Origin of the sequence: Riemerella anatipestifer (assembly GCF_009663465.1) — a bacterium.
Taxonomy (GTDB): Bacteria; Bacteroidota; Bacteroidia; order Flavobacteriales; family Weeksellaceae; genus Riemerella; species Riemerella anatipestifer_C.
In genome coordinates, this window is sequence record NZ_QXHU01000003.1 from 244831 (window position 1) to 292819 (window position 47989).

Genomic DNA, 47989 nt, shown 5'->3' on the forward strand with positions numbered 1-47989 from the left:
GACTTTGGAAGTGGCTCCCAATGAGAGCCTTCCTAAAGAGCGAGCGAAGGGGCTTCTCATTCCCCGATTGACTTTGGAAGCCGTGTCCCATATGACCTTGACGCCCGACCAGCACTCGATGTTGGTGTTTGTGAAGGACGTGAACCCCACTGGCGGTATGGGAGGTGGCAAGATTACGGGGATTACCGATGTGGGGTATTATTACTACAGCCAAGAAACCCCTTCGGCTCCCGGAACTTGGGTCAAGCTGAATGTAGGCGTGCCTTTTAGTCTTCCTACTGGTACAGCGGACGGTCAGATTTTGACTTGGGACACCGCTACCAACCAATATGTTTGGCGGACTAAAACCACCCTTTACGAAGCCGACGGTACTTTGGCAACCGACCGTACGGTGTCGAATTTAGACCGCAAACTTACCATCACGGGCGATGCCCAAGTGTTGATTACGGGCGGTAACCGTTTGGGGCTTCGGGTGTCCGATGTCCACCCGTCGGCGGTAGCACAGTTGGGTAAAGATTCGGGTGAAACGGGCGGTGTGTTGTTCCCTACCTTAGCCGAAGCCGAAAAAGCAAATATCACCTCTCCAAAAGAAGGGTTGATGATTTACAACAAAGACAAACATTGTTTGGAGATTTACACCCTTGGGGTGGGTTCGGTTCCCGAGTGGCGTTGCGTGTCAAACGCGGCGGTTAATGTCAGTGTGTCGTTTGATGCCTTCGAGGGCAGTTATGTTACCACGCAAGCCTTCAATGCCGCCAATGTCGTTAAGTTTTCGGTCACCAACAACTCGTTTAACTCTGTGGGACCGTTAGACTTTAGTGCTGCGGTAAGTTTAAACGGTACGCCTGCGGAGGTGGCTAATGGGCTTACAGTAGTAGGAGATTCTAATACAACGAATGTAACCATTACCCCGGGGCAGTCGCGTGTGCTGACCTATAAACTCTCGGGAACCCCCACTGCAGCAGGGACACTCACGGCGAACTTCAGCCGTTTGGGCTTATCGGGTAGTGGCAGCACGCAAGTGGTAACCGCCGCCGCCCCTACGCTGAAAACGATGACGTTTAACGCTTCTGGTTCTTGGATTAGAGGGAAGGCGATGGATACAAACAACTATATCACCGTTGAAATTGAGAATACGGGTGGGGCAACGGCAAGTGGTCTCAACCTGTCTAATGCCATCAGCCTAAGCCAGCTTTCGGGCATTAGTGTCGTCCCTAACCAGCATTCTTCGGTAAGCATTGCGGGAAATACGACAAAAACCTTGCAGTACCAGTTGGCGGGGTTTTCGCCTTCGATAGGGACATTAAAGGCGAGCTTTACGGCCAGTCCGGTGAGTGGTACGCAAACCGCCAATCAGGTGTTTGAGCAGTTTGCCAATGCGACTTCCAGCAATTTAACCGTTAATGGGACTTATGTGGTAGGCGTAGGCAGCAACGGCAGCCGTACAGTACAGGTAACGCTTCAGAACAATAACAATTATGCCCTCAATAACTTGGATTTGAGCAATGCCATCAGCATTTCCAACGGTTTGGGCATCAATGGGAGTAGCAACAGCAGCGTAACCCTCCCCGCTAACCAGTCGCTTACGCTGACGTATCCAGTAACGGGGACACCAACAGCTCCCGGTACTGCCACGGCGACCTTTAGTTCGGCACCGTTTGCGACCCTAACCACTAATTTTAACATCAGTGCAGCCACGGCGACTTTGGGTCCAGTAAAAGACCAGTTGATTGTGGCTTTAAACTACAATGGTCAAAAGTACCATTCGCCAGCCACTGGTATTCCGAACGGTTACGAGTTTGAGGTGAAAATCCCTTACACCAATGCCAACCCGACCAACGGCAGTTATTCGGCTTACGAGCAGATTTTGCCGCTCCAGAACGATACGGGAGGCACCCAGAACTTCAAGTTGTACTATCCTGCGGGGACTTTGGCGGGAGCAAGTGGAACGATTACGGCGAAGTTGCGAAATGTGTCGGGTAGCCCTTTCAAAGCGAAAACTTATGGTCCTGACGGTCAGCAGTACAATCTGATTTCGGGGGCATCAGCTTACACCATCACCTTTAATGGGAATATCTCCAGTACACCGTTTGGGGTAAAAGCCATCGGCGGGATTCCGGATAAGAAGTTTGGGGTGCAGACTAACGGAAGATTAGAGCATCAGTTTGTCTATATTCCTATAACGGGGAGTGATGGTAGAACTTGGCTCAATAATAACCTTGGGGCGGACTATGCTAACCTCAATTCTCCCGTTTTTAATCCTGTGCAACAAGCCACCAGTTTGGCGGATAAGAATGCTTATGGTTCTCACTTCCAGTGGGGGCGTGATGCTGACGGGCACGAGTTGGTAACTTACCCAACGGCAACCACAGGGAATAGAGTAAACCCAAGTATCCCGTTGTATGATAATGCCCAGTTGCAGACTTATACTAACCCTTGTCCTGATGGCTATCACGTGCCTACTAAAGCAGAGTGGGAGGCTTACCAGAATTTGCTTACCTCCAAGAATGGGGCAGGTTGGTTTGCAGACCCTTTAAAGCTCACCTATGCTGGGGACTTGAGTAGTAGTGGCGGTTGGAATCCTGCTCCGGGAGCCTATAGCGGCTGGTGCTGGTCGTCTTCTCCTAATAGCAGTAACTACTCTTGGTACTTGTACTTCGATGATGGCAGCAGCAGCACGAACAACAGCAGCTACGGCGGCAGTCGTTACTGGGGGCGCCCGCTCCGCTGTCTTCAGGATTAGCCAATCTTATAAATTAGACTTTATTATAAAAAATGTTCAACCTTTAAAAATAGATATGTTATGAATACTTTAAAAGCGTGGTTGCGTCCCAACCTACTCACGAAAGACGACCCTAACGATTTTGTAGCCGTGCCTCTCTTAGGCGGTAGCCTCGGCATTACAGAAATCATAGATGCCCTTAAAAAAGAGGGTATGGAGATAAAAACCGAAACGGCGGTAGATATTATCACTCGTTTTAATCGCAAAGCCTCGGAGTTGGTACTCAATGGCTATAGCGTAAATACTGGACTGGTGTATATGCGTCCTGCCATTAAAGGTGTGTTTTACGATAAAACTTGGGATAAGGAGAAGCATTCCGTTTACGTCAATGTAAACCAAGGCACCGACCTAAGAAAAGCTGCCAACGATACCAAAGTGGAAATCCTCGGCGAGCAGTCTAGCCCAATGAGCGTGTTCAGCATTACCGACAAAGCCACAGGCAAAGCAGACGGCACGCTTACCAAAGGCAAAAACGCCGAAATCAAAGGCACTTATATTAAAATAGACGGCGACAATCCTAAGAACGGTATCGTCTTCAAAAACTTAGACACTCAAAACGAGGTGAAGCTAACCAAAGACGATATTGTGCTTAACGAGCCATCAAGGGTGCTTATCCTTGTGCCTTCGGATTTAGAAGCAGGGAATTATGAGCTAAGCATCACCACGCAATACAGCAATGGTAAAACGCTACTCAAAGAGCCTCGCACCGAAACGCTAAGCACACCTATTACTATTGTGTAGAGTGTTTTTAGCATTTCTGAATAACGGCTGCCCTCCCTTAGTACTAAGGGAGGGCAGTCCCCTTATAAGGGGAAGGCACCTCACTGCCTAAGGCGAAGCCTCTTCCCTCGGTAAGGGGAAGCCCGTTCGCTCGTACGAGCGAACGGGCTTCCGTTTGGGGCAAGACAATCCCCCTCCAAATAAAATGAAATGCCAACATTCCAACGGATAAGGTCAATGGGGTGCTATTATCACCTCCGTTCTGCCTTACCGAGCAGAGAGGTCCTGCCTTATCTAGCAGAGGTGTTCTGCTCGTACGAGCAGAACACCTCTGACAACAGGGGTATACCATAAGACTTCTATACAAAAGCCTCCAAAGTTATTTGGAGGCTTTTGTATCATTAAATAAAAACACGACTAAAACTTATTTTCTACTTCGGCAGCGTCTAATAAGAATGTGTGTATATCTGTATTTCTCATCAGTGGTTTTAGACGCTCGCTTCCTGGTCCAAACATCGCAAGTTCTGTATAGTCCGAGGAGTGGTCCATACTTATCCACCCCACAGAGGTATAGTCTTTTTGCATCTCGGAAAGGAGCTTAAATGGCAAGTGACGAGGGTTATACAAACCATCTTCTTGCTTTGCTTTAGAGTAGTAAGATAATAGCTGCTTCGCTTGGTCATCAGACAACACCATATCTCCACACGCCTTGGCTATTCTCTCTTTAACGAAAGACACAGAGCTATCAGGCTGTATCCCTTGCAATATCCATTCGTTAGAGTTTTTAAAGTTTTGTATATGGTCAAAATTATCATTACAAGTCTTACCATAGATAAGCCCTGGGTTGGCATTTCCGTGGTCAGAAGTAAGCACCACCAAAGTATTGCCGTCTTTCTTTGCAAAATCCATAGCGACCTTCACCGCCTCATCAAAAGCCAACTGGTCGTATAGCAGAGCCGCCACATCATTGCCGTGTGCCGCCCAGTCCACCTTACCGCCTTCTACTTGCATTACAAAGCCTTTAGGGTGGTCTTTCATCTGCGATATAGCCTTCTCCGTCATCTCTGCTAGAGTAGGGATATTGGCTTTCATTTTATCACAGCTATTATGGTCTACGGTATAGGGCAACGCCTCCTCATCAAAAGTACCTAGGATAGGTTTATTTTTAGGAGCAGATAACATTTCTGCTTTGTTTTTCACCACTGTATAACCTTTAGAACGGAACTTAGCATCTAAGTCTACGGCGTCTTTTCTTTTATCTGCTTCAAAATATTTAGCCCCACCTCCCATCATTACATCAAAACCTAAATCTAAATAGTCTACCGCAATATCCTCCATTGCACTTCTCTTTTTAGAAGTTACACAAAACCCCGCTGGTGTAGCGTGGTTGATAGGAACTGTAGTTACACAACCTACCTTTTTACCTGCCTTTTTAAACTTTTGGAGTATCGGCATATTTTCTTTTCCATCTGGGCTAATGTTAAGGCTCCCGTTATTTACACGCACTCCCCCACCCCACGAAGAACTTGCCGCCGCAGAATCGGTAACAATAGAACTCGCCGATGCCATATCCATTACTGCTCTTTGTACCAAATTATTCTCATACAGACCCAGCCAATGGGAAGCTCTACCTAGTTTTCTCCTAGAGTAGATATCTGCCATATGTAGGGTACCTACACTCATACCATCACTCACCATAAAGATGATGTTTTTGGCTTTTTTCCCTCTAAACTCTTCTTTTATTGTATTGGCTTTTAAACCAAATGGGCTGATAAGCAGACCTCCCAAAGCCGCTATAGACCCACTCTTTAAAAAATCTCTTCTTTTCATTTTTTAAAACCTTATAGGGGCAAATATAGGACTTATATCTTATACCATTGTAAACTTAAAGTTAAAAAAACAAGCGCCTCCTCCTCTTTTATAGTTTAGTTTCCTCTCGTTATTCACTAACTTTGTGTTTCGTAAATACTAACTAAATATGACTGTAACAAATGCCGCAATCATCATAATAGGTGATGAAGTTTTAGCTGGAAATACCATTGATACCAATTCTAACTTTATTGCTAAAGAACTTCATAATATAGGGATTAAAGTCGCCGAAATCTTTACCATTTCAGATGATGCCGACTGCATTAAACAGGCTTTAAATGATGCCTTCAAAATCACCAACCTCGTGATAACCACAGGCGGTCTAGGACCTACCAAAGACGACAAAACGAAAAAAGCCATTGCTCACTTTTTTGATGATAACCTCATCACAGACCCCAAAACTTTGGCTCATCTGGAGCAAATTTTAATCAAACGAAACAGAGTGCATCTCTTTGATATTAACCGCCCACAGGCAGAAATACCCTCAAAAGCCAAAGTCATACAAAATCATAACGGTACCGCCCCTTGCCTAATGATGGAAGAAAACGGCAAGATGGTCTTTGTGCTCCCTGGTGTGCCTTATGAAGTGAAACCTTTAATTAAAGACCAAATTATTCCGCTACTAGCTGAAAGGTTTTCTTTATCACATATAGTAGTAAGAATCATCTCCGTGGTTGATTTCCCCGAAAGTCTTTTAGCCCAAACCATAGAAGATTGGGAAAACCATCTGCCCGAAAACATAAAACTAGCCTACCTCCCCATAGGAAACAGAGTGAAGCTAAAACTCACCGCCATTGGGAATAATAAAACCGATTTAGAAGCCCAACTCAACCATATTATAGAACCGCTAAAACCTTTAATCCAAGACAAAGTCATTTCTTGGGATAACGAGGATATAGCGTCTATCCTTAAATTTATTCTTACCCAAAGAGGACTTAGCATCTCTTCTGCCGAAAGCTGTACTGGCGGTGGTATTTCAAGGTTAATCACCTCTATATCGGGCAGCTCTGCCTACTTTCAAGGAGGCATTACTGCCTATGCGGTCAATCAAAAAATCAATATTTTAAAAGTTCCCGAACAACTGATAAACCAGCACACAGTAGTTTCGGAACAAGTAGCCGAAGCAATGGCGAGAGGTTGTCAAGAATTATTTAAAACGGACATTTCTATCTCTACCACAGGCGTTGCAGGCCCACAAACCGACCAATATCAAAATGAAATAGGCTCTGTGTATTATTCCGTAAGAGTAAAAAACAAAAGCTACAACTACCATTTGCACCTACCTCATCTAGATAGAGAGGACTTTATGAACTTCGTTTCTCAAAGAGTTTTACAGTCTATTGTAGAAGTTCTTATTTTTAATCCCAATGAACCTTAAACACTTTTTAACAAAAAAATTGTAGCTTTGTAGAGTCAGTCTAAAAACTGTTGTAAAATAAGTTAAAAATAAACGACAAAAATATCTATTCAAAATGAAGAAAATTACATTAAGCCTATTGGCTCTTTCTGGAGCGTTAGCTTTTCAGTCTTGCTCGGTAAATAAGAAAGTAGCTCACACAGAGCATGCTTCTCACGCTGGACATCACCACCACGAAGAACACGGGATTAGCCTAGAATATATGGATACCAATGTTCGCCCTCAAGACGATTTCTACAATTTCGTAAATGGAGGTTGGATGCGTACGGCGGTTATTCCTTCGGATAAAGCCTCTTGGGGAAGTTTCAACGAATTGCGTGAAAAAACAGACGAGGCGTCCCTTACCATTCTTAAAAATATCCTTTCTGAAACCTATGCCGAAGGTACTGAAGGTAAAAAAATACAAACCCTCTACGCTTCTTTTATGGATATGGATAAAAGAAATGCAGAAGGCATCAGCCCTATCAAAAATGATTTAGCTAAAATTGAGGCTATCAAAAACTTAGCAGACCTACAAACTTATCTTACTGCAGCAGTTCGCACAGGAGATAATCCTCTTTACAGTTGGTACGCCTACACCGACCTTAAAAACTCTAAGATGAACACCATCTATCTAGGTGGACCTCGTCTAGGTTTAGGAAGAGATTACTATCAAAAAGAGAACGCAGAGAACACAAAAACACTCAACGAATACCAAAAGTATGTGGCTTCTCTATTAGATGTTTTAGGATATAAGAACTCTAACGATACCGCTAAAAAAATAGTAGATTTAGAGAAAACAATGGCAAAAACGCTACTTACCAACGAGGAAGGTAGAGATGCCAACAAACGCTACAACCCTAAAAACACTTCTGAATTGCCAAGTTTAGTGAAAAATGTAAACCTTTCTACTTATCTTAAAGAGGCTGGTGTAAACACAGATAGAGTCATTTTAGGAGAGTTAAGTTATTATCAAAACTTGGATAAATTCATCAACAGTGCTAATCTGCCTCTAATTAAAGATTATCTTAAATTAAGATTACTTTCTAGCAATGCAGATAATTTAGATAAGAGATTAGACGACATCAGCTTCAATTTTTATAGCAAATACCTTCAAGGGCAAAAGGAGCAAAGAGCTATGGAAAAGAGAGGACTTAGCCTCATCAATGGCGTTCTTGGCGAAGCCTTCGGTAAGCTGTATGTAGATAAGTATTTCCCTGCTGAAGCTAAAACAGAAATGGAAACGCTTATCAGCTACCTTAAAAAGTCTTACCAACATCACATAGAAAACTTAGACTGGATGTCTGCCGAAACTAAAGTTAAAGCGTTAGACAAACTAAATAAATTCACTGTAAAAGTGGCTTATCCAGACAAATGGGAAGACTACTCTAAACTTAACTTCAATAACGGTTCTTCTCTTTATGACAACTTAAAGCAGGTATCACTTTGGGCTTACGAAAAAACTTTAGCAGAAAAAGTGAATAAACCTGTGGACAAATCTAAATGGGGAATGACACCACAAACCGTAAACGCTTACTACAACCCAACCAACAACGAGATTGTGTTCCCAGCAGCGATATTACAACCACCATTCTTCAACTTTAAGGCAGACCCTGCGGTTAATTTTGGAGGTATTGGTGCAGTAATCGGTCACGAAATTTCTCACGGATTTGATGATGGTGGTTCTCGCTTTGATGGTGATGGAAACCTTAGCAACTGGTGGACAGATGCAGACCGTAAAAACTTTGATATTAAAGTAAAACAACTGGCGGACCAATACAGCAAGTATGAGCCTGTAAAAGGAAGTTTCGTAAATGGAGTCTTCACTAGTGGAGAAAACATTGCAGACTTAGGTGGGGTAGCCATTGCTTATGATGCGTTAAAAATGTATCTTAAAGATAAAGGCAACCCAGGGGAAATCAGCGGTTACAACCAAGACCAAAGGTTCTTTTTGAGCTGGGCTACCGTGTGGAGAACCAAATCTACCGAGCAATATATGATTAACCAAGTGAAAACCGACCCACACTCTCCAGGCTACTTCCGTAGTTTTGGACCGTTGGTAAATGTAGATGCTTGGTATGATGCCTTTAAAGTAGAAGCAAAAGACAAACACTACAAAAAACCAGAGGATAGAATTAAAATCTGGTAATAAAGTTTACAAAACGATGAGTGAGGCTATCTTTAATGAGGATAGCCTCATTTTTATTTCTTAAAAGACACCTTCAAAAGAAATCCTTATCTTTGCTCTATGAATTTTATTAAAAATAATCTCGCTAATGCCTTTACTTTAGGCAATCTGTTTTCGGGGTGCGTAGGAGCTATCCATTTAGTTAACGGAGCTTACGAAATTACCGCTATATGCATTATTATATCTTTAGTATTAGATTTTTTTGACGGGTTTATAGCTAGAGCCTTACACGCCAATTCGCCTTTGGGTGTTCAGCTAGATTCTTTGGCAGACATGGTAAGTTTTGGGCTAATACCAGGGTTGGCAATGTATAAACTCCTAGAACCTTATGGCGTAAACATTGGCAGTTTTGCCTTTCCATTTGAAATAAAATACTTGGGGCTTTTCATTACCCTATTCTCTTGTCTAAGACTGGCTATTTTCAACATTGATGAAGAACAGAAGTACTATTTCAAAGGACTGAATACACCTAGTAATACCGTTTTAATTTTCGGTATCTACTACATCGTGGCTGATGTATTTTCGTTAAAAATATTAGAGCAACCTCACTACGGTTGGGGGCTTTTAGCTTTAACTGCACTTAGTTCGTGGCTGCTGGTTAGCCCTATTAAAATGATAGCAATGAAGTTTAAATCTAAAAAACTAAGTGATAATTACCCTAAAATAGCCTTATTAGTAGGCGGGTTACTCATTCTAACATTCTTTAAAATATACGCAATTCCTTTAATCGTGGTGTACTATATTTTAGTTTCTTTAATATTTCAAAAACAACTCAACTAATTTTACAATAATGAATTTAAAACTACATAAACCCCTGTGCATATTCGATTTGGAAACCACAGGCACCAATATTTCTAAAGACCGAATTGTAGAAATTTGTATCTTAAAAGTAAATCCAGACGCTTCTAGAGAAACCAAAACTTGGCTTGTGAACCCAGAAATACACATTCCGGCGTTTGCAACTGCAGTGCACGGAATTTCCGACGAAGATGTAAAGGACGCTCCCACCCTTAAAGAAATTGCGCCAAAAATTATGGAAATGATTTCAGGAGCAGACTTAGGCGGATTTAATTCTAACCGATTTGATGTTCCACTTCTTGCCGAAGAAATGCTAAGAGCAGGCGTAGATTTTGACCTTAGTAAAATGAAACTAGTAGATGCTCAAGTGATTTTCCATAAAATGGAACCTAGAAATTTAAGTGCCGCTTATCAGTTCTATTGTAACAAAACCCTAGAAGACGCTCATTCTGCAGAGGCAGACACCCTCGCTACTTTTGAGGTGCTAGATGCCCAAGTAGGCAAATATGAGGAGCTACCTAAAGACATCAATGGTCTAAGTGAGTTTTCTTACCATCAGAAATTTGCAGACTTAGCAGGTTTTATTGCCTTTGATGATAAAGGACAAGAGATTTTCACCTTTGGTAAATATAAAGGACAACTGGTAGAAGAGGTTTTAGCCAAAGATGCAGGTTATTTCGGTTGGGTACAAAATGCTGACTTCCCGCTCTACACCAAGAAAGTACTTACCAGCATACAGCTAAGACGAAAATTTTAATCGTTCAATCTAAAATAGTTGATTTATGAAAATCCTTTGCATCGGAAGAAACTATACCGAACACGCCAAAGAACTTGGCAATGCGATACCCGAGGAGCCTGTTATTTTTATAAAACCCGACACTGCACTACTTAAAGGAAACGATTTTTATATCCCCGAATTTTCTAACGAAATACACTACGAGCTGGAAGTCGTTCTAAAAATATCTAAAGGAGGAAAGTATATCCAAAAGGAAAACGCCCACAAACATTTTGAGGAAATAGGTTTAGGGATAGATTTCACGGCGAGAGATTTACAATCTAAACTCAAATCCAAAGGACTTCCTTGGGAGCTTTCCAAAGGGTTTGATGGCTCGGCGGTGGTAAGCTCATTTTATAAAAAAGAAAACTTTGATTTAAATAACATTAACTTTTCTCTTTTTCAAAACAAAATCCAAAAGCAAAACGGAGCCACTCAACATATGATGTTCGGCTTTGAGGATATCATTGCCTTTGTGTCAAAATATTTTACTCTAAGAGTGGGCGATTTAATATTTACAGGAACGCCCGAAGGTGTAGGCAAGGTGCAAGAAAACGACCTTTTGGAAGGCTATCTGGAAGACCAAAAAGTTTTAGATATTAGGATATTGTAGGCTTTTAGGCTTTAATAATTCAACATTTTTTTGTAACTTTAGAGAACTAAAAATCAGTAGTTATGACTAATATTATTCTTCCCGTTGATTTCGGCGAAAGCACAGATTTTCTTCTTGATGAGACTGTAAAGTTTGCAAAAAAGACCAATGGTAAAATATACCTCATCCACGTGGCGCCTTCGGATATAGGCTTTGCGATTGGCGATATGGGCTTCCAGTATTTCCCTGAAATTGAGAAAAACGAAATACAGCAAGAAGCTCTACAACTCAACGAGCTACAACAGAGAATCATTGCCCAAGATGTAGACTGCGAGCATATCCTAAAGCAAGGCATCGCCAAAGAGGTTATTTTGGACTATGTGCAAGAGAAAAAGGCAGATTATATTGTGATGGGCTCTCACGGTAGAAGCGGCATCTATGATGTTTTTGTAGGCAGCCTGACTAAAGAACTTACCAAAAGTGCCCCAGTGCCTGTTTTGGTAATTCCTTGCCACCAGCATAAATAGCTATTACATAATACCACAAAAGGAGTTTTTAGAAATTTAAAAACTCCTTTTTTTTATTTCTCTTTAAAGCATATTTGTTTATTAGGGCGTGCCCCAAGCCACCGCTATTCCCTAGGCTGATGGGTCGGTCTTCGGGCAGTCGCTCTTTTTTGCCAAAGCCTTCTCCCCTTGCCCAAAAAAGGAGCTCCAACAATGCCCTCCGCCCTCACGCAAATGCAATATCCTTGTGAGATAATAGTTTCCCAAAATAAAATTCCCCAAAACTATTTTAATAATAATTTTGGGGAATGATTTTTTTAAGTTCTTACTAACTCCTTACAAATTTGGCAATACTCTCCAACAACTGCGGACGGTCTTCCAAAGCAATTTTAGCAATACTATAGAACTCTTTCACCCATTTTTCTAAATCGGAAAAAGCAGCATTTTTTTGCTTAGTAGCGTCTTGGCTTTCCCCTTTTTCTTGGGTATAAGTCGCATAGGCTTTTTGAGTCTTTTGCAATTGGGTGAGTTGTGCCTCTACGCTTTCTTCCGTAATCTTCAGTCGGTTAAGAGGGCTTAGCAGGGCACTATCTTCTTTTAAACTATGGTAAAAAATATTTATTTCATCTAGCAAATTCGCCATCTGGCGAGAACTTTGCCCCTTTAGACGAAGGTTTTTGAGCGTTTCGGGCTGGTCTTTGTAGATGATTTTGGCTTTTTTTCGGTCGGTTTTATAGGTTTTAAGTAGTTGTTCAAACTCGGTGGTGAATTGTGCATAAGCGGTAGTTTCTTCTTGCCCTTCTTTGATGTTTTTCTGATACACTTCCTGTGCTTTGTCGTAAAGAGCTTTTCCCTTTTGCACTTCGGCATCATCGTAGCCATACTCGGCGAGTTGAGATTTTAGTTCGGTTTGGGTCTTGATATTTTCAAATAAAATACCGTAGTCTTGCAGGGTTTGCTGGTTAGAAAAATACTTTTTCATAGAATTTATTTTTTAGGATTGATGTGTAAATATACTGATTTTTGTCATATATCTGCTCAACTTCCCAACGTTTTATCGTTGCTTTTTTGTTTCCCCCTACCGTATTTTTGTTTTTATCCTTTACAGTTGTATTTTCTCTTATTACATTTCTATTTTCCCCCGTTACAATTCGGTTTTCCCCCACTGCAATTCTATTTTTACTTATTACAATTTTATTTTCCCCTGTTGCAATTCAGTTTTTACCCTTTACATTTCTATTTATACTCATTACAATTCAGTTTTACACCGTTACAATTAAATTTCTACCCATTACAATTATACTTTTCTCTGTTACTATGGGATTTTTCCTTACAGCTTTGCTATTTTTTCTCGTTACACCGATGTATTAGCTTTAGACCAAGATAAAAAAGAAGACAAGACACAAAATAAAAACTCGCTTTCTTAAGTGATAAGAAAACGAGCAAAATAAAATGTGATTGAAAAACTTATTCTTTCTTCACCGTTTCATAGATATGGTGTATAAGCCCATCAGCAACGGATATTTTAGGGACAAATATTTTAGAAATATCCGCCCAATTTAAAATATTATTAAAAATTTTAAGGGCTGGTACAATTACATCGGCTCGGTCTTCACGGATTTTGTACTTTACCATTCTTTCCTCTACGCTTAGTTGAGAAAATTCTTTGTAATATTTCTTCAGTTTAGAAGTTGCTAAAGCCTTACCGTCCTTGGTTTTACTCATAGAAAATACCTTATTGATATTTCCTCCAGAGCCTATCGCTACTATCGGTTTTTTGCCCGTAATATGGCTCTTGATTAAGTTTTTCATCTCCTCCCAATGGGCATCGGTTACCAAATGATTTAGAAGCCTAATTGTCCCTATATTAAACGAATGAGAGAATTTAGCCTTTCCGTTTTCATAAAAGGTAACCTCCGTAGAACCTCCACCCACATCTATATAAAGATAATCGTAATCTTCGTCTAAACCTTCGGCAATGTGATTTTCGTAAACCAAATTAGCCTCTTCAGTTCCTGAAATAATTTCTATATCAATCCCAGAAGTTCTTGCCACTTGTTCTATTATTTCTTGTCCGTTTTTAGCATCACGCATTGCACTTGTGGCACAAGCACGGTAATGTTCTACCTTGTAGATTTTCATTAAATCGCTAAAAACTTTCATCGTATCTACCACCATTTTAGACCGCTCCTCTCCTATTTCTCCTTTAACAAAGACGTCCATACCTAGCCTCAACGGAATTCTCAACAAATTGAGTTTGGTAAATTCGGGTTGATGATTGGCGTTCAAAACCACTTCGTTGATGAGAAGTCTGGCGGCATTACTGCCTATATCTATAGCTGCTAATTTCATACGATTTTAATATTTTTTGTTTTTAAGATAATGATAAATCTCTATCTGTGAACGAATTTTATTCTTCTTGGCTCCTTTTTTCACATAATCGTTATTGAGAGCGTTATCTAAAACTCGTGCTTTAACATTATCACTTAACTGAATTTGGAGTAAATCTTTCAGTTCTTCTTTTAGTTCTGGTTGGTTAATTTTAACGGCGGCTTCTACCCTATAATCTAAATTACGCGTCATCCAATCCGCAGAAGATATGTAAATATCCTCATTGCCTTTATTGTAAAAATACATTACCCTAGCGTGTTCTAGATACTCATCTACAATACTGATGGCTTCTATTTTAGTTTTAAATTTTTTCTGTTGCACCACACAGAAAATCCCTCTCACTATGGCTTGTATTTTCACTCCAGCTTCGGCGGCTTGGTAGAGTTTTTTTATCAATCCTTTATCACTTAACGAATTGACTTTAAGTATAATTTTGGCTTTTCTTCCTGCTTTAGCTTCTGCTATTTCCCTATCTATTAGTTCTTCTATCTTTGCTCTCATATAGTGAGGGCACACCAACAGAGTTTTGCAATTTTTAAGGGCTAGAATAGGGTCTTCCGTTGGTTTCCTGAAGTAATTAAACACTTTATTGATGTCCGCCATTATCGCTCTATTGCTAGTCATTAAGAGGTGGTCTCCATAGACTTTGGCGGTTTTTTCGTTAAAGTTGCCTGTACTCACAAAACCATATTGAATGGTTTTACCTCCTACCCTTTTTTTAATCACGCAGAGTTTTGCGTGGACTTTTTTATCTGGAATACCCACCAAAATTTTGATGCCTTCCACCTCTAGGCGTTCTTTCCATTTGAGGTTAGCCTCTTCATCAAACCTTGCTCTAAGCTCTATCATTACCGTAACCTCTTTTCCGTTTCTAGCGGCATTGATGAGGGCATTGGCTATTTTAGAATTGGACGCCAAACGATAAGCCGTGATTTGAATAGATTTAACATCTGGGTCCATAGCTGCCTCTCTAAGCAAATCTATCACAGGCATATAGCTATGATAAGGAAAAGTAAGCAAGACCTCTCTTTGGGTAATCACATCGGTAACCCTCTGCTGCCCTTCAAAATAAGGGTGGTTAAACGAAGTTCTTTCCTCTGGGGTTTTATACGTTTTAAAGACATTAGGAAAATCCATAAAATGTTTGAAATTATGAATTTTATGCCCTGGTATAATGCTATCTTTCTTTGTAAGTTCTAACTTTCGGATTAAAAGCTCTAGCAAGGCTTTATCCATATCCTTATCAAACACAAAACGAGTGGGCTTGCCTTTTCTTCTACTTTTAACACCTTTTTTAATTTTCTCCGCCAAAGTAGTGTTAATATCATTATCAAGGTCAAACTCGGCATCTTTAGTTACTTTAAAGGAGTGAGCTTCAAAAACATCATACCCAAAATACGAAAAAATATGAGGAAGATTAAAACTAATCACATCTTCTAGCAACATCACGCTAGTTTCCTCTCCTTCGGAGGGCAAAATCACAAAACGCCCCATTACCCTAGACGGCACTTCTATAATGGCATAATTGCTCTCATATTGCCACTCTTTTTTACGCATCGCCACTCCTAAATAGAGGCTTTTGTCCCTTAGATAAGGCATCGGTGTCTCTTCCCGAAGAAGGATTGGAATTACATTAGCTTCCACCTCTTCATCAAAATAATCTTTTACAAACTGCTTTTGGGCTTCGGATAAATCCTTCGGAGTTCTGATAAAAACCTTCTCGGCAGCCATTTCTTTTTGTATTTCTTCCCAAGTGGTATTGAAATCGTTTTGTTGTTTAATCACCACTTTATTGATTTTATCTAAAATCTTTTGAGGCTCATCAAAAAAAGAATTTTCTCTGTATTTAGGTTTAAAGCTCATTGCTCTTTTCAGCCCCGCCACACGAACGCGAAAAAACTCATCTAAATTATTAGAGAAAATTCCTAAAAATTTAATTCGTAAATGGAGCGGAACAGTCTTATCCATAGCCTCTTGCATTACCCTTTCGTTAAAGGCTAGCCAAGTAACATCTCTGGGATTAAATTGTGGCATAGTGAAGTTTTTAAGTAGTTCCAAAAGTAAGAAAAACAAAGCACAAAAAAAACTCTTTGGACTTTCCCAAAGAGTTTAAATTATTAAAAACTAAAATTATCTTAGTTCTGTATCATCTCTTGAATTCTTTCTTGCAGGAGTTCTTGGTCTGTTAGAGCTTCAAAGCCAAACATTGCTATCAATACTACATAAGCCAAAACATTTAAGGCACTCAATACAATACCGATAATAGCCAATATACGCCCTGTACTTAGATTGCTATAATTAGCATACAATTCTGGATTAGCTAAATAAAGCTGGTTGTCTTTCTTATACATTACTAAAGCAACTACGCCTAAAATAATTCCAGGAACGCCGTAGCAACAACAACCTAGAATAGATAAAATACCAAGGACAAGCACTAATGTAGCATTTGGTAAATTTTGTTTCATCATAACAATTCAAATTTTAAGTTTAGAAATTTTTACAAAAGTAAGAAATAATCATAGTGATTACACTAACAAGCGCTAAAAAAATCATTGCCTTACCATAATGTCTTTTTTTATCTATAAAGTTAATCGCACTCACCAAAACAAATAATATCAAAGGATAGATAGCTGGAAACATATAGAACGCCTCTACAAATTTACCTTCGGAAATAAGCAATAAAGCTCTCTGTGAGCCACAACCAAAGCACTCCATTCCAAATAATTTCTTGTTAGGACAAGAAAGCATATAATCTTCTATAGCCATTTTAAATAAAAATATTACACCACAAATATGGTAATTATATTTTAGAAATCTTATGAATTTTTATAGTATTTAAAGAAACAAAAAAACCTCACTTTTTCAAGTGAGGTTTCTGTGAGCGCGCCAGGATTCGAACCTGGGACCGTCTGCTTAGAAGGCAGATGCTCTATCCAGCTGAGCTACGCACCCATTTAGAATTTTTTAATATAAAATTCCGAAAAACATTGTCGGGGCGGCAGGATTCGAACCTGCGACCTCCTGGTCCCAAACCAGGCGCGATGACCGGACTACGCTACGCCCCGAATATTATTCTCTGAGTTGCGGAGGGTATGGGATTCGAACCCATGCGACCCTTGCGAGTCGACAGTTTAGCAAACTGCTCCGTTAACCACTCCGGCAACCCTCCTTTTCGTTATTTTATTAAGTACTTCTGTTCTGTAATTGCGAGTGCAAATATAGAGCGTTTTTTTGAAACCTCCAAATAAAATGCAAAAAAAATCTAAAATTTTTATCACTATCTTTGGCAGTCAATTTTAAAAATAAAAGTGAATAATGCGTAATATTTTGTTTATTATAAGTTTAGGAGCTGTTGTAGTTTCCTGTGGCACTCAACAAAAAATAGTTGCACCCCAACCAAAATTAGACTCAAAAACTACAAATGCTTCTCAAAAACCCCAAATAGAACAGTCTACTAAGGGAGATTTTTATTACAAAACTAATATTGGCGATATTACAAAAAATGATAATACTATTAGCTATGGTTCTGTAGTTACGGCTAAACCTAAAGGATATAAGGTGAATTATGAGAATTTCCCATCTGTAGCTCAGAATTTTAGGCAGCGTTTTCTTATTCTTCATTATACAGCTCTTGATAACGAGACATCAGTACGAGTACTTACTCAAAGAGGTGTGAGTGCCCACTATCTTGTAAGTGATTTACCTGACGATGACATTTGGCAACTTGTTGATGAAAATAAAAGAGCCTACCATGCAGGTATTAGCTTTTGGAGAAATACCACCGAAATGAATGATAATTCCATAGGGATAGAAATTGTTAATAAGGGTTATACTACTGGGACAGCAGGAGAAAAAGTATTTTATCCATTTCCTGAACATCAGTTTAAGAAAGTAGCTGCTTTGGCAAAAGATATTGTAGAGCGTTATAATATTCCTCCAACTCAAATTTTAGCCCACTCTGATATTGCGCCAACTAGAAAACAAGACCCAGGACCATTCTTCCCTTGGAAACGACTTTATGACGAGTATAATGTGGGAATGTGGTACGATAATTCTACCAAGCAAAACTTTTATGAAACCGCATTGAGCGATTTGGAATTTAATTATAATAATTATGCCTTTATTTCAAAAGTTCAGAACACTTTGAGAAGTTTCGGTTATGATATTACTCCTACTGGAACTTGGGACAAATCTTCCCAAAAGGTTATAGAGGCATTTCAATACCATTTTCGTCCAGAACAATGTGATGGTATTTTAGACGCTGAGACTTGGGCAATATTACAAGCCCTTATAGTAAAATATCCAGGCAAGTAGTAATATTCCTGCAATAATTGTGAAAATAGTTTCTCAAATATATTTTGGAATAATTATACTAGTTCTTATTTTAGAAGCTTGTAAAGATTGTTCTGCTCCAAAAGGGTTCTACATCTCTAAAACAACGCCAACAATTAAAGATACTTATCAAATCAAAAGATTGAATGATAGTTTAGAGTATAAATTTAGTTACTCGGATATTATTTCACCTAATAGGGATAAAAGAAGTACAGATGTTGTTATGACAATTTTTGAAAATGATACACTCTCAGAATTCCGAAAACTAAAAGCATATTCTGCTTTTGATGAGACACATTTTGAAGATGAAAATAATGAGTTACAATCCCAAAAAAACGATACGCTACTTGTCTATATAGATGACTTCAATGGTTATGATTCAAAAGGAGTTAAAATAAAAATTTTTAAAAATTTTTATAAAATTGAGCATCTAGTACGTTCTGATATTATATATAGAGAAAAGCCTTTCGAAAAAACAATAGTAAAATCTACATATTTAGAACTTGACAAAGATAAGTATTCTGTTAATGATTCAATTTATGGCAAAATAAAATGTGAATACAACTACACAAGAGGAACTACCAAACAAAGTATAAAACTTTCAGGTTTTTTTAGAACAAAAGTTAAACAAAACTTATTTTAAAATACTATATAGTAACATAGCATTTGCAAAGGGATTAGTTGTATTTAGCCATTTACGCTTTTCCTTATTTTTAACAATACAAAAAAGGCATTCACGAGGGGGGTAGTTGAAATTGAACTTTTCAGCCCAATTTAGCCCACTGCCCGCAAATACTTTTTCTAGAATTTGACTCTGATTTAAACCAAAGTCAAATTCCATTTTTCTATCATTTCAGAGAAACGAGAGTTAGGAAATGCCTTATTCCTAATCTTACTTACAGAGAAGATACCTTTCTCATCAGAAATCATCAAAATTTCATTAGCTTTTTGGCTTTCAAAAGCAATCATTTCTACTTGCTCTATTTCCGCTAAACGATTTTTATGAATATAGGTAATAAAGCTTTCCATCAATGGCGAAATATACGCTCCTTCCGTTTGCTTAGGTATTTTAATTGTGTTGCCTTCTAAAAATAAAAGATTACCATAAATACTTCTAGCAATACGCTTATTAGGATTGAGTAGAATAACGTCATCTAAATCATTCTCTTGAGCATAAATTTCAGCATAGATATTTTCTGGACAATGCGTATGTATATTGCTTAAAATATGTGTATTAACACTTATTTCTTTAATGATATCTAGCTCTATCCCTTTCTTGACTTGAAACAAATCATCTTCTCTAACCACCTCATAAACAAAATGAACAGGTGTTTTAGCTGAAAAAAATGTTTCGTTTTTTCTAAACACTAATACTTTGATACAACCTCTGTCAAATGAAAGGTCTTGGATAGCTTGAGAAAAAATATCTGTAAAAAATTCTAAAGTAAAACTCAATGGAATATTCATTCTCATTTTTCTCATAGAAGACATTAGAAAGAAATAGACATCTTCTGCCAATATCATTTTTTTATTCTTGAAAAAAAAGTGAACCTTTACTGCATCTCCATTCATAAAAGCTCTATTAGCATAGGCTAACGATTGTTCTTGAGAAAGCAAATTGCCATCTAAATACATATTATTTTATTTTATGGTAAAAGAAAAAATGAACGATAAAAAATCGCTCATTATAATTCGTTAAACATTAAAAGATTAAGCGGCACCTAGCTTTATTCTTAAATTTTCTATAAGATTTTCCCAATACAGACGGTTTTCTTCTTCGTCGCCTTTTTCACAAAAATCTGTAATATTGAGGGATAAATCCTCTGTAATTTCATCTATTACAATAGACATTTCAAAGAAACTTTTAGTGCCTTCATCTTCTTCCCATCTAAAACGAACAAAACTTTCTGGCTTATATCTTATAAGTGTTGCCTTTTCAGCAGGGCCACCGCCCCAACTGAAATAAAAATCATCTCCTCTCTCCTCAACCTCATCTGCAAACCATTCTGCCAAACCTTCTGCTGTTGCTAGATATTCATACAAAATCTCTGATAAGCAATGCATTGCAAACTCGTAAGTTACCTTATGTTTCGCCATAATATTATCGTCTTTTATAAAGTCCTGCAATATAGAAATTATTTTTTTATTCACAAGATTTTTAATATTAGATTTTTAATAATTATGATTTTTTTTAGGTTTACTTCTTATTATTGTATGATTCGGTACTATCGTTTTTCATAAATTTGCAGATATTATTCAATTCAAAAAAATGCTAAAACATCTCCGCACTAGAGAAATAGGAACACTACTATACAGAATTTTACTTGCCTTTGTTTTCTTTCAAATCGCAAGATTACTTTTTTGGATTTTCAATAAAGATTTAATAAAAATCGAGAGTCTTTCCCAATACTTAAAATTGTCGTATTACGGAACTGCGTTTGATACTACGGCAATATTGTATGTTAATTCGTTATTTATACTGCTAAGCCTTATTCCGCTCACCATCAATACTAAAAAAGGATATCAAAAATTACTCTTTTGGGTATATTTTGTTACCAATGGTATTGCCTACTCTATGAATTTTGGAGATTTTGTCTATTACCGATTTAGTCAGTCTAGATTAACTTCTGCAGTGCTAGATGTGGTAGAACACGAGTCTAATCTTTTAAAAGTATTTGGAGTTTCTTTAATAGAAACTCCATTGATTCCTTTGTTTTTTGTTGTTTTATTAGCGGTATGGATATGGCTTTATAAAAAAGTAAATATACCTTACCAAAAACCTCAAAAATTACCAGCTTATTTTATCGGTTCTATTGTAACTTTGTGTGTGATAGCTACACTTACGGTGGGTGGTATAAGAGGTGATTTTAAACACAGTACCCGACCTATCAACTTGGTAGATGCTAATAGACATACGGAAAACCCAATTCACGCTAATGTTGTGCTTAATAGCACTTTTTCGTTTTTGAGAACTTTAGGTTCTAACAACTTTAAAGAGGTTCATTTTGTGGAGGAAAACTTTATTAAAGAGCATATAAAACCTTATAAATTATACCAAAGAGATGCGCCTAAAGAAAGGCCAAATATTGTGATTTTTATTGTAGAAAGTTTTGGTAAAGAATATTCTGGTGCATTTAATAGTTCTAGTAAAATCAAAGACTATGTTTCTTACACTCCTTTTATAGATAGCTTAGCGAAAGAAAGTCTTATTTTTACCAATACTTTCGCTAACGGAAGGCAATCTATACACGGTATGAGTAGTATTTTAGCAGGTATTCCAAGCCTGAAAGATGCGTTCACCAGCTCACCATATTCTAATCAAAAAATACAGTCTATTGTATCTGTGTGTAACGAATTAGGATACGACACTTCCTTCTACCACGGTGCGCCTAATGGTTCTATGGGCTTTTTGGGATTTGGGAATATCCTTGGGTTTCAAAAATATTATGGCAAAACCGAATATAATAATGATGATGATTTTGATGGTATGTGGGCAATTTGGGACGAACCTTTTTTACAATATTTTGCTAAAAATGTGCAGAAAAAAAGTCCAGAAAAACCCTTTATGGCAACTGTATTCACGGCATCATCTCATCACCCTTTTAAAATCCCTGAAAAATACAATGGGAAATTTAAAAAAGGGCATATCCCAATGCACGAACCTATACAATATACCGATTATGCCATAAAAAAATACTTCGAAACGGCTAAAAAGCAACCTTGGTTTCAGAATACCATTTTCGTAATCACAGGGGATCATACCAATCAAACGTTCTACCCAGAGTACGAAAAGGCGATGAACCGATTTGCACTTCCCCTCATTTTCTACTCTCCTAATCCTAAATATAACCTAAAAGGAATAGATGAAAGATTAGCACAGCAGTCTGATATCTACCCTACATTAGCCGATATAATAGCTTATAACAAACCTATAAGAAGTTGGGGAAGAAGTTTAGTTTCTCCTAAAAATGAAGAAGCTATCATTATAAATTCAGATGGAATACAGGAACAATTTATTATTGGCAATTACATTTATCTTTTCAATGGTAAAGATATTATAGGCATCTACGACAAAACCGATTTAGGGTTAGAAAACAATCTTATAAGCAAGGTTAGTTCGACTGAAATAGATTATGGTAAAAAACTCTGCAAAGCGTGGTATCAAGACTATATGTATAGAGTTATCAATAGAAAGCTAAACTAAATACCGTTTAATTTTTTTTAACAATATAAAATATTGTTTTATATGTGTAAAAACGGAATGTTATATTGTTTGTTTAATTAAATTTTATATCTTTAACCCATATTTAAATTTAATAAAGCTATGAAAAAATTAATGTTTGCCACTATGGCTCTAATGTTTAGTGTGATGTCCTATGCTCAAATAGAAGGAAAATGGAAAACTATTGATGATGAAACAGGACAAGCTAAATCTATTGTAGAAATTTTCAAAAAGTCTGATGGAAAATACTATGGCAAAGTAGTACAGCTACTTATCAAGCCTGCTGACCCTAACTGCTCTTTATGTAAAGATGATAGAAAAGGAAAACCTATTTTGGGGATGGAAGTCATTAGAGGCATTAAAAAAGATGGTAATACCTTTGACGGAGGAACTATTACTAACCCAAAAAACGGAAAGGTTTACAAATGTTCTATCGAAAGAGAAGGTAATAAGCTAAATGTAAGAGGTTATATAGGTATTTCTATAGCTGGACGTACTCAAGTTTGGCATAAAGTGGACTAGAAAAAGTAATCCCTTATGGTAAATTTCATTACTTAAATCGGAGGACTATCCAAATTCCTATGGTTTCTTAGAAAAAAGATGGTACTTATTTAGTACCATCTTTTATAGCTCTAAAATAAAGTATCATTCTAAAACCTATACCCTATTGAGAATCCACTTCTAACCCCTGCCCAAGGACCACTTACTTTAACATTAGCTCCATTAGCGTTAGTAGTTACACTATAATCAATCAAAGGAACTTTTAAATCATTTAACTCTTTTTCTAAACCTTTTTGTTCTTGTTCGTTTAAAGTTTTATTAACCGTTGTTCCCTGTAAATCTCCTTTGGAAGCGCCATAATGAGCTCCTACAATCCACCAATCTAATACCCAATCTTTCTTTTTACCTAAGAACCACTGAGTTCCTATCATCAATCCAGCAGAATGAGCATTAACTTTACCTTGCACATTCACAGGTATATTCTGCTTATTCTGATCTTCTATATTTACCGTAATATCCCCAATACTAACATTGGTATATCTATAGTATGGTGCCAAATAAAATCCTTTACCATAACCTTTACCTAGATAAAACCTTCCTTCCAATGTAAATGCTGTTGTAGATAATTTAGCCTCATTTATAGATTCATCAAGTTTAAACTGTTTTGAATAAGGAATATTCCCTTTCGGCACAAGATTAAGTCCTCCAGAAACCGAAAACCACTTGTTTATAGGACGTTCATAAGTGATATTAAAATTTCTAAACAACAATCCTGTTACATTGGTTTTCAAAATATTCATTTTTTCTATGGTAGGAACCTCCTCCGTTTTAACCACATTTTCTTGTGAAAACATAACTGAACTCGCCACCAAAGTGGATAACATAAATAGTTTTTTCATAGTTATTGCAATAATTTATTCACCACAAAAGTAATAAACTTTACACATTATTTTCTACTTTTAACCCAATTTTTTAAATGAAAATCTATACTTTCCTCAACAGAAATAAATTTGTATTGAAGAAGACTTTTTATCTTTTCATTAGAAATGAGTATTTTTGAGTTTAAGGCATCAGTATTAGCTTTATTAAACAATTTCAATACTGGCAAAGCCCATCCTATAATTTTAGATAGAAAGCACCCTAAACGCCACAAATAAGATGGGAATATTTTAGCCGAAGACAAACCTAACCTTTTACGAACTAAATTAGCGACTTCAATGTAAGTTTTATTCTCGGAAATGAGTATAAACCTTTGCCCTGACGATTTAGTTTCTTCCGCAAGAAGTTTTATTGCAATATCAGCAACATCTCTCACATCTACATAGCCAGTATTCCCCTTAAAACTAAAAGGTAATTTTTTAATATTATCAAATAAAACGCCACTACTCTGTTCCCAATTTCCAGAACCTATAATGACTCCTGGATTTATTACCACCACATTCATTCCTTCCGCAGAAGCACGCCAAACTTCCATCTCCGAAAAGTGCTTAGAAATAGCATAGCTAGAATGAGCTAATTTAGGATTAAAGTTAGATTCTTCATCAATGGGTTGAAACTCATTGGCAGCATCTAGAACAGCGATAGAACTCACATATAAAAACTTCTCTACTTTTTTTTCTTCAGCGATGTAAAGAAGATTTTTAGTCCCCTGTATATTAGTCTTATACATAGACTTTTTATCCCTAGGATGAAAACTTACCTTTGCCGCGGTATGATAGACTTGCTTAACACCGTCTAAAGCCACTCTTAAGGAATCTAAATCCTCAAAATCTACCTCTACCCATTCTATTTTCTGATAATAATAATCTGCTTTATCCGTATAAAAAGAAAAAATATCTTTCAGTTTTTCTACTTGAGAACCACAACGCTTGGTAGCACGAACCTCTTGCCCTTGCTGAAGAAGTTTTAGAACAATAAGACTTCCCAAAATCCCTGTAGCTCCTGTAACTAATACCATAATTTTCTATATTAAACTAAAAATTCCTTAACTACAGCAGCAAAATCTTTAGGATTTTCGGCTTGTACCCAATGTCCTGCATTAGAAATTTTAATAATTTTAGCCTTTGGAAATTGTTGTTTTATCAAGAATTCATCTTGAGGCAAAATATAATTAGACAATGCCCCTCCAATGAAAAGCGTTTCTCCCTCAAATACACCAAATTTAACAGCGTTCCCCACAAAATCGCCATATTTTTCTGCTAAAGTAACCAAATTAAACCTCCAATTAAGTTTTTTAGCTTCCGTCCAATAAAGGTTTTTAGCCAAGAACTGTATTACTGGTTTTTCTTTGATGTATTGAGCCAAATGCTCTTCCACCTCTTGGCGTGTACTCACGGTATCAAAATCTACTGTTTGTAATGCTTTAATAATCCCTTGATGATGTGGCGGGTAAGATTTAGGAGCTATATCTACAACAATAAGTCGCTCCACTTTTTCGGGATATTTTACGGCAAACTGCATCACCGCCTTCCCTCCGAGAGAATGTCCTAAGAGATTTACTTTCTGTAAATTATGAGCAGACATATAATTAAGGATATCCTCTGCCAAATCATCGTGAGACATATTTTCGGAATGAAAACTCTTGCCATGATTTCTTAAATCTATCAAATGGGTTGGCATTACTTCACCAAAATCTCTCCCAAAGCCACCCCAATTATCTAACATTCCAAATAAACCATGAAATACTAAAAGAGGTATTGCTGATAGATCTCCACCGTATATTTTAGAATGTAATATTTCTGTTTGATTCACCATTTTGCCAATCTTTTAAGATAACTTTGAATTGTATTTTCTAGTCCCAAATAAAGAGCTTCTGAAATAAGTGCATGCCCAATAGAGACCTCTAACAAGTTAGGTATTTCATCTGAAAAATACTTCAAGTTTTCTAAACTCAAATCGTGCCCCGCATTGATTCCCAACCCATTATTTATCGCTTCTTCTGCTGTTTTGATATAAGGCGATATGGCTTGTTCTCTATTTTTAGTATAACCTTTAGCATAAGCCTCTGTGTAGAGTTCTATCCTATCCGTGCCTGTTTCCGCTGCATATTTTACCATCTCTGGACTAGGGTCTAAAAAGATAGAAGTTCTTATCCCTTCTGCTTTAAATTCAGCTATAACATTTTTCAAAAAATCTAAATGCACCTTACAATCCCACCCTGCATTAGAAGTAATGGCATCGTCTGCATCTGGCACTAATGTTACCTGCTCTGGCTTTACCTCCAACACCATATCTATAAACGGACGATGAGGATTCCCTTCAATGTTAAACTCGGTAGTTACCAATGGTTTCAAATCGTACACATCTTTTCTTGTAATATGTCTTTCATCTGGTCTTGGATGTATGGTAATTCCTTGTGCTCCAAATTTTTGAGCATCTACAGCCACCTGAGTTACACTCGGCACATCGCCACCTCTCGCATTTCTCAGAGTGGCTATTTTATTTATATTTACGCTTAGTTTTGTCATTATTTTTTTATTATTGATATTTAACATTATACTTTGATACTGACTTGCATTACCTCCAAATCAAACACCTGTGCCGCTACGAGAAGATGGTCAAAAATATCCGCTTGTATCTGCTCGTAATTTTCCCATTTAGAGTTGTTGGTAAAACAATAAATTTCTAGAGGAAGTCCTTGAGCTGTAATTTCTAACTGTCTTACCATCAGCGGACTTTCTTGTTCTATATTCTCATTATTTTTCAAGTAGTTAAGAGCATACACTCTAAATGTACCAATATTGGTAAGCTGTGGCCCATTGATTATCTCCGAAGAATTAGGTGTTCTCTTTTTAATTTCAGAAATTTTAGTCTTTTTTTCCTCAAGATAGTCTTTAACTAGATTAATTTTAGACAACTTTGCCATCATTTCATCATCTATAAACTTGAATGATTTAATATTGAAAATAATGGCTTTTTTTATTCTTCTTGTGTTAGTTTCAGACATTATCTGAAGGTTCTTAATTTCCGTAGAAAGAAGGTCGTAAGTAGGGATAGTAGATACTGTTTTATCAAAATTCTGAATCTTTGTTGTTAATAAATTAATATCTTCTATCGTCCCCTCAATATTATACTTCGGAATTCCTATCCAATCTCCTACTTTCAGATTCTTAGATGTAGACACATGAATACCTGTAACAAAACCTAAGATGGTATCTCTAAAAACGAGAAGTATCACTGCCGTCATTGCACCTAAACTACCCAAAATGGTAGAGGCTTTAATATGAAACAACACAGAAATGCCTATGAACGAGAATATAATATACCCTAAAATTTTAAGTGATTGTGTAACCGCTCTAATCCCTGTAATTCTATAAAAATCACCTTTAAGCACATAGTATTTTTCGGTGGCTTTAAGGAGTCTAAAGTACAATATACTAAATGCCACCACAAACATAAGTGAGAAAAAAGTCTCTAAAATACTATGACTTTTTGGGTGTCTGTAAAATACAGAATAAATCATTTCCTGTGTTACACCAATCGCAAAAAAATGAGCCACAGAATTAGAGATTTTACTCTCATAAAAAGCTCTAAGAATTGGTTTTTGTGTGTACTTTCTAAAAACTAAAAATAAAGCGTTAAATGAAATTTTAAATAAAAAATCCAAGGCAACCAATATCACTAAAAGTAAGAATAGTTTTGCTGTTATTTGACACAACAAAATAACCCCATCAGGCATCTCTGCCTTTATCCAAAAATGAATTTGATCACTTATTTTTTGTAAAAAATCTTTGGTATCTTTTATCTCCTCATTCATATTGGCAAAAATAAGAAAATAGGTTTGTTTAGATGGTACTAAATATGTACTTTTAACCAAATTTTATAGTATTATGACAACTCAAGATTGGATAAGTATTATTAGTATCATTGTAGTGATTATTGGTATATTGGGCACTATACTTCCTGTGTTACCTGGTATTTTACTCAGTTTTGCAGGAGTGCTACTCTACAAATTTAGTACTGATTCTAACTTATCTATGGTTTATATTTGGATTTTTGGATTTTTCTCTTTAGCCTCTTTAGTTCTAAATTACCTTATTCCTGCAAAGCTAAATAAACGCTACGGTGGGACTAAATGGGGTAGCATTGGCTCTATTATAGGAACTTTAGTAGGATTTTTTCTGCCAATTCCTTTTGGTTTTTTAATTGGAATGTTTCTAGGAGTTTTTATTGGCGAAATGTTACACGATAGTAAAAATTACCTCAAAGCATACAATTCTACCAAAGGGGCTTTTATAGGATTTCTTGCGAGTAGTTTATTTAATTTCTCGCTTGGGTTAGCGATGCTATTCGTAGTATTATGGGATTACTTTAAAAATTTAGCGTAAAAGCCTCTTAAGTTTTTAATAGAAGAAACTCAAAAGGCTTTTTTTACAACAAATTAAACCTGGGTCTTTCTATTCAAAAGCTCGTTTCAATAAACTTTCAACTTTAGGCTCTCTTCCTCTAAAGTTTTTATATAAAATCATAGGATCTATAGTACCTCCACTAGATAAAAGTTGTTTATACTTTTGGGCTATCTCTTGATTAAAAATCCCATTTTCTTTAAAATATTGAAACGCATCTGCATCTAAAACTTCTGCCCATTTGTACGAATAATAACCCGCCGCATAGCCTCCTTGAAAAATATGTGAGAAGCTGGGGCTTACTGCTGTTTCTGGATGACTCTGATAAAGTTGAGTAGCAGCCATTACCTTATCTTCAAAGTCTTTTATTTTCAACTTCTCCTCGCCCGAAAAATGAGTTGTATGATAATGCATATCCAACAATCCAAAGCCTAGCTGCCTAAGTGTCTGATAGCCTTCCATAAAGTTTTTAGATTGAGCTATTTTATCTATCTTTTCATTAGATAGAACCTCTCCTGTTTTATAATGTTTAGCAAAAGTTTTAAGAAACTCTGCCTCGTAACAATAATTTTCTAAAAACTGAGAGGGTAACTCTACAAAATCCCATTTCACAGAAGTTCCAGACAAATTAGGATATTGTGTATTAGCTAAAATACCGTGCAAAGCGTGTCCAAACTCATGAAATAAAGTAGTAACTTCTTGAAAAGTGAGTAAACTAGGTATATCAGCCGTAGGTTTAGTAAAGTTACACACCACCGAAACATGTGGACGATGATTAACCCCTCTCTCTTTATACTGATTTCTATAACTCGTCATCCACGCTCCAGCCCTCTTACCTTTTCTTGGGTGATAATCCACATAAAGGAGTGCCTTGTATTCGCCTTGTTCTGTAACTTTGTAAGTCTTTACTTCAGGGTGATACTTTGAAATATCGGTAATTTCTTCAAACTCTAATCCAAATATATTTTTTGATAAATCAAACACCGCTTGTTCTACTTTATCTAACTGAAAATAAGGTTTGAGTTCCTCATCGCTCAAATCAAATTTTTGCTTCCTTAATTTTTCAGCATAGAAAGCGTGGTCATAGCTTTGAATATCAGTAATCCCATCTTTCTCTGCTAAAGTTTTTAATTCTTCTATTTCTTTTAAAGCATAAGGCTTCGCCTTTTCTAAAAGCTCATTCAAAAAAGAAAAAACCTCTGCTGGAGACTTAGCCATTCTTTCTTCTAAAATATAGGATACATAGTTTTCATACCCTAACAAATTTGCTTTTTTTTGCCTTAGAAGGATAATTTCTTCAATCAGCTTTTGATTATCAAACTCTCCTCCATCAAAAGATTTTTTACCATTAGCTTCAGCTAGCTCTTTTCTTAAATCTCTATCTTCTGCATAGGTCATCAGTGGCAAATAACTAGGGTATTGTAGCGTAATTACATAGCCTTCTAACCCTCTACTTTTAGCCTCTTCTTGATACTGATTTAAAACATCATTAGGAACTCCTTTCAGCTTATTTACCTCTGTAATATGTTTAAAATAATCATTAGTAGCAGCCAATGTATTTTGCCCAAACTTCAAAGATTTTATAGCCAAATCTTTATTGATAATTTCTAACTTCTGTTTATCCTCGTTATTCAGCAAAGCCCCATTACGCACAAATCCTTTATAGGTTTGTTCTAGTAACATCATTTGTTCCTCATTCAAATCTAAATTTTTTCTAGAATCATATACAGATTTCACTCTTAGGAAAAGAGTATCATTCTGATAAATCTTAGAAGTAAATTCTGTAAGAAGTGGAGAAATTTCTTGTGCTATTTTTTGTAGCTCATCATTAGTCTCAGCCGAATTAAGATTGAAAAACAAATTAGATACTACATCTAATTGTTTTCCAGAATAAGACATAGCCTCTATAGTATTTTCAAAGCTAGGAGCTTCACTATTGTCAGCGATATTTTTTATTTCTTCTTCAGTAGATTTTATCAACTCAATAAATGCGGGAATAAAGTTCTCTTCTTTTATTAAATCAAAAGGAGCTGAGTTATAGTTTGTATTAAATTCTTTTAAAAGTAGATTCATTTTTGTACAATTAATTCTATTGGTGCAAAGTTACAATTAAAAAAAGAAAAGCCGCCCCACAATCGTGAAACAGCTTTCTAATATCAGCCAAATTAGCTATTATTTTGCTTTAAAATAAACTCTTCTGTTAGCTTCATTTTTCCACTCTGGACATTTAGTGTATGGATTACATTCTGGATATTTTAAATCCTTCTTACCTCTACCCTCCGCTGTTAACATAGAGCTAGGAACTCCCTTACCAACAAGATATCTCACAACAGATTCAGCTCTTCTTTGAGATAACTTTTGATTATATGCTTCAGAGCCTCTAGTATCCGTAGCACCTATTACTAAATACTGTTTGTCAGTTCTTAAAGTTTTCATGATGGCTACCACATTATCCAACTTATCAAAAGATATTGCTCTAATCACATCACTATTAAGATCAAATTCTATTCCCTCAAAGTTTTTGTTAATTGCCACAATTTGTTCATCTTCTTGCTCCAACTTCTGCTGCACAATTTGCTTCTCCTCTGGACAACCATCGTTAGAAACTGGACCAGGAACAGTTACACATTTATCATGTAAATCTATCACACCATCTAAATCTGTATCCAAAGCAACACCAGCACCATCTACTCTAGCTCCTGCAGGAGTATCTAACTGTCTATCCCAATCATCACAAACGCCATCATTATCAGCATCTCCACTCTTACATACTTCAACAACTGGAGGTACTGAAGCTAACTCTATCTTGTTATAAAGTTCTTGATAAGGGTCATGCCACATTAGATGAGAAATATGTTTTCCAAATTTATAGGAAACCCCTAGTGTCACATTGAAAAAATTATCAGAAACTTGATCCTCCGTCTTATTTCTATCACTATATTGAGCTCCTCCTCCGTCAAATTCATCATCTCCCGTTACAACATACATCAACCTAGTTTCTAAATCTATTCTTCTAGAAACCTTAAACTTAACCCCTGCACCTGCTTGTCCAAATAAAGACATAAGTTTAAAAGGTTTAACCTCGGTCGTTAATGTTTGCGCTCCACCATTAGTTTCTGCATAAGCTCTATAAGCTAATGTTCCAACTCCAGCATAACCATGAATAGCCCACCTGTAGTTCGAGCGATTATCTACTCTTCTAAATAAATTAGAAAAATTAATATCCCCTAGTAAAGATATAGCATCATACTGAGTTCTAGCAGCATATCCCTTTCCTCCTTTTCCTGTTCTATATGAACCTTGCCTAGTTTCACCTTTATCGTATTGTAGATTTAATCCAAAAGCATGAGTTATCGCTCTATCTACACTAAGATACGTTGAATAGCCATACAGATTCCTACCGTTACCATTCTTAATTGAAGTAACATCTGCAGATTGAATAAAAGGAATTCCTATACCTACTGATACTGACCAATCATTAAATCTTTTGACTTTTTGAGTAAAACCCTCTACATGATTAGAACCCGAAGAAAACGTATTAGGATATTTATCCCCCATTTCTTGGGCACCTAAAAATATAGGCAACCCCAATGCCAAAACAATATTTATTTTCATTATTTCTTAATTATATCATTTAGTTTTTCTGAGAAATAGACACTTCTATTAGCCTCATTCTTCCATTCTGGACACTTGGTATAAGGATTACATTCTGGATATCTCAAATTATCTTGACCTCTACCCTCTACTACTAGCATAGACATAGGCACTCCTTTACTAACCAAATATTTTACCACGGCATCAGCTCTCCTTTGAGATAGTTTTTTATTATAGGCAACCGAGCCTCTAGTATCTGTAGCACCTATAACCAAATACTGCTTAGTAGAATCCATTGTTTTTATGATGCTTGCAGCATTATCTAGTTTTTCAAGAAACTGCGACTCAATAACATCACTATTCAATGCGAATACTATACCTTCGAAAATTTTATTAACTTTCGCTACTTGATTAAACTCATTCTTAGGGCATCCATCATTAGACACAGGACCTGGTACAGTTACACATTTATCATATAAATCGATTACTCCATCTAAATCTACATCCAGCGCTACCCCTGCACCATCCACTCTAGCTCCTACTGGGGTATCCAATTCTCTATCCCAATCATCACAAACACCATCATTATCATTATCTCCTTTTTCACAAACAACCAAGTCAATAGGTGTTCCCAGTTTGCTTATTCTATTTTCTAGATACTCCAGCGGATTGTGCCACGCCAAGTGAGAAAGATGTTTACCTAGTTTAAATGTGAGCCCCAAATTAACAGTAACCATATTATCAGAATTGGTATTTTTGATTCTATTATATGGATACTCTGCTGATGTATTATCCCAACCACCGCCATCAAATTCATCATCACCAGACATTATGTACATTAGCCTAGCTTCTATATCTAGCAACTTAGAAACTTTATATTTAACACCAGCACCCGCTTGATAGAAAAACGATGCAATATCTAAATCCTGATTTACTTCTAAAACATTTTTCCTATTCCATAGAGTGGATTTATCCTGTAAATAAGTCTTGTAGCCTTGTAAACCTAAACCAGCATAGCCATGAACAGCCCATCTATAAGGAGAATTACTATCTACCCTTCTCAATATATTAGAGAGGTTAACATCCCCAATCAAAGAAATTTGCTTATATTTTGTGTTAGCACTTGCTACACCATAAGCGGGATTAACCATCGCTTGTTGATTAGTTTGCCCCTGTTGATACTGTAAACTCAACCCAAAAGCATGAGAAATTTGTTTGTCTAAACCCACATAAGCATTCCAACCAAAATTGATTCTCCCTCCATAAAAAGATGTTAAATCAGCAGATTGCATAAAAGCTCCACCTCCTCCTACAGAGATAGACCAATCATTAAACAATCTAGATTTATTATCAAATTTTTTCACATAATTAGCCCCCGAAGAAAAGGTATTCGGATATTCCCCTGTATTTTGCGAATACATAACGACGGGAAAAAACACAATCAATAAACTACTTCTCATTAATTTTCTAGTATCACATTTGTTCTCACTCTACAACCAACCAACTCCCAACTCTTTCAATAATATTTGGGAAAATTGACGCTCATAAAGATGCTTGTTATGAGGAATCACCAATCTATTTGATTTATAACTAAGGTTACCAAACCTCACAACATCAATATCTATCAACCTGTCTTCATATCCTCCCAACTCTTTAGAATCACGAATTCTACCCATAGCCTTTTCTATGCTTTTAATTTCATCCAAAATCTGAATAGGCGAAAGTTGTGTTTCTAATAAAAGTGCAATATTACAAAATATATTGGAACTAACAAACTCCACAGGCTCCGTTTCCAGCATTTCGCTCTTTCTTATTATTGTCCCTAGCCTTTTCTCTATCAACGAAATAGCCTCTTCTATATTTTTTTTAGGATTTTTTATATTGCTACCTAGTAACAAAATAACCTTTCTTTGCGACATATTAACAAAATTATTTAAAGTATGCGTAGTTTTATCAAAAGTGTATTGGCTAATATCACAGCTATATTTATTGTGTTTTTTATTTTCTTTGGTTTTATCATCATCATTATGATTAGCAGTGCTATCGGAGGCAAAGATAATGTAAAAATTAAAAGTAACTCAATATTAACACTAGATTCTAAATTCAGAATTATTGAAAGTGAAACAGAAAAAGATTTAAATGTATTTGACTTTAAAAGTCAAATACAAGATGTCGCTCTATATGATGTTATCAGAGCCATAGAAAGTGCCAAAAACGACGATAACATTAAAGGGATTAGTATAGAAAATGATAACATCAACGCAGGTATTACTCAAATTGAAAGCATAAGAAACGCTATAGAAGATTTCAAAAAAAGTGGAAAATTCGTGTACTCTTACGGCAATTCAGTTTCCCAATCTTCTTATTTCTTAGGTTCTGTTGCAGATAAGTTTTACCTCAACCCCGCAGGAGGAATAGAACTTAAAGGTATGGCATCAGAAGTAATATTTTTAAAAGATTTTGCTGAACAATACGGCATCGGCATCAACATTATAAGACACGGCAAATACAAAGCTGCTGTGGAACCTTTCTTAAGAAATGATATTTCTCCCGAAAATAAAGAACAATTAAGCACTCTACTTTCTGACTTATGGAGTAGAGTTTCTAATAAAATTGCTTCATCTAGAAAAATTAGCATAGAAAACTTCCAATCCATTACAGATGGGCTTTACGGAATGATACCTGATTTTAGCTTAAAGTATGGTTTAGTAGATAAGCTGATGCAAAAGGGAGAATACGAGCTATTATTAAAACAAAAAATAGGTATAGATACAGATAAAAAACTTAATAAGGTATCCATAAGAAAATACATTAAATCGATTAAAGATGAAAGTAATTCCGACGAAAAAATTGCGGTTTTATATGCCTCTGGAAACATCATCAATGGTGATGAGGTTACCAATATTTCTGACGAGAAATACCTAGAATACATCAGAGATTTAAAAAACGATGATAACATCAAAGCTGTAGTTTTAAGAATTAACTCTCCTGGAGGAAGTGCCAACGCTTCTGACCAAATATTATTTGAATTACAACAACTTAAACTCAAAAAACCTCTAATAGTTTCCTTCGGAGATTATGCTGCCTCTGGAGGTTATTATATTGCAATGGCTGGAGATAAAATCTATTCAGAACCTAACACTATTACGGGGTCTATTGGTGTATTTGGTGTAATACCAGACTTTAAAAATTTGGCTAATAAAAATGGTATTCGTTCCGATGTTGTTTCTACAAATGCCAACTCAAAAATGATATCTCCTATAAGTGGCATTACCGAAGGTACTAAAAATATGCTTCAAAATAGTGTAGAACAAACTTACAAAAGGTTTGTCTATTTTGTAACTAAAAACAGAAATAAAACTTTTGAGCAAGTGGACGAAATCGCAGGAGGTAGAGTTTGGTCTGGCAAAAAAGCCAAAGAACTTGGATTGGTAGATGAACTAGGAAGTCTTAATGATGCTATTACTTTTGCTGTTAAAAAAGCAAAAGTAAAAAATTACAACATCATTTCTTATCCTTCGGAAATAAATCCTTTAGAAGAGTTTTTTAAAGGTATGGACAAAGAAAGCATCTCTACTTATTTTATGAAACAAAAAATGGGAAGCGAGCAATACTATATTTATGAAACCATCAACAACTTCAAGAAAAATAATTCTAAAGTAATGATGCAATCACCAGTAAAAATAGCTTTCTAAAAAACTAATAACATCAATTATATAACAAAAACGAGCGAATATACTATATGTATTCCGCTCGTTTTTCATTATTTATAGAAACCGCTATCTTATTTTAGAGTTCATAATTATAGTTACAGGACCATCATTAACTAAATTCACTTTCATATCCGCTCCAAAAACACCAGAACTAACAGAAACACCATATTTAGTCATTTCGGATTTAAAATACTCAAACATAGGAACTGCCAAATCTGGTCTAGCTGCAGTAATAAAAGAAGGTCTATTCCCTTTTTTATAGTCTGCCATAAGCGTAAATTGGCTCACACAAAGCACCTCTCCACCAACCTCTTTTATAGACAAATTCATTTTACCTTCATCATCACTAAAAATTCTAAGATTAACAATCTTTTTCACAAGCCAATCCACATCAGCCTTTTCATCTGTTTCTTCCACGCCTACTAATAATAAATACCCTTTATTGATTTTTGACACCTCTTCTCCTTCTACTACTACAGAAGCAGAGGAAACTCTTTGTACAACTACTTTCATTTGTGTTAATTTCTTATAGTTAAAACATTAGATGCAGCATCATAATAAGTCAAATAATTCTTAGGTGGAACTTGCGAAACTTTAGTAGGTTGTCCCGTTAAAAGTATCCATTCCGCACCATCTTTAGGACAAACTATTTTAATATCATCTTTAACTTCCAATGTGGTATCAGATGCTGGGCAAATATGTGGAGCATTTCTATCATACGCCTTAAATGTAGCAGTTCCTGTTCTTACTACAATCAACCCTCTGGTTCCCGAACTTTGCTCATTTACATAAACCCAACCCCCAATGTTAGTTAATTTTTGATACAAGGGTAAATTTAAGTCTAAATTAACATTGATGAGCGTATTGGGAAAACAAGATACCATTTCTTCTCTATTTTTACATGAATCAAAAAAAACTAAGCCACTGATTATTAACATTTTTAAAATCAATAACCTCAAAAAATTTATTTTCATTTAAAATAAAATTTATATATTTGCATCAAATTATTAAACACAAAACATTGTCCGGCAAATGTCGGATTATTTTTTTATACTAACGCTAAATTAACGAAATTATGGCATATGTAACGAAAGAAGGCTTAGAGAAAATGAAAGCCGAACTAGAGCAGCTAGAAAGCGTAGAAAGACCAAAAATAACGCAACAAATAGCTGAAGCAAGAGATAAAGGCGACCTTTCTGAAAATGCTGAATACGATGCTGCGAAGGAAGCTCAAGGGCTTTTAGAAATGAAAATTTCTAAACTGAAAGATTTAATAGCTACTTCTAAAGTTATAGATGAAAGTCAACTAGATATTTCTAAAGTTTCTATATTGACGACCGTAAAGCTATTTAATAAAGCCACAAAAAAAGAGCAAGTATTCACACTGGTTCCAGATAACGAAAGTGATTTAAAATCAGGGAAAATCTCTGTAAACACACCTATCGCTAAAGGTTTATTAGGTAAAAAAGTGGGCGAAACAGCAGAAATCACCTTACCTAATGGCAACCAGCTGACGTTTGAAGTGTTAGACATTTCTCTATAATTTTAAAATTTAATAGTTATGGCTTCTATTTTCACCAAAATCATCAACGGAGAAATCCCTGCGTATAAAATAGCAGAGGACGAAAACCATTTAGCCTTTCTAGATGCAATGCCTTTAGCTGAAGGACACACTTTGGTAATTCCTAAAAAGGAAGTTGACCTTATTTTTGATTTAGACACAGAAGAGTTTAAAAATCTTTGGGCATTTGCACAACAAGTAGCCAAAAAAATTGAGAAAAATATTCCTTGTGAAAGAGTGAGTATAGCTGTTATTGGGCTAGAAGTACCACACGCTCATATTCACCTAGTACCTATCAACAAGATAGAAGACCTTAATTTTAAGAAAGAGAGAGTAAAATTTTCGGCAGAAGATTTCAAAGAAACACAGCAAAAAATTTTAAAATAAATTACCACTCATTACCTACTCATTCAACACTAAAATATGAATAATAACCAGTGTTCTTTTTGCGGAAGACATCGTAAAGAAGTTCAAATGTTAGTTTCGGGACAAAACGGACTTATCTGCGAACATTGTATAGAACAAGCTCACGCATTTGTTAAAGACAATATTCAGAAAGAAGAATTTTCTCCTATAAGTACCCTCTCCGAACTAAAGAAACCTAGAGAAATTAAAAAAACTCTAGACGAGTATGTTATTGGACAAGACCAAGCTAAAAAGCAACTTTCCATCGCAGTCTATAACCATTATAAAAGACTTCTTCACTCTTCAACAAAAAAAGACAATGATGTTGAGATAGAAAAATCTAACATCATTATGATAGGTGAAACAGGCACAGGAAAAACCCTTTTAGCAAAAACCATTGCAAGAGAACTTAATGTCCCTTTTTGTATTGTAGACGCTACTATACTTACCGAAGCTGGTTATGTAGGCGAAGATGTAGAGAGTATTTTATCTAGACTTCTTATGGTCGCTGATTACGATGTAGAGAAAGCCGAAAAAGGCATTGTATTTATAGATGAAATAGATAAAATAGCGAGAAAATCAGACAATCCGAGCATCACAAGAGATGTATCAGGAGAAGGCGTACAGCAAGGATTATTAAAGTTATTGGAAGGCAGTATTGTAAATGTACCACCCCAAGGAGGCAGAAAACACCCTGACCAAAAATACATACAAGTAAACACACAAAACATTCTATTCATTGCTGGAGGGGCTTTTGATGGCATAAAAGAAATCATCGAAAGAAGGCTAAACAAACAAGCCATAGGATTTAGTAAAGAAAAACTAGACTCCGAAAAAGATTTGGCACAGATATTGCCGCAAGTGAACGCGACAGATTTGAGAAAGTTTGGATTAATTCCAGAACTTTTAGGTAGATTCCCTGTGATTACTTATCTAGACCAGCTAACCAAAGAAACTATGGTAAGAATAATGAAAGAGCCTAAAAACTCTATCGTTAATCAATTCAAAGCTCTTTTCAAAATGGACGGTATAGATTTAGAATTTACAGACGAGATTTTAGAAAAAATTGTAGACGAAACTTTCGAGAAAGGACTAGGTGCAAGAGGTCTAAGAGGTACTACGGAAAAAATTTTAGAAGACTATATGTTTGATATAGATTCTATTGATAACAAAATATTATTACAATAAACATTGATTGTAAATAATATTTTTATATCTTTGTCCAGTTATATTATGTAATATAATCAAATTCATATATGAAAAAAAGTATATTTTCTATAGGTTTGTTGACGCTTGGGGTAATATCCATAAAGTCTCAGACATTAGCCTATGTAGGTAAAACGGCGGAGGTTTATGTAAAACCTGGTACACTAGTATACAGTGGAGGTACGGTAGAAGTTAAAGATACAGGAGTGATAGAAAACCAAGGTAATATAATGATAGATAATGGAGGGTTTTCTACAGAGAATTCAAGTGGTTCAGGAGTAAAGCTTAAATTAGATAGCTCATCTTCTTATGGACAGCTATGGATAAATAATACCGACCAATCGCAAATTACCGGAAGCCTTACAAAGGAATGTATGGCAACAAATGAAGGAGCTTATCAGCACATCGCATTACCTTTTAACAATAAAGAATTTAGTACACTAAGTGCTGAGTTAGGTAAAACCTTTACAGAAGCTAGAGGAAGTCTTGATGAGATTTTAGTATCAAGAAACTCTATGGTGAGGGCAGATGTTGTTAAACTAGCTCAAAAGACTAATGATGTAGCCTCATTATCAGGAAATCATAAGACAGCATACTACTCTTTGGGCAATAAAGGTAACTCTGTAGATTATACTCAAAAGAAGGGTATAATGGGAGTTCCTTTCTCTAGTGGTGGGGTTAATGTAACTTTGAGTGGAGCTGGAGCGACTGTAGACTTTGGAGCTAACGGGAGTCGCCGAAATTATTGGGGGGGAAAAATATAATTCCTATGTTAGAGATGCCTTTGCTGCTACAGATGGTAAGGACTGGACTGAAGCTAATGGTTATGGTAAAAACTTATACCAGTTAGGAAATCCATTCTTAACCAATTTGGATTTAACTAAAATACCAGATGAAGCAAAAGCTAAGATAAGAGGTATTAGAATAGAGCTTGCAGGAACAACCTATGACACTACAAATGGTACTAAATACGGCACTTACAAGTATATAAACTTCATTGATGCAACAGGAACTCCAATTGGGGTTGGGGATATATCGGATGGTATCATTAGACCTATGCACACTTTTTTGATAAAAACACGTGATAATAGTGGGGTTAACATAGACTTTGCTTCTCTAAGAACTTTTAGTAATACTCCTAGCAATCAGCATATTCAGGTATGGACTTTCAGTACACCTAAGACTGGATTAAAGACACTCTCATCTTCCAATACTACTTTATCATCATCATCATCTATAAAACAGCTAGGGCTTATAGCTTTGGATGAAAATAGAAATGAAATAGGGAGAACCTACTATGTGGTCTATCCAGGAGCAATTACTGGGAAGCCTAGTGGGCAGGCTACAACTCAAGCCCAAGCCACAAGAAATGATGTGATAGGAACTTTTGAAGAGAAAGCAGATGGTGGTTATGACGCCGAAGCTGCAAAGTCTTATTGGTTATACATCAATGATGCGAATGAAAACGATTTCAAAGGAAAGAACATATTATTGATGAAGAATAGTGCAGATGTAAAATTCTTAAAATTTGAAATAAGAGAAAATACAAACTTGTTGAATGAAGGAGAATCTAAGTTGCTCAGTGGAGAGAGTTTCTATATAGAGTCTATGTCAGGGGGAGATTTGGTAAAAGCTACCCACGGAGAAGTTATCCCTGCAACCGAAAACTATTACAATCTATATTATGGTTTGCCTGAAAATAGAACATTAGAAACAATAGAAGTAAGTAGACCAGCAGATTGTGCCATCGTATATGATGAGGCTATAAAATCTTATAAACTAATTTTTGATTCTACTTGGGGTTCTGCAAATATCAAGGTATTTGATATATCAGGGAAACTTATAGGTTCCGATAATGGGGTTTCTACCTCTCAGCCTTACAGTATTTATTTGCCAACAGGAGTTCAGAGTACTTATGTTGTTGTAGCTCAATCAGAAAAGGGTGAAGTATTCTCTCAAAAGATAGTAACTAAAAATTAAACTTATGGCAAAATTAAAATATACAATATTATTATTTTTGGTCGTTTTATTATCTCCCTCTATATCAGCTCAAAATAATGGTGGTGGTTCGCCTCCTCCGACACCACCAGGTTCTGGAGGCGGAGTAGGGTTTGATGTTGGAGCTCCTCCGAAGAATCCAATAGACCTATACTCTACAGAGTTTATCTTATTAGCGATAGTCCTCATATTGGTAACTTCTTATTACTTAAGAAAAAGACAATTAAAAAGTTTATAATATCTAAAAACTCATAGAAAAGTCTATGAGTTTTTTTATTTTTGTTCCTATGAAAAAAACAATTTTATTAGGAGGTGTATTTCTGTATGGGATAACCTCTGCACAATTTAAAGTAAATATAGAAGCACCTGATACTTTCAGTAATCAAGAGGTTATTTTATATACCCTCAATGGTTCAAAAGATTATATAGCAGGAAAGGCTAAGAAATCTAATGGCAAATGGAGCTATACTATTCCCAACAGCTATATTGGAATGATGCGTGCCTACTTCCCTGAGAATAGTAAATCATTTAGTTTTATTTCTGAAAACAAAGATGTAAGTGTAAAATTAGACACCGATAACAGCACCATCAACAAAATCAATTTCTTAGATGAAGCCAATAGTACAATGCAATATCTCATCAAAGAAAAACAAAAAAAAGAAAGAGTATTGCCTGTATTAGTACAAATTAGGGACATTTACAACGATAACTCTCCATTTAATGAGGCTCTAAAGTTAGAAATAAAAAAGCTAGAACAAAATGATATTAAAGACTATTCTAATCACCCTTTTATAAGCTACTACTGGGATAATGTGAAGTACACCAATCGTGAAATCCCTAAAACTACTGATGATTATATCAACTTCTTAGCTAATACGGGAGAGTTGTTAGAAACCTCCTCTTTACTAAAATCTACACTAATTAACTTTATTTCTTCGGTCCCTAGAAATCAAGTTATTTCTCATACAGATGCCCTGTTAGATAAGGTAAATATTGAATCTCCTAGAGGACAAACTATTTTATCTGAACTGTTAAATATATTTGATGCCTATGGTCTAGACGCTGAAAAGGATAAATATTACCAACAAGCCTCTAATTTAAAATGCTCTATAAACAAAAATTTAGAAGGCAGACTAGAGGCAATGAAAAGCACTATGGTTGGGAGTAGCTTTAAAGATTATACCTTCTCCAAAAGTGTAATAAATACTAAATCAAAGAAGCTAAGTGATATTAAATCAAACAAAAAACTCATCTTGTTTTGGTCTTCAGAGTGTCCTCACTGCGTTTCAGAATTGCCTTTAATTTTAGAAAATTATAACAAATTAAAAAGTAATAATATAGAAGTTATAGGTCTATCATTAGATACCAATGCAGAGTCTTACCAAGAAACTGTAAAAAACCTCCCGTGGATTAACGACTCTGAACTAAAAGGTTGGAACTCTAGCTATACAGAGACTTACAATATCAATGCGACACCGTCTTATTTCCTATTAGACAGTAATAATAAAATATTGAGTAAACCGAGTAGTTTTGGTGCATTTTTACAAGAAAATAATTTAAAATAATTTTGTAGTTATTGTAATTATTTCTATATTTGCACCACTCTAATGGCGAGGTAGCTCAGATGGTTAGAGCGCAGGATTCATAACCCTGAGGTCACGGGTTCAATTCCCGTCTTCGCTACAAACCGCCCCTTAAACAGGGCGGTTTTTTATTTCCGCCCCCATAAATACCCCCATTTAATATAAAAGTGAAGATACAATAAGTACTCCTTCCCTATTAAAAGAACTTTATAAAATTTTAGTGCTTTTCAATCTAAATAACCTTAAATTTTAATTATGGCGAGTTCGCCGTAATTAGAAATAAATCTAGCTATAAGATATAGTATGAAAAACCGCGAGAATTTACAAAGTTCTCGCGGTTTTGATTATTGCTTTAAATTATTTTATCAAAATTGAAATGCAGTTTTAGCTTTGTTTCTTTTTTGGGTAAAATAGTGCCAAATATCTCATTAACGGTGTTCTCACTAAGACCTATATTTTCCCTAAATGAAAAAATGTCGGCATCTTGAGTTAGTTTAATCATTGTTTTAAGCAATTTTGGCTCGGATAAATCAAACTCATAAGGTTCTTTTTTTCTATACTTTGATAGCCAAAACATACATTTTTGATACCAATCGTCATTTATATTACCAATCTCCTTAGCTCTATATAGAATAGAGGCTGCAGACATTTTCCACTCTGACTTAAGACTGAATAATTTATCTACATTGAACCTTTTAAACACATCTTTTATTTCGATATATGGAGCAAGGAATGCAGCTGCGAACTGATTTGCCTCTCTTTCTATATCTCTACTTGGGTGTATGATATGGTCAAAGTGTAAAATTAAGTGTCCTAACTCATGAGCAATAGTAAAAACTTTTCTCGAGTTCGGAATTTTATTATTTATCATAATAACAGGAACTCCTGATACATAGGTGCTAACCCCATCAAATTTGTTGTTGCTTTCTGATATAAAATCAAAGTCAAAAAAATGTATGATAACTCCGTTAGCTTCTAGTAATTTTATAATATCATTTATAGGACCCCTTAAATGTCCCATTGATAACCTTGTTTGTTCGGCAATGTATTCAAAATTAAAATTAAAATCCTCTGCATCTATTGCTTTTATCCTATTTTGAGGAAACTCTACCTCCTCAAGAAGTTCCTCTATCACTCTCGCAACAATAGCTAGTCTAGCTTCAAATTTAGAAACCATAGTCTTACTTACTGATACTAACTTTCTATAAAAAAGCTGTTGTGCAGGTGTGTAAATCTTTTTTGTAAAAAAAACGCTCAAAAAATCATTTTCTAAATTTTTAATTTGTTGTAAAAATTTTTCGTCAATTAGCTTTTCTCCGTTTTCAAATTGGCTTAGTTTAGATTGTGTTGTGTTTAATTTTTTAGCAAAAGCTGTTTGACTCAATCCATAGTAAAATCTTGTTAATTTTAGTGTTTCTGTGTTAAATTTTGATTGTGTCATAATAGCAACTAATGGTTTAAATAAAAAAACAATTACGGAGCGAGGAAGGTTAAATATTACTCTCCAATTATATGAAGAGCTTCTTTTTTAATTTTAGTTTTTAACTGTACTGCACTTATGTCTTCTGTTTCTTTACTAAACATTTCTGACAAGTCTAAGTTAAATACTGGTTTGTAATTGAAATATCTCAAGCATTTTATATTTAAAGCACCATTACTTGGTTGATGGTAACCTATGTAATATAACGGAGGTGTACGATGTATGCCAATCTTGGCTAATTCATCTAATATTCTCTTATTCAGGGATACTCCTCCAACCTTCATAACATTATTATGTCTCCCTGTTAGCATATTAGACACCATATCGTTATTATTGATAGCTTTAAAACACATTAAAAATTTTCTATCCACAAGAAAATAAATCATACTATGTGAACAGAAAAGTTTTACCCTGCTTGACAACTTCACATTTTTGTTAATTTCTTTAAGAAACGCTGCAACTATTTTTGTGTTATAAGTGTTAGCTTCATGCCTTTTACTCATAAACTCATACTCATTTTTTGAGATGTAGTTTTTTGCGTTCTTATAACCTTCTATAACGCTTTGATGCACTATATTTAATACATCTTTTAAATTTTTGTCGGACATATAGTTGTCCACTTCCTGAAATTTTACTACATTTGTAATAAAATTTACGGATTCGCGAGTATTTAAATTTTCCATATTATTTTATATATTTTAAATATTTTTCCTCGCTCCGTAATTGTAAGTCTGTCTGTCCCCCAACAAACAGACTTTTTTTATCTCTGCAAATATAGTGAAAAATACAAAACTACCAAAAAATATAAAATTTTATTTTATTTTTATTTAATTTTTTATTTATGTATCTTATATGCAGGTAGTTATATTTTTTTTGATTTATTAGAATCAAAGCAAGATAGAAACATAAAAACCACCGCTAGGGTGGTTTTGTTATCTAATATCATCATATTTAGCAGCTATTTCTGCTATTTTCTTCATAAGAATTTCTTTCTTTAAATCCCATTGTTCCATATCATTTGGGTTTGAAATAAAACAAACCTCCCAAAGCACAGAGCAACCTGCACCTAAGTTCAATATACCCAACCTTCCGTGTCGTGTTGTACTTTCACACTTTACGCCTCTATTTGGAATACCTAAAATTTCCGATGTGGCTTTACTTATTTCGTAAGCCATTCGGTAACTCATAGAATCTTTATTTGCAAAATCATTCCTATTTACTAAACATTCAGTACCTGTTGCCGTTCTAGGTCCAGCGTTGAAATGTATATCTAACAAGACAGAACCTGCTCCAGGTTTAATTCTTCTTTGAAGCTGTGCATTAGTTTCGTTATCTCTGTCTAGTATTAGCTCATTCTTCCCATTGGGGAAATATTTAACAAATAAATCCCTAGATTCCTTTGTCAAATCAGCTTCTTTTCGTCCATTATACACAGCACCGCTATCCGCATTGTGATGCCCTGCTATGGGAAATGTTTTCAAATACATAGTTATTAGTTTTTTTAGTTAATTAAAATAGTTTTATTCTTTTCAGATAAAAATAAAGCACAGCCCCTGCGACAATCAGGATACCACCTATAATTATCCACACCCAAGTACCGAATGTAAATCCAGATGATTTTACCTCGTTAGATACCGCCCTTATTTCATTGGCTACCTCATTTATTGTCCTTTGGGATACAGCGTTTCTTGCTAACTCCTGTACTTCATTAAGATGCTCCTTTTCTTCTTTTTTCTCTGTTGTGTGTTGAGTGCTATTCTTGAAAGATTTAACCGAGAATTGAGCATTCCCCTTTATGATGATACTTTGTAAAGTATCCTTACCCTCTACTTCGTGAAAGACAAAGGGCGTTTCAGGTTCGGTATTCCCAAAAATTTCAATATTCTTCTCTTGATGTTTAGAATGTTTATCAATCTGAAGTTTATCTTGCACTTTAGTTGTTTGTTCCTGCTTGATTTCTTTTGCAGAAATGCTGTCTTTTAGTTTTACTTCCACAGTTTTACTTTGGATATGCGTGTCTATCTTCTTCCTTGTTCGACAAGAAAACAAGAAAAGTACAGCGATTATAAATAAAAATTTACTCTTCATGTTTTTTAGTTTTAAAAGTTTCTAAATCTGCTTCTTCATTAAACTTCCTCAGTTTCTTCATCCACCCGACTGGTGGAAACTTTCCATTGGTTAAAATTGATAAATTCCCCATTGCACTTCCCGCAGGATAGAGGAAAACCATTAGTTGTAGCAATACCTTGAAATATATGGCTATAAAATCAACATCTTTGACAATTTGATGCACCATTTCAAACAGAACATACCCCACAATTACGCTTGTGGTTTTCCCAAATAATCCATAGATATTTTCTTTAAGTGAAAAATCCCCTTTTCTATAATGTACCCAACTGCCCAAAATGTGGTCTAAAAACAGAGCCACAAAAACAAAGGTCATAAAGATTTGGTTTTCTATGTACCAGCCGATAAACCGCTCCGTAAGAGATATTCCTATGGCTGGTGCGGCAGCTAATTTTATCGTTCCTAGTATTTTTTGGCTTACAGTTCCTGTATGTATATTCATCAGATTAGTGATGATAAACTCTTTAATCATAATGCGTGTCTTTTATTAAAAAATTGCCAAAGTTTTCGGTTTTTCAAATACTCTAAATCGTTTTGATTCTCATAAGCCTCTCGTTCAAATATGATGTTCCGATAGGCTTCTCTATGGTTCTTGTACCTAAACAAGTTCCATAGGTAGTTTAGCCCATACCAAACGAAAAAAGGCAAAATCAGTAATTCTAATTGCTGTCTTAGATGTATTTTCTCGTGGTTCAACAAGTACCTGTTACTTTGATACTTTTTCTTCTTTAGAAAGATGAAAGGAAACACCGCCATTGCGGTGTACCCTCTCGGTACTAAATATTTATTGACTACCACCATCTTTTACTTCTTCTTCTGAAACTTCTTCTTTAACTTCAAAGCCGTTGATGATTTCTAAGATTGTATCTAAGGCACTATTGACTACCTGTAAATCTTCCACACTATTTACGCCTGTTCCATTTAATGATAGCCCTCCACCTTTAGAGTAAGAACCTGATAAGGTCTTCCCGTCTTTCAGCTGAGTGCTGAAATTGACCATTTGGGGAGTTTTATTATTATAATCAGTTTCGTACTGATAATAAATTTGTTTTTCCCCAATGCTTTCCATTAGCGTTGTTGCTATCCTCTCGTTTACTTTTTGTAATTTTTTTGTTTTCATAGTTTTGTTATTTTTAAAAATTATACTCTTATGATTATTCCATTTTTTATATAGACTAGTCTATTTCCTAAAAAGACCGAACCTGTATATCCTACCTCTCCACCCACACGAATATCTCCCGATTCTATATTTAAGGCAGTAGCATACTGTCCGTCTGCCCTTATAGATAGTGCGTTGTAGGGCGTATAATTGTTCACATCACGCCCCCAGAGCCGAAGTATATTGTTTTTATTTCCGTTTAAAATACTATCATCATTATTGATGAGAGCATAGCTTTCTCTCCCAGATGAAAGACTTTTTTTATATGAAAGTATGCTTCCAGATGACTTTATTTCTAAATAGTCGTTTGGGTCTGCTATTCCTTGCCCCGAAAGTGTATTTCCGCTAATATTGAACCTTGCTATTTTACCACCCGTAATTTCCATATCAGAGCCATAAACTTTCCCATTATCCAGCACCCTAAACGGGGCGTTATGTTTATTGGCGTAGTTAGCTCCTGCTCCAAACCTCACGCTCATTGCCCCTTCGTCTGTAATACCACTAATAAAAGCATTTTGATTGGCTTGGTTACTTCCGACTGACATTAAGTTTGCCATCATCAACCCGCCTTGAATAGAAGCGAAGTTGTCTGTTTTAGTCTTTACATCAGATAACGAAGTTTGCATATTGCTTATCCCTTGTTGAAGGTTGGCAAACTGTACCTCTATATCCAACGGATTTGGTGTCCAATCCGTTGGTTTGTTACCCAATTCAAATTTTGGATTTGATACTTTTGTTATTCTCCC

Annotated in this window: 48 protein-coding genes, 4 tRNA genes and 1 pseudogene; 22 read left to right on the forward strand and 31 right to left on the reverse strand. The window is 35.8% G+C overall.

The window, feature by feature from the left end; genetic code table 11:
* Together D1003_RS05560 and D1003_RS05565 are read left to right on the forward strand one after the other, a co-directional pair.
* Positions 1-2743, forward strand: a 2743-nt coding sequence (locus tag D1003_RS05560; protein ID WP_221410918.1) for a hypothetical protein, incomplete at its 5' end; no start/stop codon positions are given.
* Positions 2744-2803: 60 nt separating this feature from the next.
* Entirely contained in the window at positions 2804-3523 is a 720-nt protein-coding gene (locus D1003_RS05565; RefSeq protein WP_153936060.1) for a DNA-binding domain-containing protein, read from the forward strand.
* A gap of 43 nt (positions 3524-3566) precedes the next feature.
* Here the strand turns inward: D1003_RS05565 and D1003_RS05570 are convergent, their stop codons facing one another.
* Positions 3567-3854 carry a hypothetical protein gene (locus D1003_RS05570; protein WP_153936061.1) on the reverse strand — a complete coding sequence of 96 codons (288 nt, stop codon included), beginning with the start codon at positions 3852-3854 and terminating at the stop codon, positions 3567-3569.
* A gap of 65 nt (positions 3855-3919) precedes the next feature.
* Entirely contained in the window at positions 3920-5332 is a 1413-nt protein-coding gene (locus tag D1003_RS05575) for an alkaline phosphatase (protein WP_153936062.1), read from the reverse strand.
* Between the two features lie 148 nt (positions 5333-5480).
* On the opposite strand from D1003_RS05575, the gene D1003_RS05580 reads away from it, so the two are divergent.
* The 6 genes from D1003_RS05580 to D1003_RS05605 all read left to right on the forward strand — a co-directional run bounded on the left by D1003_RS05580 (position 5481) and on the right by D1003_RS05605 (position 11647).
* Positions 5481-6749, forward strand: coding sequence for a CinA family nicotinamide mononucleotide deamidase-related protein (locus D1003_RS05580; protein WP_153936063.1), 1269 nt, complete (start codon positions 5481-5483; stop codon positions 6747-6749).
* 94 nt (positions 6750-6843) lie between these two features.
* The gene (locus tag D1003_RS05585) at positions 6844-8916 is read left to right on the forward strand and encodes a M13 family metallopeptidase (protein ID WP_153936064.1); all 2073 of its coding nucleotides are present in this window, start codon (positions 6844-6846) and stop codon (positions 8914-8916) included.
* 99 nt (positions 8917-9015) lie between these two features.
* Positions 9016-9735 carry a phosphatidylcholine/phosphatidylserine synthase gene (locus D1003_RS05590; protein ID WP_153936065.1) on the forward strand — a complete coding sequence of 240 codons (720 nt, stop codon included), beginning with the start codon at positions 9016-9018 and terminating at the stop codon, positions 9733-9735.
* Between the two features lie 10 nt (positions 9736-9745).
* The gene (locus D1003_RS05595; RefSeq protein WP_153936066.1) at positions 9746-10510 is read left to right on the forward strand and encodes a 3'-5' exonuclease; all 765 of its coding nucleotides are present in this window, start codon (positions 9746-9748) and stop codon (positions 10508-10510) included.
* A gap of 25 nt (positions 10511-10535) precedes the next feature.
* On the forward strand, positions 10536-11141 hold the full coding sequence (locus D1003_RS05600; protein WP_153936067.1) for a fumarylacetoacetate hydrolase family protein: 606 nt from the start codon (positions 10536-10538) through the stop codon (positions 11139-11141).
* 62 nt (positions 11142-11203) lie between these two features.
* Positions 11204-11647, forward strand: coding sequence for a universal stress protein (locus tag D1003_RS05605; protein ID WP_153936068.1), 444 nt, complete (start codon positions 11204-11206; stop codon positions 11645-11647).
* A 307-nt stretch (positions 11648-11954) separates the two neighbouring features.
* Here D1003_RS05605 and D1003_RS05610 read toward each other — a convergent pair whose 3' ends face one another.
* From D1003_RS05610 to D1003_RS05645, 8 genes are all read right to left on the reverse strand, one after another.
* Entirely contained in the window at positions 11955-12608 is a 654-nt protein-coding gene (locus tag D1003_RS05610) for a hypothetical protein (RefSeq protein ID WP_153936069.1), read from the reverse strand.
* A 485-nt stretch (positions 12609-13093) separates the two neighbouring features.
* Complete coding sequence (locus tag D1003_RS05615) at positions 13094-13978, reverse strand: exopolyphosphatase (protein WP_153936070.1); 885 nt, start codon at positions 13976-13978, stop codon at positions 13094-13096.
* A gap of 6 nt (positions 13979-13984) precedes the next feature.
* Positions 13985-16051 carry a polyphosphate kinase 1 gene (ppk1, locus tag D1003_RS05620; RefSeq protein ID WP_153936071.1) on the reverse strand — a complete coding sequence of 689 codons (2067 nt, stop codon included), beginning with the start codon at positions 16049-16051 and terminating at the stop codon, positions 13985-13987.
* A gap of 101 nt (positions 16052-16152) precedes the next feature.
* A complete protein-coding gene (locus D1003_RS05625; protein ID WP_014938334.1) occupies positions 16153-16485 on the reverse strand; it encodes a CCC motif membrane protein in 333 nt (110 codons plus the stop codon).
* Positions 16486-16504: 19 nt separating this feature from the next.
* Complete coding sequence (locus D1003_RS05630) at positions 16505-16783, reverse strand: DUF2752 domain-containing protein (protein WP_014938333.1); 279 nt, start codon at positions 16781-16783, stop codon at positions 16505-16507.
* A gap of 112 nt (positions 16784-16895) precedes the next feature.
* Positions 16896-16969: transfer RNA gene (locus D1003_RS05635), tRNA-Arg, on the reverse strand.
* 38 nt (positions 16970-17007) lie between these two features.
* A tRNA-Pro gene (locus D1003_RS05640) sits at positions 17008-17082 on the reverse strand.
* Between the two features lie 19 nt (positions 17083-17101).
* Positions 17102-17186 (reverse strand) — tRNA-Ser (locus tag D1003_RS05645).
* Between the two features lie 146 nt (positions 17187-17332).
* Between D1003_RS05645 and D1003_RS05650 the strand changes: the two genes are divergently transcribed.
* Both D1003_RS05650 and D1003_RS05655 read left to right on the forward strand, forming a co-directional pair.
* On the forward strand, positions 17333-18331 hold the full coding sequence (locus tag D1003_RS05650) for an N-acetylmuramoyl-L-alanine amidase (RefSeq protein ID WP_153936072.1): 999 nt from the start codon (positions 17333-17335) through the stop codon (positions 18329-18331).
* Positions 18332-18350: 19 nt separating this feature from the next.
* Positions 18351-18992: a hypothetical protein gene (locus D1003_RS05655; RefSeq protein ID WP_153936073.1), complete on the forward strand. Its 642-nt coding sequence runs from the start codon at positions 18351-18353 to the stop codon at positions 18990-18992.
* 176 nt (positions 18993-19168) lie between these two features.
* On the opposite strand, the gene D1003_RS05660 is transcribed toward D1003_RS05655, so the two are convergent.
* Together D1003_RS05660 and D1003_RS05665 are read right to left on the reverse strand one after the other, a co-directional pair.
* Entirely contained in the window at positions 19169-19984 is an 816-nt protein-coding gene (locus D1003_RS05660; RefSeq protein ID WP_079206505.1) for an aminotransferase class IV, read from the reverse strand.
* 75 nt (positions 19985-20059) lie between these two features.
* Positions 20060-20446, reverse strand: coding sequence for an START-like domain-containing protein (locus tag D1003_RS05665; RefSeq protein ID WP_052910156.1), 387 nt, complete (start codon positions 20444-20446; stop codon positions 20060-20062).
* A 172-nt stretch (positions 20447-20618) separates the two neighbouring features.
* On the opposite strand from D1003_RS05665, the gene D1003_RS05670 reads away from it, so the two are divergent.
* Both D1003_RS05670 and D1003_RS05675 read left to right on the forward strand, forming a co-directional pair.
* On the forward strand, positions 20619-22553 hold the full coding sequence (locus D1003_RS05670; protein WP_153936074.1) for an LTA synthase family protein: 1935 nt from the start codon (positions 20619-20621) through the stop codon (positions 22551-22553).
* A gap of 120 nt (positions 22554-22673) precedes the next feature.
* The gene (locus tag D1003_RS05675; protein ID WP_038693982.1) at positions 22674-23093 is read left to right on the forward strand and encodes a DUF2147 domain-containing protein; all 420 of its coding nucleotides are present in this window, start codon (positions 22674-22676) and stop codon (positions 23091-23093) included.
* Positions 23094-23221: 128 nt separating this feature from the next.
* On the opposite strand, the gene D1003_RS05680 is transcribed toward D1003_RS05675, so the two are convergent.
* From D1003_RS05680 to D1003_RS05700, 5 genes are read right to left on the reverse strand one after another with little or no spacing between them, the layout of a single operon-like run.
* On the reverse strand, positions 23222-23971 hold the full coding sequence (locus tag D1003_RS05680) for a DUF3575 domain-containing protein (RefSeq protein WP_153936075.1): 750 nt from the start codon (positions 23969-23971) through the stop codon (positions 23222-23224).
* 47 nt (positions 23972-24018) lie between these two features.
* Positions 24019-25029, reverse strand: coding sequence for an NAD-dependent epimerase/dehydratase family protein (locus D1003_RS05685; protein ID WP_153936076.1), 1011 nt, complete (start codon positions 25027-25029; stop codon positions 24019-24021).
* Positions 25030-25040: 11 nt separating this feature from the next.
* Entirely contained in the window at positions 25041-25826 is a 786-nt protein-coding gene (locus D1003_RS05690; RefSeq protein WP_153936077.1) for an alpha/beta fold hydrolase, read from the reverse strand.
* Entirely contained in the window at positions 25820-26539 is a 720-nt protein-coding gene (locus D1003_RS05695) for a pyridoxine 5'-phosphate synthase (RefSeq protein ID WP_052910178.1), read from the reverse strand. Before D1003_RS05695 ends, D1003_RS05690 begins: the two co-directional genes overlap by 7 nt.
* Positions 26540-26565: 26 nt before the next feature.
* Positions 26566-27828, reverse strand: a complete 1263-nt coding sequence (locus tag D1003_RS05700) for a mechanosensitive ion channel family protein (protein WP_153936153.1) — start codon at positions 27826-27828, stop codon at positions 26566-26568.
* 73 nt (positions 27829-27901) lie between these two features.
* Between D1003_RS05700 and D1003_RS05705 the strand changes: the two genes are divergently transcribed.
* Complete coding sequence (locus D1003_RS05705) at positions 27902-28399, forward strand: DUF456 domain-containing protein (RefSeq protein ID WP_153936078.1); 498 nt, start codon at positions 27902-27904, stop codon at positions 28397-28399.
* A 69-nt stretch (positions 28400-28468) separates the two neighbouring features.
* Here D1003_RS05705 and D1003_RS05710 read toward each other — a convergent pair whose 3' ends face one another.
* The 4 genes from D1003_RS05710 to folK form a co-directional block, all read right to left on the reverse strand.
* The gene (locus D1003_RS05710; RefSeq protein ID WP_153936079.1) at positions 28469-30490 is read right to left on the reverse strand and encodes a M3 family metallopeptidase; all 2022 of its coding nucleotides are present in this window, start codon (positions 30488-30490) and stop codon (positions 28469-28471) included.
* Between the two features lie 99 nt (positions 30491-30589).
* Positions 30590-32032 carry an OmpA family protein gene (locus tag D1003_RS05715; RefSeq protein WP_153936080.1) on the reverse strand — a complete coding sequence of 481 codons (1443 nt, stop codon included), beginning with the start codon at positions 32030-32032 and terminating at the stop codon, positions 30590-30592.
* Positions 32032-33471: an OmpA family protein gene (locus D1003_RS05720; RefSeq protein WP_153936081.1), complete on the reverse strand. Its 1440-nt coding sequence runs from the start codon at positions 33469-33471 to the stop codon at positions 32032-32034. The genes D1003_RS05715 and D1003_RS05720 overlap by 1 nt, the downstream gene beginning before the upstream one ends.
* A gap of 30 nt (positions 33472-33501) precedes the next feature.
* Positions 33502-33930 (reverse strand): 2-amino-4-hydroxy-6-hydroxymethyldihydropteridine diphosphokinase, encoded by a 429-nt coding sequence (gene folK / locus D1003_RS05725; RefSeq protein ID WP_153936082.1) that lies wholly within the window; start codon positions 33928-33930, stop codon positions 33502-33504.
* Between the two features lie 21 nt (positions 33931-33951).
* Between folK and sppA the strand changes: the two genes are divergently transcribed.
* Positions 33952-35706, forward strand: coding sequence for a signal peptide peptidase SppA (gene sppA, locus D1003_RS05730; RefSeq protein ID WP_153936083.1), 1755 nt, complete (start codon positions 33952-33954; stop codon positions 35704-35706).
* Between the two features lie 84 nt (positions 35707-35790).
* On the opposite strand, the gene dtd is transcribed toward sppA, so the two are convergent.
* Together dtd and D1003_RS05740 are read right to left on the reverse strand one after the other, a co-directional pair.
* Positions 35791-36237: a D-aminoacyl-tRNA deacylase gene (gene dtd, locus D1003_RS05735; protein WP_153936084.1), complete on the reverse strand. Its 447-nt coding sequence runs from the start codon at positions 36235-36237 to the stop codon at positions 35791-35793.
* A 5-nt stretch (positions 36238-36242) separates the two neighbouring features.
* On the reverse strand, positions 36243-36698 hold the full coding sequence (locus tag D1003_RS05740) for a hypothetical protein (RefSeq protein WP_052910142.1): 456 nt from the start codon (positions 36696-36698) through the stop codon (positions 36243-36245).
* Between the two features lie 101 nt (positions 36699-36799).
* Between D1003_RS05740 and greA the strand changes: the two genes are divergently transcribed.
* From greA to D1003_RS05780, 8 genes are all read left to right on the forward strand, one after another.
* Positions 36800-37267 carry a transcription elongation factor GreA gene (greA, locus tag D1003_RS05745; RefSeq protein ID WP_004916971.1) on the forward strand — a complete coding sequence of 156 codons (468 nt, stop codon included), beginning with the start codon at positions 36800-36802 and terminating at the stop codon, positions 37265-37267.
* Between the two features lie 18 nt (positions 37268-37285).
* A complete protein-coding gene (locus D1003_RS05750; RefSeq protein WP_153936085.1) occupies positions 37286-37672 on the forward strand; it encodes an HIT family protein in 387 nt (128 codons plus the stop codon).
* A 36-nt stretch (positions 37673-37708) separates the two neighbouring features.
* On the forward strand, positions 37709-38878 hold the full coding sequence (gene clpX / locus D1003_RS05755; protein ID WP_153936086.1) for an ATP-dependent Clp protease ATP-binding subunit ClpX: 1170 nt from the start codon (positions 37709-37711) through the stop codon (positions 38876-38878).
* A gap of 68 nt (positions 38879-38946) precedes the next feature.
* Complete coding sequence (locus D1003_RS05760) at positions 38947-39660, forward strand: hypothetical protein (RefSeq protein ID WP_153936087.1); 714 nt, start codon at positions 38947-38949, stop codon at positions 39658-39660.
* On the forward strand, positions 39614-40876 hold the full coding sequence (locus D1003_RS05765) for a T9SS C-terminal target domain-containing protein (protein WP_153936088.1): 1263 nt from the start codon (positions 39614-39616) through the stop codon (positions 40874-40876). The genes D1003_RS05760 and D1003_RS05765 overlap by 47 nt, the downstream gene beginning before the upstream one ends.
* 4 nt (positions 40877-40880) lie before the next feature.
* On the forward strand, positions 40881-41132 hold the full coding sequence (locus D1003_RS05770) for a hypothetical protein (RefSeq protein WP_153936089.1): 252 nt from the start codon (positions 40881-40883) through the stop codon (positions 41130-41132).
* A 49-nt stretch (positions 41133-41181) separates the two neighbouring features.
* A complete protein-coding gene (locus D1003_RS05775) occupies positions 41182-42459 on the forward strand; it encodes a thioredoxin family protein (protein WP_260393337.1) in 1278 nt (425 codons plus the stop codon).
* Between the two features lie 44 nt (positions 42460-42503).
* Positions 42504-42577: transfer RNA gene (locus D1003_RS05780), tRNA-Met, on the forward strand.
* Positions 42578-42829: 252 nt separating this feature from the next.
* Here D1003_RS05780 and D1003_RS05785 read toward each other — a convergent pair.
* From D1003_RS05785 to D1003_RS05820, 8 genes and pseudogenes are all read right to left on the reverse strand, one after another.
* The gene (locus D1003_RS05785; protein WP_153936091.1) at positions 42830-43918 is read right to left on the reverse strand and encodes an XRE family transcriptional regulator; all 1089 of its coding nucleotides are present in this window, start codon (positions 43916-43918) and stop codon (positions 42830-42832) included.
* A 56-nt stretch (positions 43919-43974) separates the two neighbouring features.
* On the reverse strand, positions 43975-44640 hold the full coding sequence (locus tag D1003_RS05790; RefSeq protein WP_153936092.1) for a hypothetical protein: 666 nt from the start codon (positions 44638-44640) through the stop codon (positions 43975-43977).
* Positions 44641-44889: 249 nt separating this feature from the next.
* A complete protein-coding gene (locus D1003_RS05795; protein ID WP_153936093.1) occupies positions 44890-45444 on the reverse strand; it encodes an N-acetylmuramoyl-L-alanine amidase in 555 nt (184 codons plus the stop codon).
* A gap of 22 nt (positions 45445-45466) precedes the next feature.
* Positions 45467-46045: a hypothetical protein gene (locus tag D1003_RS05800; RefSeq protein ID WP_153936094.1), complete on the reverse strand. Its 579-nt coding sequence runs from the start codon at positions 46043-46045 to the stop codon at positions 45467-45469.
* On the reverse strand, positions 46035-46556 hold the full coding sequence (locus tag D1003_RS05805) for a hypothetical protein (RefSeq protein WP_153936095.1): 522 nt from the start codon (positions 46554-46556) through the stop codon (positions 46035-46037). Before D1003_RS05805 ends, D1003_RS05800 begins: the two co-directional genes overlap by 11 nt.
* Positions 46553-46885, reverse strand: coding sequence for a hypothetical protein (locus tag D1003_RS05810; protein WP_153936096.1), 333 nt, complete (start codon positions 46883-46885; stop codon positions 46553-46555). The genes D1003_RS05805 and D1003_RS05810 overlap by 4 nt, the downstream gene beginning before the upstream one ends.
* A complete protein-coding gene (locus D1003_RS05815) occupies positions 46869-47204 on the reverse strand; it encodes a hypothetical protein (RefSeq protein WP_153936097.1) in 336 nt (111 codons plus the stop codon). The genes D1003_RS05810 and D1003_RS05815 overlap by 17 nt, the downstream gene beginning before the upstream one ends.
* A gap of 20 nt (positions 47205-47224) precedes the next feature.
* Positions 47225-47989 (reverse strand): annotated as a pseudogene (locus D1003_RS05820) (hypothetical protein); the annotation flags it as partial.

What these genes read in the sequence shown, in the direction of transcription:
- D1003_RS05565 (WP_153936060.1), top strand. Translation starts at nt 2,804, where the DNA reads ATGAATACTTTAAAAGCGTGGTTGCGTCCCAACCTACTCACGAAAGAC.
- greA (WP_004916971.1), top strand. Translation starts at nt 36,800, where the DNA reads ATGGCATATGTAACGAAAGAAGGCTTAGAGAAAATGAAAGCCGAACTA.
- D1003_RS05605 (WP_153936068.1), top strand. Translation starts at nt 11,204, where the DNA reads ATGACTAATATTATTCTTCCCGTTGATTTCGGCGAAAGCACAGATTTT.
- D1003_RS05795 (WP_153936093.1), bottom strand. Translation starts at nt 45,444, where the DNA reads ATGTATTTGAAAACATTTCCCATAGCAGGGCATCACAATGCGGATAGC.
- D1003_RS05775 (WP_260393337.1), top strand. Translation starts at nt 41,182, where the DNA reads ATGAAAAAAACAATTTTATTAGGAGGTGTATTTCTGTATGGGATAACC.
- D1003_RS05660 (WP_079206505.1), bottom strand. Translation starts at nt 19,984, where the DNA reads ATGTATTTAGATGGCAATTTGCTTTCTCAAGAACAATCGTTAGCCTAT.
- D1003_RS05630 (WP_014938333.1), bottom strand. Translation starts at nt 16,783, where the DNA reads ATGGCTATAGAAGATTATATGCTTTCTTGTCCTAACAAGAAATTATTT.
- D1003_RS05590 (WP_153936065.1), top strand. Translation starts at nt 9,016, where the DNA reads ATGAATTTTATTAAAAATAATCTCGCTAATGCCTTTACTTTAGGCAAT.
- D1003_RS05585 (WP_153936064.1), top strand. Translation starts at nt 6,844, where the DNA reads ATGAAGAAAATTACATTAAGCCTATTGGCTCTTTCTGGAGCGTTAGCT.
- D1003_RS05580 (WP_153936063.1), top strand. Translation starts at nt 5,481, where the DNA reads ATGACTGTAACAAATGCCGCAATCATCATAATAGGTGATGAAGTTTTA.
- D1003_RS05690 (WP_153936077.1), bottom strand. Translation starts at nt 25,826, where the DNA reads ATGGTGAATCAAACAGAAATATTACATTCTAAAATATACGGTGGAGAT.
- dtd (WP_153936084.1), bottom strand. Translation starts at nt 36,237, where the DNA reads ATGAAAGTAGTTGTACAAAGAGTTTCCTCTGCTTCTGTAGTAGTAGAA.
- D1003_RS05720 (WP_153936081.1), bottom strand. Translation starts at nt 33,471, where the DNA reads ATGAGAAGTAGTTTATTGATTGTGTTTTTTCCCGTCGTTATGTATTCG.
- D1003_RS05675 (WP_038693982.1), top strand. Translation starts at nt 22,674, where the DNA reads ATGAAAAAATTAATGTTTGCCACTATGGCTCTAATGTTTAGTGTGATG.
- D1003_RS05715 (WP_153936080.1), bottom strand. Translation starts at nt 32,032, where the DNA reads ATGAAAATAAATATTGTTTTGGCATTGGGGTTGCCTATATTTTTAGGT.
- D1003_RS05600 (WP_153936067.1), top strand. Translation starts at nt 10,536, where the DNA reads ATGAAAATCCTTTGCATCGGAAGAAACTATACCGAACACGCCAAAGAA.
- D1003_RS05710 (WP_153936079.1), bottom strand. Translation starts at nt 30,490, where the DNA reads ATGAATCTACTTTTAAAAGAATTTAATACAAACTATAACTCAGCTCCT.
- D1003_RS05575 (WP_153936062.1), bottom strand. Translation starts at nt 5,332, where the DNA reads ATGAAAAGAAGAGATTTTTTAAAGAGTGGGTCTATAGCGGCTTTGGGA.
- D1003_RS05790 (WP_153936092.1), bottom strand. Translation starts at nt 44,640, where the DNA reads ATGGAAAATTTAAATACTCGCGAATCCGTAAATTTTATTACAAATGTA.
- folK (WP_153936082.1), bottom strand. Translation starts at nt 33,930, where the DNA reads ATGTCGCAAAGAAAGGTTATTTTGTTACTAGGTAGCAATATAAAAAAT.
- D1003_RS05610 (WP_153936069.1), bottom strand. Translation starts at nt 12,608, where the DNA reads ATGAAAAAGTATTTTTCTAACCAGCAAACCCTGCAAGACTACGGTATT.
- D1003_RS05625 (WP_014938334.1), bottom strand. Translation starts at nt 16,485, where the DNA reads ATGATGAAACAAAATTTACCAAATGCTACATTAGTGCTTGTCCTTGGT.
- D1003_RS05770 (WP_153936089.1), top strand. Translation starts at nt 40,881, where the DNA reads ATGGCAAAATTAAAATATACAATATTATTATTTTTGGTCGTTTTATTA.
- D1003_RS05650 (WP_153936072.1), top strand. Translation starts at nt 17,333, where the DNA reads ATGCGTAATATTTTGTTTATTATAAGTTTAGGAGCTGTTGTAGTTTCC.
- D1003_RS05665 (WP_052910156.1), bottom strand. Translation starts at nt 20,446, where the DNA reads ATGGCGAAACATAAGGTAACTTACGAGTTTGCAATGCATTGCTTATCA.
- D1003_RS05810 (WP_153936096.1), bottom strand. Translation starts at nt 46,885, where the DNA reads ATGGTGGTAGTCAATAAATATTTAGTACCGAGAGGGTACACCGCAATG.
- D1003_RS05705 (WP_153936078.1), top strand. Translation starts at nt 27,902, where the DNA reads ATGACAACTCAAGATTGGATAAGTATTATTAGTATCATTGTAGTGATT.
- D1003_RS05685 (WP_153936076.1), bottom strand. Translation starts at nt 25,029, where the DNA reads ATGGTATTAGTTACAGGAGCTACAGGGATTTTGGGAAGTCTTATTGTT.
- D1003_RS05570 (WP_153936061.1), bottom strand. Translation starts at nt 3,854, where the DNA reads ATGGTATACCCCTGTTGTCAGAGGTGTTCTGCTCGTACGAGCAGAACA.
- D1003_RS05750 (WP_153936085.1), top strand. Translation starts at nt 37,286, where the DNA reads ATGGCTTCTATTTTCACCAAAATCATCAACGGAGAAATCCCTGCGTAT.
- D1003_RS05800 (WP_153936094.1), bottom strand. Translation starts at nt 46,045, where the DNA reads ATGAAGAGTAAATTTTTATTTATAATCGCTGTACTTTTCTTGTTTTCT.
- D1003_RS05680 (WP_153936075.1), bottom strand. Translation starts at nt 23,971, where the DNA reads ATGAAAAAACTATTTATGTTATCCACTTTGGTGGCGAGTTCAGTTATG.
- clpX (WP_153936086.1), top strand. Translation starts at nt 37,709, where the DNA reads ATGAATAATAACCAGTGTTCTTTTTGCGGAAGACATCGTAAAGAAGTT.
- ppk1 (WP_153936071.1), bottom strand. Translation starts at nt 16,051, where the DNA reads ATGCCACAATTTAATCCCAGAGATGTTACTTGGCTAGCCTTTAACGAA.
- D1003_RS05805 (WP_153936095.1), bottom strand. Translation starts at nt 46,556, where the DNA reads ATGATTAAAGAGTTTATCATCACTAATCTGATGAATATACATACAGGA.
- D1003_RS05740 (WP_052910142.1), bottom strand. Translation starts at nt 36,698, where the DNA reads ATGAAAATAAATTTTTTGAGGTTATTGATTTTAAAAATGTTAATAATC.
- D1003_RS05700 (WP_153936153.1), bottom strand. Translation starts at nt 27,828, where the DNA reads ATGAATGAGGAGATAAAAGATACCAAAGATTTTTTACAAAAAATAAGT.
- D1003_RS05785 (WP_153936091.1), bottom strand. Translation starts at nt 43,918, where the DNA reads ATGACACAATCAAAATTTAACACAGAAACACTAAAATTAACAAGATTT.
- D1003_RS05615 (WP_153936070.1), bottom strand. Translation starts at nt 13,978, where the DNA reads ATGAAATTAGCAGCTATAGATATAGGCAGTAATGCCGCCAGACTTCTC.
- sppA (WP_153936083.1), top strand. Translation starts at nt 33,952, where the DNA reads ATGCGTAGTTTTATCAAAAGTGTATTGGCTAATATCACAGCTATATTT.
- D1003_RS05815 (WP_153936097.1), bottom strand. Translation starts at nt 47,204, where the DNA reads ATGAAAACAAAAAAATTACAAAAAGTAAACGAGAGGATAGCAACAACG.
- D1003_RS05760 (WP_153936087.1), top strand. Translation starts at nt 38,947, where the DNA reads ATGAAAAAAAGTATATTTTCTATAGGTTTGTTGACGCTTGGGGTAATA.
- D1003_RS05695 (WP_052910178.1), bottom strand. Translation starts at nt 26,539, where the DNA reads ATGACAAAACTAAGCGTAAATATAAATAAAATAGCCACTCTGAGAAAT.
- D1003_RS05595 (WP_153936066.1), top strand. Translation starts at nt 9,746, where the DNA reads ATGAATTTAAAACTACATAAACCCCTGTGCATATTCGATTTGGAAACC.
- D1003_RS05670 (WP_153936074.1), top strand. Translation starts at nt 20,619, where the DNA reads ATGCTAAAACATCTCCGCACTAGAGAAATAGGAACACTACTATACAGA.